This window comes from Candidatus Pelagibacter sp. (assembly GCF_052049935.1).
Lineage (GTDB): Bacteria > Pseudomonadota > Alphaproteobacteria > Pelagibacterales > Pelagibacteraceae > Pelagibacter.
The window spans coordinates 1-57671 of the sequence record NZ_JBNGZA010000009.1 but is presented as its reverse complement, the minus strand read 5'-3'; the positions used below and the strand labels follow the sequence as shown (position 1 = coordinate 57671).

The window sequence follows — 57671 nt, the reverse complement described above, 5'->3', positions numbered from 1 at the left end:
TGAAGTTTTAAAATTGCAGGTACAGTAGCACCATGCCATGTATAACCAAGTTTGGGTTTTTTTTGACAGCTATCCTTAACAATATCATAATCACTGCCATGATTATCTATAATCAATAGAGTTTTTTTCTTGTTACTTATGTCGGTAATTGAGTAAGTTTTACCTCTATCATCGACAAAGGTGCTTTTCTTTTTTATTTTATCTAAATCTTTATAATCTAAAGAATTTGCTAACAAATTAGTTGAAAAAAAAATAAGAATTAAGAAACAAATTATTTTTTTCATTATCTTATATATGTTTCTGAAACAAGTTGCGCAATTATAGATAGAGCAATTTCAGGAGCTGATTTGCCCCCAAGCTTAATTCCTATTGGTCCATGTATTGAATTTATTTGCCCTTCAGTAAATCCAGCTTCTTTCAATCTTTGGCATCTGTTTGCGTGTGTTTTTTTACTTCCTAATGCACCAATGTAATAAAATTTATTTTTCAATCCATATTGTAATGCTGGATCATCTATTTTTGGATCGTGTGTTAAAGCAATTAGTGCTGTATTTTCGTTTGTATCTAATTCTTCAAAAGCTTCATCTGGCCATTTATTAATTATTTTCATGCTGGGGAATCTTTTTTCAGACGCAAAGTATCCTCTTGGATCAATGATAGAAATTTCAAAATTTAAACTTTTTGCAAAATCAACTAAATATTGTGCGATATGTACAGCTCCAACAATCACAACTTTTATTGGTCTAACATATGATTCAACAAAAATATTTGTTCCATCAATTACACCATTATTTTTTGATTTATAGAAATTTATTATCTGATCTTTATAACTTTTAAACTCTCCGGTTAATTCATTATCATTATGGTAAATTGCAGAATTTCCATTCTCAAGATTTGTAATTATTGCAAATTCTTTTTTTTGTTTCTTTAGGTTAATAATTTCTTTAAGCAATGACTGTTTCATTTTTATTCAATCTTACATTGATACTGTAATTAGGATCAATTCTTTGTTTCAATAATGCTGGTATTATTTCTTTATAAGTTTCAATCAAACCATTTTTGGCTTTAGGTAGTTGGTCTTCAAGATGATGATACAATTTTTTTAAATTATAAGATGGAATAATTGGATATATGTGATGAACACAATGATATTCCATTTTCCAATATAAAAAACTCAATATTGGATTTAAGTGCATGTCCCTTGAAGATAATCTATGATCTTTTACATTTCTAGCAAGGCCAGCATGTTGAGCAAATGCAACAATTCTATGCATAGTTTTTCCATAAAATATTGGAAGTAACAAAAACAAAACAGGCAACCAAGTTTTAAAAACTATTGAGCTAAATATTATTAAAAGCCAAATTGTTAAATAAATCCTAGAAATTAAAATAGCTCTTGGTTTTGCATTATCTGGAATACACTCTTTCATAACTTTGGTTTCAATACCTAATGAATGCTTAATAATTTCAAAAGAAATGTGATTTTTTAAATATAACAAGTCTGCAAAAGGTATGCAGTTAATTAAAAAACTTTTTGGAGTTTTTTTTAAATTATTGCCATATAAAATTTCATGATCATAGGGATCTTTTGTTGAATATGTATTTTTGTGATGAACAAAATGAGTAAACTTCCACCTTGTTGGTTCGAACATAGCCATAAACGATGATAAATGAAAAAAAATTGAATTTAAAACTTTTGAATTAAAAGCGGTATTGTGACTAGTTTCATGCCAAATTGCATTTACAAAATTATATATATTTCCGTAAACTAAAAACCAAAAAATTGACCAATATGTGCCCCATGTATAATAGGCAACAAAACCCACAGTGAATAAAATAATAAAGTATCCACTTACATGTAATAATCCTTTGATATCAGATTTTTGTGAAAGTTCTTTAAGAATAGATTTATCTATTTTGCACTTAAAATAATTGTTAAGCTCTACTTGCATTAATTGAATTGCTCTAGATAAACAGCTATTTCACCACCACAAGCAAGGCCAATCTCCCAAGCACTTTCATTTGAAACCTTAAACTCTAATTTTTTGAATGGTTTGTTGTCTTTTATTAAAGACATAGACTCTCTTACGACCGCAGATTCTACGCATCCACCAGATACTGAACCTGAAAAATCACCTTTCTCATTAATGATCATTCTGCTTCCAGTAGGTCTTGGAGATGATCCCCAGGTTTGGATTACTGTAGCTAATACAACTTTTTGATTGGCATTAATCCAATCATTTGCTTCTTCTAGTATTTTTTCATCAAATGAATTTTTCATTTGATGAAATATAAAACTATACTAGCAAGCTTCAACAGCTTTTTTAGCGTATAATGAAACTAGGTTTGCTCTGTATTCAGATGACGCATGCATATCAGAGTTCATTTCACTATCATCAAGTTCCATTCCTTCAATAGCGCCTGACGAAAAATCTGATGAAAGTTTTCCTGATAAGTCTTTATCAATATAAACACAAGATTTTGCACCTGTTACAGCTACGTTAACTCCACCTTTATGTTTAGCAACAAACACACCTACTATTGCATATCTTGATGCAGGATTAGGATGTTTTTGATAATCAGCTTTTTCTGGAATAGCAAATTCTACAGCCTCAACTATTTCACCTTTTTTTAAAGCAGTTTCAAACATACCTTTGAAAAATTTATTAGCATCAATTTTTCTTTCATTGGTGTGAATAACTGCATTTAAAGCCATACAAGCTGATGGATAACAAGCTGATGGGTCGTTGTTTGATATAGAGCCACCAATTGTTCCTCTATTTCTAACTTGTGCATCGCCTATGTTGCCAGCAAGTTTTGCTAGAGCAGGAATTGCTTTTTTAACATCTTTTGATGAAGCAACGTCTGCATGTTTAGTTGTAGCTCCAATTTTAATTGACTTAGCACTTACTTTGATACCAGAAAGTTTACTTATTTTCTTTATATCGATAACATCTTTGTAAGTTGCTAATCCTAACTTCATTGATGGAATTGAAGTCATTCCACCAGCTAAAAAAGCAGAATTAGAAGATGCAAGTTTAGATGCTTCTTTTACATCTTTAGGTGCGTGATAATTAAATGATTTCATAATTAATCTCCTTAAGCTGCTTTAGAGTTAGATTTTTTAAGAGCCTTACAAGCCTTCCAAACTTTTTCAGGTGTAGCTGGCATTGTAATTTCTTGGCCACCCAATGCATCAATAACTGCATTCATTACAGTTGGGGGTGAAGCAATAGCTCCTGCTTCTCCACATCCTTTAACACCTAAAGGATTTGATGTTGCGTGTGTACAAGTAAATCCAAGATTAAACTCTGGAAAATTATCAGCTCTAGGCATTGTATAATCCATGTAAGATGCCGTCACTAATTGACCGGTTTCATCATACTTCGTATTTTCATACAAAGCTTGACCAATTCCTTGTGCTAATCCGCCGTGAACTTGACCTTCAACGATATTTGGATTTACTATTCTTCCAAAATCATCAACTGCTGTGTATTTCTCAACTTTTACGTTTCCAGTTGCAGGATCTATCTCTACTTCACAAATGTGTGAACCTGCTGGGAAAGAAAAGTTTGGCGGGTCATAAAATGCTGACTCAATTAGACCTGGCTCATCTCCTTCAGGAATTGGAGACTTCATTTCATCTCTTTGTCCTGGAACGTAACAAGCAAAGGCAATCTCACCAATAGTTTTCTTTTTGTTAGATTTAAGAGCAATAAACTCTCCATCTTTGAACTCGATCTCATCTTCACTGACTTCAAGCATTTTAGCTGCAACTCTTTTGCCTTTTGCAACTATCTTTTTACAAGCGTTTACAATTGCAATACCACCTACTGCAAGCGATCTTGAACCGTAAGTACCCATACCAAATGTGCTCTTATCTGTATCACCGTGAACTAGATCAATATTTTCTATTGGTACACCTAATTCATCTGCTGCAATTTGAGCAAATGTAGTGTCATGACTTTGTCCATGACTGTGTGAACCTGAAAATACAGAAACTTGACCTGTAGGATTAAATCTTACTTCTGCAGACTCCCATAAACCTACTCCACATCCTAGTGACATCACTGCTGCTGAAGGTGCAATACCACAAGCTTCAAAATAAGAAGAAACTCCAATACCTCTTAGCTTACCATTAGCTTCAGATTGTTTTCTTCTAGCTTCAAAGCCAGCATAATCTGCCATTTCTTTTGCTTTTTCAATACCAGCAACATAATCACCTGAGTCCACTGTGTGAACTAGTGTTTGTTTAAATGGAAACTCAGTTGGGAAATTTCTTTTTCTCAACTCAATTTTATCAATTCCTAGTTCCATTGCAGCTTTTTCTACTAATCTCTCAATAGTGTAAGTTGCTTCTGGTCTTCCAGCACCTCTGTATGCATCAACTGGTGCTGTGTTTGTATAAACTGCCTTTACATTTGAGTAAGCAGCTGGAATTACGTATACGCCTGTTGCACAAGGTCCAAATAGATATGTTGGAGTTACTGTTCCAAACACTCTTGCATATGCACCCAAGTTTGCAATAGTTTCATTTTTAAAACCTAAAAACTTACCATCATTTGTTACAGCAAGTTCAGCATGTGTTACGTGATCTCTTCCGTGAGTATCAGTTAAGAAAGACTCAGTTCTTTCTGCAACCCATTTAATTGGTCTTTCAATTTTTTTAGATGCCCAACTACAAACTATTTCTTCATTGTAAACATTAATTTTAGAACCAAATCCACCTCCAACATCTGGTGCAACTACTCTTAGTTTGTTTTCTGGAGCAACACCTCCAAATGCAGACATTACTAATCTTGATAAATGAGGGTTTTGACTTGTAGTATATAAAGTTATTTCCTCAGACGCTGTATTGTAATCAACAACACAAGCTCTTGGTTCCATTGCATTTGGAACTAATCTATTATTAATTAAATCAACTTTGATAATTTTGTCAGCTTTTGCAAACGCTTCATCAACAGCTTTTCTATCTCCTAGCAACCAGTCATAACAAAGATTTTTATCTATTCCATCATGAATAGCTTCACTGTTCATTGTTTCAGCTGGATCTACAACTGCTTTTAAAACTTTGTAATCAACTTCAACTTTTTCTGCACCTGTTTTTGCTTCGTCCAAAGTTTCAGCAAAAACTACAGCAACAGGTTCACCAACAAAGTTTGCAACTTCACCTGCTAATGGTGGGTTTGCAGGCACTTTCATTTCTGAACCATCTTCACTTCTAATAGCCCAACCCGCTATTAATCCTCCAATTTTATCTTCTGCAATTTCTTTTCCTGTTAAGACAGATACTACACCAGAAGACTTTAGTGCTTTTGATGTATCTACTTTTTTAATTTTTGCTCTTGCATGGGGAGATCTAACAAACACAGCATAAGTCTGATTAGCTATATTGATATCAGCTGTGTATCTTCCTTTTCCTGTTAAAAATCTTTTATCCTCTTTTCTTTCAACTCTTGATCCTACTAAACTTGGCATTTTATTTTTCTCCTTTACGTAATTACATTTTTGTTGATGCTTCTTTAACTGCAGCAACTATATTTTGATAACCTGTGCATCTGCATATGTTGCCTTCTAACCACTCTCTAATTTCTTGATCACTTGGATTTTTCTTTGTCTGTAACAAATCTACTGCGCTCATGACCATTCCTGGTGTGCAGTATCCACATTGTAATCCATGAGTTTTTTTAAATGCTTCTTGCATTGGATGCATTTTTCCATCCTTAGCTAAACCTTCAATTGTAGTTACTTTTGAACCATCAATATCTGCTGCTAATGTTGAGCAACTTTTTATTGATTTTCCATCAACATGAACAACACATGCTCCACACTGACTTGTATCACAGCCTACGTGTGTACCCGTTAAATTTAAATTATCTCTTAAAAATACTGATAAAAGTGTATGGTCTGGAACTTCTTTAGTTACCTTTTTGCCATTAACTTCTAAAGTTACTTTAGTCATTAATTACTCCTTCTCTATTGCCTTATTCCCTGTCAAACATCTGATCATATCTTATATAGAGAAGCAATTGATAAATTCGTTACATTACTACCTGGAGTAGAGAAGAGTATTGAAAAATAAGGAAAATCTAAATCAATTAGAAAATTAGATAAGCGATAATTGCCACAGCTAAACCAATACCAACATAAATGTATATTTTTTGGTTTGATGATTTTTTATTGGATGAATCTGTTGAATTTTTTCCATCAGATTGTTTTTGATTTACACTTTCCTCGCTATCTGAAGGTGTAATTAGTTCTGAAAATTTACCAAAAAAAATATCAGCCATTTTTTTTGCAGTCATATCAATCAGTCTAGCGCCTACTTGTGCGATCTTTCCACCAACATTTGCCTCAACCTCGTATATTAATTTTGTACCTCCATTTTCATCCTCCAACTTCACGCTTGCTTCTCCTGAAGCAAAACCAACTGGAGAATTTCCAGATCCTGAAATTTTGTAACTATTTGGTGGATTTAAATCTTTTAGTTCTACATCTCCAGTAAAGCTGGCATTAAAAGGGCCAATTTTATTCGTAGCTTTTGCAGTAAATTCTGTGTCAGAGTTTTTTGTAAATTCTTCACATCCCGGTATTGCTTGTCTTAATATTTCAGGATCATTTAAAGCTTCCCATACTTTTTCTTTAGGTAAATTGATTTGATAAGATCCAGAAAGTTTCATAAAGTATTTATATATAATTTTTATGGACGAGAACACAAAAAAAGAACTTCAATCAGCTGCTTTTGAAAGATTAATTGATCACTTAAGAAATAGAAAAGATGTTCAAAACATAGATATGATGAACCTTGCAGGCTTTTGTAGAAATTGTTTATCAAAATGGTACCGAGAAGAAGCAGAAAAAAAAGGTATCACTATTTCAGATCCAGATGCAAGAGAACATGTTTATGGAATGCCCTACTCTGAGTGGAAAGAAAAATATCAAAAGTAATTTTCTAATTAAAAGTGATAATTGGTTATCTTAGTTTATTTACCATATCATTTTTAGCAGCAACTATATTACCTCTCTCTTCAGAATTGATGTTAGCTACAATGCTTTCTGTTGAAAGTTACAACCGAACATTGTTAATTTTATTTTCAAGCTTGGGAAATATTCTTGGATCAGTATTCAACTGGGTTATAGGTTTTTACTTTATAAAGTTACAAGATAAAAAATGGTTTCCTTTTAAAGAAAAACAGATTTCAAAGTCCTCTCTGTGGTTTGAAAAATATGGCAAGTGGTCTTTGCTGTTTGCATGGGTTCCAGTAATTGGTGATCCACTTACATTTGTAGCTGGATCAATGAAAACAAAATTTTTAACTTTTATAATTCTTGTAAGTGTTGGAAAAATTGCAAGATACCTATTTATTTCTCTTTTAATCTAGGAAATAATTCAACAAAATTACAAGGCTTGTGATTAATATCTAATTGATATTTTAATATCTCATCCCATGCATCAGTAACTCCACCTGATGAACCTGGTAGGGCAAAGACATATTTACCTTTAGCTAATACTGCGCAAGCTCTAGATTGAATAGATGAAGTTCCCACAGATTTAATACTTATGTATCTAAACATCTCACCAAATCCGGGTATATGTTTGTCAGCAATATCATTTAAAGCTTCAGGTGTTATATCTCTTCCTGTAAGACCTGTGCCACCAGTTGTTATAATTACATCTATATCTTTTTCTTTTAACCATTCATTAATTATTGATTTAATATCTTCTTTATTATCTTTACAAATTTTTCTATCAGCTAGATTGTGATTTGCTTCTTCAATTTTATTTACAAGTATTCCACCAGATTTATCGTTTTCAAAAGTTCTGGTGTCTGTAACTGTTAATAATGCTATGTTAACTTTCATAAAATAATTATGTTTATACTACCTATATTATTCTTTGTAACTGCAATTTTATATTCAAGTGTTGGCTTCGGTGGTGGATCAACATATTTAGCACTTCTACTTATTTGGGATGTTCCTTATTATATCTTTCCAGTAATAGCATTGTTTTGTAACGTAATCGTTGTTTCCGGAAACTCAATTAATTATGTGCGGGCTGGCAATTTTAATCGAAGATTAATAATTCCATATTTAATAGGTTCTATTCCATTTGCTTTCATAGGTGGTTCAATAAATATAGATAAATACATTTTTGAAATTTTATTATTTTTTGTATTAAGTGTTGCTGGGATATTGTTATTAATAAATAGTAATTCTTTTAAGTCTGAAAATATAAAAATAAATGAGATCAATAACTTCATTTCTATAATAATTGGTTCAATTCTTGGCTTTGTTTCAGGAATTGTCGGTATAGGAGGTGGAATTTTTTTAAGCCCAATACTTTTTTTAATGAAAGCCGGATATCCAAAACAAATTGCAACCACAGCATCTCTTTTTATTTTGATAAATTCTATATCAGGAATATTAGGTCAATTAACAAAAGAAAACGTAATAAATGAGATTTTAAATTACTGGCCTCTTTTTATTGTTGTTTTACTTGGTGGTCAATTTGGCAATTTCTTAAATATTAGATTTTTATCCAATAGAATTCTAGCTGTAATGACCTCTCTATTAGTTATATTTGTGGCAGTTAGATTGGGTTTAAGATTATTAGGTTAAGGTTGATTATAAGAAAAAGTACTATAATTAAAACCTGTGAAAAATATTAAACCATTTGGTCCATCTATTGGGATAACAAATATTTCAAGTAAATTGATTAATAAGCTAAATAATCAATTAGATAAAAAATCTTCATATAAACAAATTGATTATTCATCAAAACTTGCAAGCCAAATTAAAAACGAAGTTCTTCTTTCAAAAAAATTTGTTGAGCAGAATATTTCATCAGAGCTAAAAAAAATTATCAAAAATTTTCTCCATAAAGAAAATGTGAAAAATGTAAAAGATATTAAGATTAAATCTCTATGGATTGTAAGACAATTTAAAGGAGAATATAATCCTATTCATTATCATCAAGGTGACTTATCTGGAGTTGGTTATCTTAAACTTCCTAAAAATTTTTCAATCAATAGGAATGTTAAGAATAAGAAGATTAAAACTAATGGAACTATTGATTTTATTAACGGACAAAAAGGTTTTTTGAATAAAAGTATATTTAACTTTATACCTAAAGTGGGAAACTTAATTATTTTTCCAAATTATTTAATGCATACCGCATATCCTTTTAATGTTGATGGTGAACGAAGATCTTTTTCATTTAATGCTTCAATAATTTATAAAAAATGAATGGAAATAGATTATTTTAAAAAAGTAAGAATTCTTGATGGTGGAATGGGTCAAGAACTTCTAGCAAGAGGAATGAAGCCCAACGGAACTTTATGGAGTGCTAACGCTTTATTGGATAAAAATTATCATGAATTATTGTTAAATACACATCTAGATTATATTAAATCAGGAGCTGATGTAATTTGTACAACAACATTTACAACAAGAAGATTAAGATTGAGAGATAACGGCGTTGAAGATAAGTTTGAATATCTTAATAAAAAAGCTGGTGAAATAGCAAAAAAAGCTCAAGAAAAATATCCTCATATCAAAATTGCTGGTGAGTTACCTCCACAAAATTTTACTTATGAGGCTGATAACCGTGAGAGTGATCTAATTACAAAAAATTTTAATGAACAAGCAAAAATACTTAACCCTTATGTAGATTTTTTTATTTTACATGTATTAAGTAGTATTAGAGAATTTGAATGTGCAATAGAAGCTATTAAAGAATTTAAAAAACCATACTTAATTGGAATACACATATCTGAGGGTACTAAACTTCCAAGTGGAGAAAAAATCTCAGATATTAAAAAAGTATTTGATGAAAATTTATTAGGAGTAATTTTAACTTGTATTTCTCCTGAAAACTTTGAACAAAATTTTAATGAACTTAAAAATTTAAACATCCCATTTGGTTTTAAGTTTAATGCTTTTGAAACAACTCAACCAAAAGACGGATATACAGCTAGTTATGGAAAAAGTAATGGTAATCCAAATGAATTTTTAGGACAAAGAAAAGATTTAACTCCAGAAGTAATTGCTAAAATAGCTAAAAAATTTAAAGAGAGTGGTGCTACAATGCTTGGTGGTTGTTGTGAAACAACACCTGCTCACATAGAAGCTATAAAAAAAATAATTTAGCTTTTAGTTAACCCAGCTTTTTTTACAAAATAAATTCCAATAATAACTGCAACTAAGGCTACTAAAACTTTAATTGTTATTAATTCTTTTAAAAAGATATAACTCAAAATAACACCAAAAATTGGAATTAAATATGAAACTTGAGACTGAAAGATTAATCCGTTAGTTGTTAAAATTCTAAATCTTAATAACCATGCAATTCCAGTTGAAACAAGACCAAGATAAATTACAGAAATAGTCGAGTCCAATCTTGGAATAATTTTCCAAGGTTGCTCAATAAAACATACCAATGGTATTAAAATTATCGTAGCCCAAATTAATATTGAACCTGTTACATTTTCATTTTTCTTTTTACTAATTTTTAAAGTAAGAACTCCTCCAATAACATAACAAGTAGATCCTAGTAAGATTAATAATGCAGAACCAAAATTATTCTCATTGATTAAAAAATTATCAGAAAATAAATATACGATACCTGAAAAACCAATTAATACTCCTATAGTTCTAGTAAAGTTAAATTTTTCATTTTTGGTATAAAAGTGACCAAGAACAGTAGAACTTAAAGTTGTTGAAGACATTAAAATTGCAGCCAAATTACTTTGAACAGATTTAACGCCATATGCGATCAAGAAAAAAGGTGCCACCAAGTTTATAAAACCTATTAATGCAAACCAATACCAATCCTTAGAAAACGCTTCTATCTTTATTTTATTAATATAACAAATTAACAATACTGGTAGTGCACCAAAAAATACTCTTAAAAAAGCAATAGTCACAGGTCCAAACGAATAAGTTGCAATTTTAATATTAAAGAAAGCAGAAGCCCAAATAACTGCTAGCAATGTTAGTAAACCGTAATCAATTAATTTTGGTTCTCTCATTCAACTATATCTTCTACTTTACCTTTGGTCATTTTTAGTAAATCATTATAATTAATTTTAAATACTGCATTTGGATGACCTGCTGCACCAAATATATCAGAAAATCTCTCCAGACTTTTATCTACGTAAATATCACATTCATTTAAGTGACCAACTGGTGATACTCCTCCGATTGTGTAACCTGTATTTTCTTTTACATCTTCTGGAGATGCCATTGAGACATCTTTTTCATTAAGTATTTTTTTTAATTTATTTAGAGAACACCTATTGTCGCCAGCAACTAAACCAAGGATGAATCTGTCTCCAGCTTTAAATAATAAGCTTTTTACAATAGCTCCTACTTTACAACCCAAAGCTGTAGCCGCATCTTGAGCTGTTCGTGCTGATTGTTCAAGACAAATTACCTTCAATTTTTCATCAAATATTTTGAGTGATTTCTCTGCTCTTTTTACAGGTTCTTTATCTAAAATTGCATTCATAATAAGCTATCTATGTAATTTTTGCATAGGTGTTATTTATTTAAAGAGCGATATTTATAAACTTTTTTTTGCTAAGAACCACCAAAATCAAAAGGAGTTAAAATGAGTGCAAGTAATGTTTTAAAATTTATTAAAGAAAAAGAAGCTGAATTTGTTGATTTAAGATTTACTGATCCAAGAGGAAAGTTACAACATTTAACAATGGACGCTGGGATTGTTGATGAAGATATGATTAACGAAGGTGTATTTTTTGATGGTTCATCAATTGCTGGTTGGAAAGCAATAAATGAGTCTGATATGATTTTAAAGCCAGATACTTCTAGAATGTTTATGGATCCTTTTACGTCACATAACACTGTAGTATTGTTCTGTGACATCTTAGATGCAATAAAGAAAACTCCTTATGAAAGAGATCCAAGAGGTGTAGCTAAAAAAGCTGAAGAGTACCTGAAAGCTTCAGGTATAGGTGATAAAGCATTTTTTGGTCCAGAACCAGAATTTTTTGTTTTTGATGATGTGAGAATTAAAAACGATATGAATGAAGCAGGATTTAAAATAGATAGTAAAGAAGGTCCTTATAACTCAGGTAAAGAATATGAGAATGGAAATATGGGCCACAGACCTGGAGTTAAAGGTGGGTACTTCCCTGTTCCTCCTGTTGATAGTGAACAAGACATGAGAGGTGAATACTTAAAAAGTTTAAAAGATGTTGGAATAAAAGTTGAAAAACATCACCACGAGGTAGCTCCAAGTCAGCACGAGCTTGGAATGTATTTTGGTACTTTAGTTGACCAGGCAGACAATGTTCAACTTTATAAATATGTAGTTCAAATGGTAACACACTCATTTGGAAAAACAGCAACGTTTATGCCCAAACCTGTTGCTGGTGACAATGGTTCAGGTATGCATATTCACCAATCAATTTGGAAAGGTGATACACCTGTATTTTCAGGTGATGCATATTCAGGGTTATCTGAAACTGCATTACATTATATTGGTGGAATATTAAAACACGCTAAAGCAATAAATGCTTTTGCAAATTCGACAACAAATAGTTACAAAAGACTAATACCAGGATTTGAAGCGCCTGTACTACTTGCTTACTCAGCAAGAAATAGATCTGCTTCATGTCGTATCCCAATTACATTAAGTAAAAAAGGAGCAAGATGTGAAATTAGATTTCCAGATGCAGCAGGAAATCCTTATCTAACCTTTGCAGCAATGTTAATGGCTGGATTAGACGGTATTAAAAATAAAATTCACCCAGGTGAATCTTTTGATAAAGATTTATACGAATTACCTGCTGAAGAAGTTAATAAAATCCCAACTGTATGTGGATCTTTAAGAGAAGCTATGGAAAGTTTAGACAAAGACAGGGAGTTCTTAACTCAGGGCGGTGTATTCACTGATGATCAGATTGATGCTTATATAGCTCTTAAGTTTGAGGAAATTCACAAGTTTGAACACGCACCTCATCCTGTAGAGTTTGAGATGTATTACAGTAGTTAATTTTAATTACTGTCTAGTTGTAGCAATTGTATCTTTGTTAATACCTTTTTTAACAACGTAGTCCTGTGTGCCGTTTGCACCAGTTTCTACTTCCTTACGCAAATCTTTAAAAAAAGTTTTTTGCTTTAAGGTGTCTCTTAAAGACTTAACAAGATTTTTAAATTCAAATTTGTTCATGATTCAGATGCTACACTAGATATGCATTAAACGCAATACTGATATGCTTAAAGTGGGACAATTCAACCTATAATAGGTTAAACCTTAAAAGATTCTCCACAACCACATCTTTCAGTTTCATTAGGGTTATTAAATACAAAAGATGACGAAAATTCCTCTTTTTTATAGTCCATTTCTGTACCTAACAGATAAAGAATAGCGGCAGAATCAATATACACCTTAACACCCTTATCTTCTATTACCTCATCACCCGGGTTAGCCTCTTTAGTATATTCCATAACATAGGACATGCCTGCGCATCCTCCTGATTTAACCGAAACTCTAACACCTAACGCATCCTTTTCTGCATTAGACATAATCTCTTTTATTCTGCTAGCAGCATTTTCACTTAATTTAATAATCTGTGTCATTACAAATTTAACTCCAATTTTGCTGCTTCTGACATCATGTCTTTATTCCATGGTGGATCCCATACTAGCTCTAAATCCACATCATCTATTTCTTCTACTTGCATTGCGCCATCCTTTACTTCTTTGGGTAAACTTTCTGCAACTGGGCAATTAGGAGTGGTTAGAGTCATTTTTATTTTTGCTTTATTTTCACTTACTTTAATATCATAAATCAAACCTAATTCATAAATATTCACTGGTAGCTCAGGATCATAAATTTTTCTAATTTCTTCGATTATTTTTTCTTTAGTGTTCATAAATTAATTTTCAGTATTTATTTCTTCTTGCTTATTATCTATTGCTGAAACTAATGTGTGCCATGATAATGTTGCGCATTTTACTCTCATTGGATATTGTTTTACTCCAGATAAACACATTAGTTTAGTTTTTTCATCCTCTTTAAGTTTTTGAGATTTTAATTCTGGATTTTCTTTAATCATTCCTAAAAAATCTTCTACAATTTCTTTTACTTCAAATTCTTCTTTACCTCTTACAAGATCTGTCATGATTGATGCTGATGCCATTGAAATTGCACATCCACTTCCTTCAAAAGAAATATCTTCAACTTTTTTATTTTCATTTAACTTTAAATAAACATGAACATTATCTCCACATAATGGATTGTTGCCTTTTGCATCTTTATTGAAATTTTCAGTTTTTCTTAAGTTCCTAGGATTTTTTCCATGATCTAAAATGATCTCTTGATATAGTTCTTTTAAGTTCATTATATATTAAAAACCTTTTTACAGTTATTGATTGATTCATTTAACTTATCTAAATCATCTTTTGTATTATAAACACCTAAAGAAGCTCTAGCACTAGCTGGAATATTTAATTTATCATGCAGAACCTGACAACAATGATGTCCAGCTCTTATAGCAACACCATCTTCATCTAGAATTGTTGCTATGTCATGTGGATGAACTCCTTCTATTGTAAAAGAAAGAACTCCTCCTCTATCTTTTGGATTTCCCAAAAGTTTAACTGAATTATTTTTTCTTAACAATTCTTGTCCATATTCAATTAATTCTTTTTCATGTTTCATTATATTTTCTATACCAATAGTTTCTAAAAATTTTATAGATTGATCAAAAGCTATAACTTGAGCAGTTGCCATAGTGCCAGCTTCATATTTATTTGGCAAGTCTCCATAAGTTATTCTATCTTTTTTTACTTCTCTTATCATTCCTCCTCCACCTTGGTATGGAGGTAATTTTTCTAACCACTTCTTTTTCCCGTACAGCACTCCTAAACCAGTTGGTCCATACATTTTATGACAAGAGATTGCGTAAAAATCACAATCTAAATCTTGCATATCTAATTTTAAATGAGGAGCCCCTTGACAACCATCAATCACCACAATAATATTTTTTGAATGAGCTAATGCTGTTATTTCTTTAATTGGTAAAATTGCACCTGTAACATTTGATAAATGTGTAACTGCAATCACTTTAGTTTTTTCTGTAATAAGTTTTTCAATATTTTCTATTGGAACTTCTCCATCTTCATTTATTTCAGCAAAATTAATTTTGATATTTTTTGACTTTCTTAGAAAATGCCAAGGCACATAATTTGAGTGATGCTCAAGTTCAGTAATGATGACTTCATCTCCAGGCTCTAAAACAGTTTGTCCAAGTGTATTTGCTACTAAATTCAGCGCTTCTGTAGCACCTTTGGTGAACACAATTTCATTTTTATCTTTCGCATTTATGTATTTTTGGACAGAAGTTCTTGTATTTTCATACATGTTTGTGGCCGCAACTGATAAATAGTGAACACTTCTACCAACATTAGAAAATTGTTTAGAGTAAAAATCATTAATTCTATCCAGTACAATTTTTGGTTTTTGAGATGAATTTGCACTATCTAAGTACACAAGGTCATTATTATGTATCTTCTCATCAAAAATAGGGAATTCTTTCTTTATATTGTTAATACTCATCATTTATTCCTAATAATTTTTTAATAAAATTTTTAATCTTATCTTCAGTAATTTTTTCAAGAACTTCACCTACATAACCATTAATTAATAATTGTTTTGATTGTTTGTAAGACAACCCTCTAGACATAAGGTAGAATATAGAATTTTCATCAATGTTTCCTGATGTAGATCCATGTGAACATTTTACATCATCAGCATAAATTTCTAATTCAGGTTTTGCATTAAATTCAGTATTTTCACTTAAAAGTAATGCTCTACTTAATTGATAACCATCAGTTTTTTGAGCCTTAGAGTCTACAAAAATTTTTCCCTGATAAATGCCTTTTGAATTATCGTTAAGAACGCACTTAATTAATTGATAACTTTTACAGTTTTCTTCATTATGATTAATTATTGTTTTTATTTCATGATGATTATCTTTATCTAAACTGATAACGCCGTTAATAAACGCTGATCCGTAATTCTTATTAAGAGAACATTTTATTTCATTTTTTAAAAATTTTGCTCCTGCTGATAGAATAAAATACTCACAATGACTATTTTTTTCTAAATTTATATTACTAAGTGAATGGCTAATGTTTGAATTCTCCTTATAATTTAGAGAGTAATATTTTAACACAGCATCATCTTTTAAATTAATATCATAATTGCTATTCAAAAAGCTGTTACTAGCATTTTCATTTGATAAGTTAATTATTTTTAAAGAACTGTTTTTTTCTAAATTAAAATTTATCTTACTATTGATTAAATTTTGATTTTTATCAGAATATATATTGTAAATAATTAAAGGTGCTACAGATTGATAGCCCTCTTCTACATTAATGGATATGTTTTCTTCATTAAGAGCAGAATTAAGATTTAATAAAGTATTATCATAGATTTTATCTTCAATTTCTTTTTTTACTGATAATTTTATTGAATCTTTTTTCTCATAAGAAAAATCTTCTTTGATAACTTTTCCATCTAAAATAAAAATTTTGTTATGATCAAAATCATTAATTATATCTTTATCATCAAAACTATTTTCATTGGATATATCAATATTAAAGTTTTTAATATTATTTTTTATGATTTGATTTAAATCTGAAAATTTCCAATCCTCTAATCTTTTGTTTGGAAAACCTTTTGTAGAAAATTTTTCAAAATTTTTTTTTCTTATTTCTAATTGATCCTTAGAAAAAGATTTCTCTTTCAGAAAATTTTCAAAATTTATTTGTGAATTGTTTTCCATTAATTAAATTCCTCATAACCTTTTTTTTCTAAATCTAATGCTAGTTCAGGTCCGCCTGATTTGATGATTTGTCCATTTTTTAACACATGAACAAAATCAGGTTTAATATAATCAAGTAATCTTTGGTAATGAGTAATAATTAAAAAAGAATTATTTTTATTTCTTAATGAATTAACACCTTCTGAAACTATTCTTAAAGCATCAATATCTAAGCCAGAATCTGTTTCATCCAATATAGCAAGCTTTGGATTAAGAATAGACATTTGAAGAATTTCGTTTTTCTTTTTTTCACCTCCAGAAAAACCTACATTTAATTGTCTGCTTAAGATTTTTTCATCAAATTTTAATTCGGCTGACTTTTGTTTAACTAACTTTAAAAATTCAATCGCATCTAACTCTTTTTCTCCTCGTGCTTTTTTAATTGCATTTAAAGAAGTTTTTAAAAATGTATTGGTATTTACACCTGGTATCTCAAGGGGATATTGGAATGCCAAAAATATTCCTTTATGTGCTCTTTCCTCAGTTTCTAGATCTAGGAGATTTTCATTTTCAAAGGTTACTTTCCCATCAACTTCATAACCTTTTTTTCCTGATAAAATGTTAGAAAGTGTGCTTTTACCAGACCCATTTGGGCCCATTATTGCATGAACTTCGCCAGGTTTTATTTCAAGATTAAGACCTTTTAAAATCTCTTTATTTTCTACTTTTGCTTTAAGACTATTGATTGATAACATTTAACCAACACTCCCTTCTAGGCTAATTCCAACTAATTTTTGTGCTTCAACAGCAAATTCCATTGGCAACTGTTGAAGAACCTCTTTACAAAATCCATTTACTATCAAACTAACAGCTTCTTCTTGATTTAAACCTCTTTGATTACAATAATATAATTGTTCTTCACTTATCTTTGAGGTTGTTGCTTCATGTTCAATATTAGATTTAATATTTTTATTTTTTATATACGGAATTGTGTGTGCTCCACACTTATTTCCCATCAACAATGAATCACACTGAGTAAAATTTCTTGAGTTGTCTGCTTTTGATGAAATATCGACCAAACCTCTATACATCATATCTGATTTTCCAGCAGATATACCTTTTGATATTATCTTACTTTTTGTATTTTTTCCTAAGTGTATCATTTTAGTGCCTGTGTCAGCTTTTTGATGATTGTTAGTTATAGCTATTGAGTAAAACTCACCAACAGAATTGTCCCCTTTTAAAATACAACTAGGATATTTCCATGTGATTGCTGAACCTGTTTCAACTTGTGTCCAAGAAATTTTTGAGTTCTTGCCTTTACACAATCCTCTTTTAGTAACAAAATTATAAATTCCACCCACTCCATTCTCATCTCCTGGATACCAGTTCTGAACTGTAGAATATTTAATTTCTGCATCATCTAACGCAACAAGCTCAACGTTAGCAGCATGCAATTGATTTTCATCTCTCATTGGGGCAGTGCAACCTTCTAAATAACTTACATAACTATTTTTATCTGCAACAATCAATGTTCTTTCAAATTGACCTGTTTCAGAAGCATTAATTCTAAAATATGTTGAAAGTTCCATTGGGCATCTAACACCTTCAGGAATATATACAAATGAACCATCAGTAAAAACAGCTGAGTTAAGTGTAGCAAAATAATGATCTGTTAAAGGAATTACAGATCCTAAATATTTTTTTACGAGTTCTGGATGTTTTTGAATAGCTTCAGACATAGAACAAAAAATTATTCCTTGTTTAGTTAGCTCCTCTTTAAATGTTGTAGCAACTGAAACAGAGTCAAATACAGCATCAACTGCTATTCCATTTAGTCTTGCCTGTTCTTGAAGTGGAATTCCTAATTTATTATAAGTTTCAAGTAATTTTGGATCTAGCTCATCCAAACTTTTTGGTTTATCTTTCATGCTCTTCGGTGCTGAGTAATAATAAAGATCTTGATAATCTATTTTGGGATATTTGGGTTTTTGCCAGTTTGGTTCTTTCAAGCTTTTTAATCTATTATAAGCTTTTAATCTAAAATCTAACATCCACTTAGGTTCTTTTTTTATATTTGAGATAAATTTTATTACATCTTCATTTAAACCTTTTGGTGCTCTTATATTTTCAATATCTGTTGAAAAGCCATATTTGTAATCTTTTAATTCTTCGATATCTTTATTTCTTTGATCCATTTAAATTCTACTTTCTCTTTTTGAAACTAAATCCTCTAAACTTTTTTGCTCAAAGAATGAATTAATATGTGTTTCCAGTTCATTCCACAAATCATGAGTTACACATTTGGATGATTTACCATTACAACTTTTTTTTGACTCTTTTTTACATTGAACGGTTTTTACACTTTCATCAATTGCATCAAAAATATTATTCAATTTAATTTCTGAGGGTTTTTTGCTTAAAATATATCCACCTTGCGTTCCTCTGATACTTTTAACTATTTCATTTTTTTTTAGTTTTGAAAAAATTTGTTCCAGAAAATCTACCGAGATACCCTGTCTTAATGAAATGTCTCTTAATGAGACTGGATTGATATTGTCAAATTTTGCAATATCAACTAGGGCCATTACAGCGTATCTACCTTTTGATGTTAATTTCATAAGTAATAATGGTGGGTATATATAAACCCGACTAAATTAGTCAAGTATCTAACATCAAAAAAAAACTACCATTTTAACGCAGACTTATGTTATTCATGCTTTTTTTCAAAATATGGATAATAAAATTTTAGAAATATTCATTCCTGGACCTGCTGGAAGGCTTGAAGCAAAATATTATAAAAGCAAAAAACCCACTTCACCAATAGCATTAGTGTTACAGCCTCATCCTCAGTATGGAGGAACAATGAACAATAAAGTTGTCGTGGAAACATTTCATACATTTATGGATAATGATTTTTCAGTTTGTAGAGTAAATTTTAGAGGTGTAGGAAAAAGTGATGGTGAATTTGATAACGGTCAGGGTGAACTTGCTGATGCAGCGGCTGCACTAGATTGGTTAGAAAGAGAAAATTTTGATAATTCACAATGTTGGGTTTCTGGTTTTTCTTTCGGATCTTTGATTGCAATGCAGCTCTTAATGAGAAGACCAGAGATTAACAGATTTATTGCAATTTCTCCTCAACCAAATGCATATGATTTTTCATTTTTGTCACCCTGTCCAACTTCTGGTTTAATGATACATGGTAAAAAAGATGAACTTGTTCCGATTGAATATATTAATGAACTAAATACTAGATTAAGCGCACAGAAAGGGATCAAGGTTGAGTTTAAAAATATTCCTGATGCTAATCATTTTTTTTCAAAGAATGAAAAATCATTAGTTAGTAGTTTAGATGAATACATAAAAAAAGAAACTGCTTTATATTAATACTAAAAGTTTTCAATTATTTCTCCTCCAGATATAGCTTTTTGACAACGCGTGGTGTTAGGAAATGATATTGGTAAATTTAATACTGACCTTGCAGCTAAAAATCCAAAAGCCTGAGATTCTATAAAATCTCCATCTAAATTATATTCATCAATATCTTTTAAAACAAAATTTTTCTCTGCAACAAGATAATTCTCAATTCTTTTAATTAAAAATTTATTTTTTCTTCCACCTCCACATAAGATAAATAAATTAATATCATTATTTTGCTTTGTTAAATTATTAATTCCATTTGCAATTAAATTTGCTGTAATTTCAGTTATAGTTCTACAGCCTTCTTCTAATTCTAGACCTCTTAAAAATGAAATTTCATAATCATTAATATCTAATGATTTTAAATAATTTGGTGAATTGAAATTATCAATTACCTGATTTAAAATTAGTTGATTGATTTTGCCTGAACTTGCAATTTTTCCATCTTGATCATATTTAAGATGGGTATTCTTTTTAATCCAACTATCAATTAAACAATTGCCAGGACCTAAATCAAAGCCTTCCATTAAATTGGGGTTAAAATTTTTATTAATCTTAGTCATATTAGAAATTCCACCAATATTTAAAAAGCTTAATGATATGTTTGCATTTAAAGTTTTTATATTATTTTTTGCAATTAAATTATGAAAAATAGGAGTTAATGGAGCACCTTGGCCATTATTTTCAATATCATTTTTTCTGAAATTAAAAATGACTTTTTTTTTTATCAATTGTGATAATAATTTCCCATCTCCTATTTGAATGCTAATTTTATTTTTTGGTGAATGAAAAATAGTCTGGCCGTGCAAACCAACAATATCAATTTTATTTTGAGAAATAATTTTATTAATTATTTTTGCATGAAAAAGTGTAAAGTTTCTTTCAGTTTCTTTAATTTCTACCTGATGATTTTCAATATCTTCTTTAGAGTTAATAATTTTTCTTAATCTAATTAATTTTTCATATAAATCATTTGGAAAATCATGATACTCATCTAAAATTCTCTCAAAATAGTTTTCACCATCCGTTTTTATTAGTGAAATATCAACTCCATCCATTGAAGTACCACTCATAATACCCAATGAATTAAATAATTTTTTTTTCATAAATATTTTTTTTTATTAAAAAATGTATATTGTTAATTTATAAATTTATGAATAAATTTTTAAAAGAATTTAAAGATAGGGGATTTTACTATCAATGTACAAATGATGAAGAATTATCTAACTTAATGGATAATGGTAAAATCAAAGCCTATATAGGGTTTGATTGTACTGCAGAAAGCTTGCACGTGGGAAGCCTCCTTCAAATAATGTGCTTAAGACTTTTACAAAAACACGGGCATCAACCAATTGTTTTGATTGGAGGAGGTACAACTAGAATTGGAGATCCGTCGGGAAAAGACAAAACAAGAAAAATCCTTGATGAAAACGAAATAAATAAAAACATTAATAATATAGAAAAAATTTTAAGAACTTTTTTGAATGATGAAGATGAGAACACAAAACCCATTTTTGTAAATAACTACGATTGGTTAAAGAATTTAAATTACATTTCTTTTTTAAGGGAAATAGGAAAACATTTTACTATTAATAAGATGCTTACTTTTGAAAGTGTAAAATTGAGATTGGATAGGGAACAATCGCTAAGTTATATGGAGTTCAATTACATGATACTACAAGCATTTGATTTTCTTGAATTAAATAAAAAAAATAATTGTATTCTTCAAATAGGTGGGTCTGATCAATGGGGAAATATTGTAAATGGAGTTGATTTAATTAAAAGATACTCTGGAAGTAAGGCTTATGGATTAACCACACCATTAATTACCACTGCTTCTGGTGCAAAAATGGGGAAAACTGAGTCTGGCGCTATATGGTTAGACAAAAAATTTTTATCTGCCTATGATTATTGGCAATTCTGGAGAAACACAGATGATAGAGATGTAATTAAATTTTTAAATATTTTTACTGATTTGGAAACAAAAAAAATCAATGAAATAAAAGATCAAAATATAAATGATTTAAAAATATTGTTAGCTAATAAAACGACTGAAATGCTTCATGGGATAGATGAAGCACAAAATGCTGAACAATCAGCTAAAGAAGCTTTTTCAGGAAATATTAATAGTGCAAACCTTCCCTCTATAGATTTAGATAAAAAAAAACTTAATTCAAAATTAACAATAATTGATATTGTTTTGTTATCTAAATTGGAGAAGTCTAAAAGCGAAATTAGAAGATTAATAAAAAGTAATGGAATAAAAATTAATAATGAAGTCTTAAATGATGAAAATATTCTTATTGATTTGAAAAATTATGAAAATAGTTCTTTAAAATTATCAATAGGAAAAAAAAGACACTTAAAAATAAATTTTGTCTAATTTTTTTTTATTTTTTCTAAAGTTCTAGTTATAAATCTTGGGGTAAGAGTTTTAATAGGATTTACAGTTGTTTCAGTTTTGCCTGGAGGACCTTTAATTTTAAAACTTACACCGAATACACCTTCGCCTGTTTTTTTTCCGACCAATAACTTTCCAATTATTGGGATAGATCCAATTGCTTTATTAATTGTTGTGGCCGGCACTAATGTGCCTCTTAAACTTATTAAATTATTTTTTTCAATATACCCATCCATCAATATAGAAATGGCTGGCCCAATAGCATAGATCTCATTAATAGTTAATAAATTTTTTTCATTTCGAAATTTCATTTCAAAATCATCAAATCTAATCCCTTCACCAGACAAAAGATCAGCTATCCCTTGCAAAGAAGCGAGAGTAAGAATTTTAGTTAGTGCTGGAACTTCTTTTAATTTAAAATCATAAAGCTTTATTTGTGAGTTTGAAGATGATCCACTTTCAACTGAATAGAAATCTAATGAACCTTCGTTAAAACCTTTAATGAAATCAAATTTTTTTACAAATGGATCTGCTTTATCAGAAAAAAACGTTGTTACTTTTTGAGCATCATTACTAATAATTGTTAATGAAATATTTTCATTTTCAGTAAATGACCCTTTAATTTTTGCATTGGAAACTTTATTTTTTTTAAAACCAATTTCACCATTTAAATTATTGATAATGTCATTATCATTAACAAAAACCTCTTTAATTTTGATATTTAAATTGAAATTCTTTGAGAAGATATCTGTATCTTCTTTATCATCATTTTTAATTATATCATCAATTAAAGCAGTGGCATTAAAGCTATTACCAGTAATGTTGTAATTTTTTTTATCTTTATTGATTGAAAATTGGATTTTTTTATCAAAACTATCTACAAAGTTCAAAATTATATTTTTTATTGAAGAAATTTTAAAATTTTCATTCAAATTTAAATCATTTACCTCTATATTGTTTTTATCGTTTACTAACAAAATTTTTTTAAATCTTAAATTTTGTCCTTCTCCAAAATCTCCAACTAATTTTAATGAAGAAACAAAGTCTTTTGAATTTATAAAGTTTACAAATTTTAAAGACAAAGAGTTTTTTAAAATCTTTAAATTAGTATCAAAACTTAATTTTTTTTCATTTTTTATTATATCGAACTCGATGTCATCATATTCTTTCTGAAATAAAATCTTTCCAGAGCCATTTAATTTTAAGAAATCTTTTTTTATAACTAAGTCTATTTTATGATCTTTCAATTTTATATCTTTTTCAGCATTTGGAAAAAAATACTTCAAATCAAAATTACTTTATAAAATTAATTCTTTTAAATTTAATAACGCAAAAAAAAATGATGTTATTGAACTTTTTGTTAAAGAGATTAAAAAAAAAATAAATTTAATTTATTTTGATGAATTTCAAGTGACAAATATTGCTGATGCAATGATCTTAGGAAGATTATTTAAAGAAATATTTAATCAAAATATAATTGTTTTTTTTTCCTCAAATATTAAAATTGAAAATCTATACAAAGATGGTTTGCAGAGAGATCAATTTATTCCATTTTTAGAAATTATAAAAAAAAGTTGTATTGAAATTAATTTGTCAATTGACAATGATTACAGATTAGAAAAAGGAAAATCTGAGAGATTTTTATCTCCTCTTAATTCTACAAATAATTTTATATCAAATAAATATTTTAGAGAAATTTCAAAAAATAAAAAGGTTCAAGAGATAAATTTAGATATTAAAGGAAGAAATTTTAAAATTAAAAATTTTTATGATGGAATTATAAAATTAAATTTTAGAGATTTATGTGACAAAAATATTGGAGCTGAAGATTATATCGAAATTGACAAAAATTGTTCTTTCTTATTTTTAGAAAATTTACCAAATTTTGATGAAAACAATTCTAATCAACAACAAAGATTTATCACTTTAATTGATATCCTTTATGAAAAAAAAATTCCTTTATTAATTACATCTGAAAAAAGATTACATGAAATAAGTTCTTCACCAAGTTTAAAAAATCCTTTTAAGAGAACAATTAGCAGATTATATGAACTAACATCAATTGATTATTAAATATGAAACAAAACTTTTTTGAATTGAATATCAACACAAATGGACAAAACTTATATGAATTTACCCATGAAACTTTAGGGTGGATAAAAAAAAATAAATTCTCTAATGGAGTATTGAATTTAAGTATCTTACATACAAGCGCATCTCTTATTATTCAAGAAAATGCTGATCCAGATGTAAAAACAGATCTTTTAAATTATTTTGATAAATTAGCGCCGATGAATGAAGATTATATTCATTCAACTGAAGGAAAAGATGACATGCCTGCTCACATAAAGTCTGCTGTTACAAATAATCAAATATCTTTAAGTATAAAAGATAGAAAATTATTGTTAGGAACTTGGCAAGGTATATTCTTATTTGAACATCGAATACATCCTCAAAATAGGAAAATTATTCATCATTTTTTAGGAGATTAATTTTTTTTCAAAGTTTGAAAAGCCTTTAAAGCTGCAGCTCTTGCATCTTCATGTATCACTATTGGTTTTGGATAGTTTTTTCCAATAATAGTGTTTAAAGCTGTTTGATATTCAATATCCATTTCCCAAGGTTTATGAATAAATTTTTCTGGCACTTTGCTAAGTTCAGGCACCCATTTTTTTACATAAAGACCTTCTTTATCAAATTTTTCTCCCTGCAAAATTGGATTAAATATTCTAAAATAGGGTGCTGCATCTGCCCCACATCCAGCTACCCATTGCCATTGAGCAACATTATTGGCTTCATTAAAATCTAAAAGACAATTTCTGAAATGTTTTTCACCTTCTTTCCAGTCAATTCTTAAATGTTTTACTAAAAAAGATCCAACAATCATTCTTACTCTGTTGTGCATCCATCCAGTTTCATATAATTCTCTCATACCAGCATCAACTATAGGGTAGCCAGTCATTCCTTGTTTCCAAGCTTTTAAAAATTTTTCATTTTTAACCCAAGGAAATCTATCAAATTCTTTTCTTAAATTTCCTTTAAGCATTTCAGGAAAATAATTTATTAAACTATGAGAGAACTCACGCCAGCCAAGCTCATTCGTATATTTTTTAATATTAATATTTTTAGGTTTAACTTCTGAACATTTTTTATAAATATTCTCAACATGAATTTGTCCATGTTTTATATATGGTGAGAGTTTTGAAGTTCCACTTACACTTGGTATATCTCTATCTGTACCATAATTATTAATTTTATTTTTTATTAAATCATTTAATAAATTTTGCGACTCACTTTCAGAAATTTTCCAATATTTATCAAATTTTTTATACCAATTCTTTTTGGGCAATAAATCTTTGGAATTAATGTTATTTTTAAAGTAGCTAAATTTTTTTTTCACTTTTTGTATTTTTGAATTTTTTGATGGTACTGAATTTAGATAAATTTCTTCCGCAACTCTCCAGAATGGTGTAAAAACTTTAAACGGTGTTTGGTCTTTTTTAGTAACATCTTGAAATTCATTTAGAATATTACCTTTGAAATATTTAAAATTAATTTCATTTTTTAATAAAACATTATCTCTTATTTTTTTACCAAGATTAATAATTTCTGGTTCATAAATTTTATTCCAATATAGGGTTATGCTATCTTTTTTCTTTATCTTAGATAGTACTTCGATCTCATCTCCTTTTTGAATTTCTAAATTGATATTAAAATTAGATAATTCTTTTGAATAACTTTCTAAAGATTTTGAAATCCACCACAATTGAGCTTCACGCTTATTGATAAAATTTTTTGGATTGAAAATATATAGCGCAACTACTTCATTATGGTTCTGACAAGCATGAGAAAGTGCTGGATTTAAATTTATCCTAAAATCTTCTCTAATCCATACAATTGCTTTACTAGACATCTTTAATTTTTTCTAATCCACTATTTAAAAGTTGATCATACATTTTTTGGTCAGTTAAACCTTCACATCCGATGAGAAGAATTTTTGAATTTTCATCAATTCCAACTTCATTTATTTTTTCTTTTTCTTTCATAAGACTGATCAAAGAAATTATACCAGGCACACCACATTCACCTGCAATAATTTTGTTTTCTGAAAATACTTTATTAGATAACAAGGCTACTGTTGAAGAAATTCCTTCATCTGAAATAGATAAACAATGATTAGCTGAATTTTTTAATATCTCCCATGCAACTGTTGAGACATCTCCACAAGACATTCCTCCCAAGATAGATTCTTTTTTTATATCTATAGATGTTGGTTTTGAATTTTTGATACTTTCTAGAACACACTTAGCATCTTCGGGCTCAACAATAATAAATCTTGGAATTTCTTTTGAAAATTTAGCAAATCCTGCTATTGCAGCTGCAGCCATACCACCCACACCAGCCTGTAAAAACACATGGCTTATTTTTTGATCTTTTAAATCTTCTATAATTTCCTTTATCATTATTGAGTAACCGGCCATAATATATTTTGGAACTTCCATATAATTTTCCCAAGAAACATCCTGCACAATTTCCCAATTATTTTCCTTAGATTTTTTTAGACATTCTTTTAAAGAAGCATCATAGTTTCCTTTAACTCTAATTACTTCAGCACCTAGAGATCTCATTGCTGATGCTCTTTCTTCACTTACAAATTCACTTATAAAAATTTTACAATTTACTCCTAACCTTTGCGCACCCCATGCAACTGATCTTCCATGATTACCTGCGGTTGCTGTTGCAACTGTATTTGTCTTGGTTTCTTTGATTATTTTATCAACTGCGAAGGCCCCACCTAATGCTTTAAAAGACTTTAAATGAAATCTAAATCCTTCGTCTTTGTAATAAATCTTATCTATATTTAAATAATCACTTAATTTGTTTAGCTCTACGAGTGGAGTAGGTTTATAAGTATCCCATGAACTTATAGTTTTGACTGCTTCTTCTATATATTTATTTGGGAGATATTCTAAAATCTGATCTTTATTAAAATTATAGTTTTTGTTTTTTATAAAACTAGAAATAGAAAAAGCTTTACTCTCTAATACTGAATTCATTTATTAACAGTCGAGTGTATTTCTTCTTTCCCATTCAGTAACTGGTTTTGTTTTATCAAAGCTCTCATTATTGTTAAATTCCTTTAATTCTGCTGATCTAAGCTTTAAATAACTATTGATTACATCGATTCCGAAAGCTTCATTGATCATTTTATTACTTTTTAATCTATCAAGAGACTCACTTAAATCATTTGGTAATTTTGGTAGGTCTGGATAATTTGCATGATCTTCATACATATTACAATGTAATGGTTCACCTGGATCAATTTTGTTATTAAGACCGTCTAAACCAGCCGCAATCACACCAGCTTGTAACAAATAAGGATTTGCTGATCCATCCATCAATCTAAGTTCAAATCTACCTTGATCAGGTATTCTCACCATGTGTGTTCTATTATTACCAGTGTAAGAGATACTGCTGGGAGACCAAGTAGCTCCAGATTTTGTTGGTGGTGCATTTATTCTTCTATAACTATTAATTGTTGGATTAAAAAACGCAGATAAAGAGTCGGCATTTTTAATCAACCCACCTAAAAAGTTATAAGCTGTTTTGCTTAATCCTAATTTATCTGATTTATCTAAAAACTTATTCTTCTTACCATCCCAACATGAAACATGTGCATGACAACCATTACCAGTAAGATTTGAAAAAGGTTTTGGCATAAAAGTTGCTCTTAGACCATGTTTCTCTGCTAAACTTTTAACCATAAATTTAAAAAATACATGACGATCAGCTGTTACTAAACAATCTGAATAATCCCAATTCATTTCAAATTGACCGTTCGCATCTTCATGATCATTTTGGTATGGATTCCATCCAAGTTCTATCATGCTGTCACAAATTTCTTTTATTAATTCATATCTTCTCATCAAAGCTGATTGATCATAACAAGGTTTTGATTGTATATCTCTTGTATCTGCAATTGATGAACCATCTTCACTTATCAAAAAATATTCACATTCAACACCGGACTTCATATTAAGTTTTTTCTTTGATAGTTTTTTAATTTGTTCTTTTAAAATTACTCTTGGAGATGCTTTAACTGGCTTTCCATCCATATATAAATCTGAAGCTAACCATCCAATTTCTTTATTCCATGGCAATTGTATCAAACTATCAGGATCTGGAATTGCAAACATATCGCTGTCCGCTGGTGTCATATCCAACCATGTTGCAAAACCAGCAAATCCAGCGCCATTCTCTTGCATTTCATCTATTGCACGGGCAGGCACTAATTTGGAACGTAAAACTCCAAAGAAGTCCACAAAACTGATTAAAAAATATTTTATTTTTTGTTGTTTAGCAATTTTTGATAAATTTTTTGACATAATCAAAAGGTTATAAACTTAAGATAAATGAATCAACCTTTTTCTTTTAAACCAGGTATCCAATCTGTACCAGCCAAAGGCACTCTTGCCATAGCAGCTGCTTCAACTGTTAGTGCAACTAAATCTTCTGGCTCTAGATTTCTTACATCAGATTTTCCGTTAGCTCTAGCAAGTGTTTGTAATTCTAATGTAAGAGTGCTCAGATAGTTTCTTAATCTTCTGCCTCCTTCAACTGGATCTAGTCTCTCTTCTAATTTTGGATCTTGCGTGGCAACACCTACTGGACATCTTCCAGTATGACAGTGATGACAAAAGCCAGGTTCTGTACCTAATTTTTCATAGTCCTCTCTATATAAATCAGCATTACAGTTAAGCGCCATCATAGCTGCTGAACCAATAGATACTGCATCTGCACCCATAGCTAATGCTTTAGCAACATCCGCTCCAGTTCTTATTCCACCTGATACAATCAATTGAACTTTTCTGTGCATATTCAGCTCTTTCAAAGCATCTACAGCTTCTCTCAGAGCGCCTAATGTTGGAATTCCAACATGTTCAATAAAAACATCTTGTGTGGCAGCTGTACCACCTTGCATACCGTCTAAAACAACAACATCTGCACCAGCTTTTACTGCGAGCGTAGTATCATAATAAGATCTTGCAGCACCTACTTTAATATAGATGGGTTTTTCCCAGTTTGTTATTTCTCTTAATTCTTGTATTTTAATTTCTAAATCGTCAGGCCCAGTCCAATCTGGATGTCTGCAAGCACTCCTTTGATCAATTCCTTGAGGAAGAGTTCGCATTCCAGCAACACGTTCATTAATTTTTTGTCCTAAAAGCATACCACCACCACCTGGTTTAGCACCTTGACCCACAACTACTTCTATAGCATCTGCTTTTCTTAAATCATCAGGGTTCATTCCATATCTAGAGGGAAGTAATTGATAAACTAAATATTTAGAAGAACCTCTTTCTTCTTTAGTCATACCACCATCTCCTGTGGTCGTAGATGTACCCATCGCAGAAGCACCTTTGCCTAATGCGTCTTTCGCATTTGCTCCTAATGCACCAAAGCTCATACCAGCTATCGTAATTGGAATATCAAGGTGAAGAGGCTTTTTTGCAAACCTATCACCTAAAATCACAGAAGTATTACATGTTTCTCTATAGCCTTCTAATGGATATCTTGACATAGAAGCACCTAAAAAAACTAGATCATCAAAATCAGGAACTTTTCTTTTAGCTCCCAATCCTCTTATTTGATAAATTCCTTCATTTGCTGCTCTTTGAATTTCTTGAATTGTTGATGTTGGAAATGTTTTAAATTCTTTTAGATTTTTTTTCATTAATATGATCCTACGTTATCTATTTTAAAGTTATATAAATTTCTAGCAGATCCATATCTTTTAAAATTTTTTGGATCTTCTTTGATATTATTTTCTTTAAATATATTTTTTAAAATTTGAATATTTTTTTCATCCATTTTTTTTTCAATACAATCCGCACCTAAGCTTTTAACTTTTCCTTTGACAAATATCTTAGCTTCATAAATTGAGTCTCCCAGATCAGCGTCAGCATCACCAAAAACAATTAAATTTCCCTTTTGAGCCATAAAGGCTGACATGTGTCCAACTGAACCTTTGACAATAATATTAATTCCTTTCATTGATATCCCACATCTAGAACTAGCGTCACCCTCAATAATTAAAGTTCCTCCATGCCCAGTAGCTCCAGCTGCTTGTGATGCATTTCCATTTATAGTAACTTTTCCTGACATCATATTTTCAGCAACTCCAGTACCAACATTTCCATCAATTTTAATATGAGCATTTTGGTTCATGCCAGCACAGTAGTAACCAGTGTGCCCTTTGATGTTCACTTCAATCTCATCTTTTAAACCAGCACAAATTGCATGTTGTCCTTGTGGATTTAAAATTTCAAATTTTCTTTGATTGTTTTTTCTATCTACATCTTGGAGAAATGAATTTACTTCTCTTAATTTTTTCTTTTTTAAATCTAAATTCATAAATTACCAATGATAAACTACTCCAGGTTTTGGTTCAAAAATTTTAGCATCATTTACATTAGGTAGATGCGCCATAGCTTGAAACTCAGAAGCTACAGCTACATAATCTTTTGTTTCTGCAACAACTGCTGGCTTGCAAGCGATTTCATCTCTTAATAAAGCAAAACCATCTTTAGTGCCTGCTATAAAAGTATAGAAACCATCTAAATCGCTTAAACTATTTTTCAATGTCTTTTCTAAATCTTTACCTTTTGAAATTTGATTAGATATATATCCTGCCGCAACTTCTGTATCATTCTCAGAATTAAATTTTTGACAATCTTTAATTAAAATTCTTCTAACATTATTATGATTTGAAAGTGAGCCATTGTGAACTAAACACTCATCTTCAGCTGTAGAGTAGGGGTGAGATCCTTGAGTCGTTATAGCACTTTCAGTTGCCATACGTGTATGACCAATTCCATGAGTTCCAGAAAAAGATGAAAGTTTGAATTTTTTTACTACATCTTTTGGGTTACCAGTTTGTTTGAAAATATTTATGCTTTTACCATATCCAACAATTGAAACTTCATTTAAATTATTATTTAATATTCCCAAAACTTTCTTTGGTTTTTCTTTCGTTTCCAAAACAATATGGTCAGAAAATATACTTATCTTAGGTTTTTTTATAAATTTTGAAATTTTTTTTTTAAATTGATCTTGAGTTAAATTATTTAGACAAATCGAATACTTGTAAAAACCTTTTTTTTCTTTTGAGTAAATTGCAAAGCCAGCACTATCAGGTCCTCTAGTTGCCATCCCATCCAACATTCCAGATAAAAACTTACCTAAATTTTTTTCATATTTTTTTGTTTTTAGATATATCCCGACTATTCCACACATAAATTATTTTATTAAAGATAAAAGAGCGTCCTTAGTTAAAATTAGATTTACTATTACAATAATAATTACAGCAGCTATAACTCCATATTTAGCCTTTGGAAATGCTACACCTCTCATTTTAGATGGAGGTAAATTTTTTTCTTCTTCATTCATAAATTTTTAAATAAAAAAAGGGCACAGTCAAAAATTTAACTGCGCCCTTAATTTTATTATTTAATTACCAATTGGCAATATTGTTTTTATAGTCGTTAGCGCTCCGTCTTTTTCTTGCTAGTTTCTCAAGCTTTTCGCTCTCTGATTTAGCAGTCAAAACATGCCAACCTATCCACAAAACTATACCAATAATAACAAGCAAACCTTCGCTAGAACCAGCACCCGGATAAACTGCTCCGACAACTTCCTCTGCTGGTTTGTTAAGGTGATCTATCCAGTTTGTTACTGTAGCCATATTTCTCCTTTACCTTGTTGCTGAGGAAACTGCTTTTTCTGCATCTTTGTCAGCTTCCATTATTTCATAGTCAAGTCCTGCTAACTCTACTTCACGTGGGATTCGTAGTTTACCCATACCGTTTAGCACTTTAGCAATGACATAACCTGGTATTAGTCCTAGAACAACAAACATTATTATTGCTCCTAAGAACTGACCTAGCGGATTAATTGTTGCGTATGTTGTTCCATCCCACATAGCTCCTACACTGTAACCAGACGAAGGATAACCATTTAAAACAAAACCACATATTACAAGACCAATAAATCCAGCATAACCGTGTACAGCTACAGCTCCAACTGCATCATCAATTTTGAACTTACGTTCAACCCAATAATGAAGTTTGTAAGATATAACTACACCAATCATACCAATAATCATTGATTGAATTGGATGGTATAGATCATTTCCTGCTGAAGCACATATAATACCAGCTAATCCACTTGAGTAAGTCCAGAACGGATCACCTTTAGCAATCCAATATCCAGCTAACAATCCTCCTGATAGTGACATCAAGAAGTTAAAAGTAATACCACTAAGTGTAGTTGGTGTTACATAAATGTTTGTAGCAGTCCAGAACGATACACCTTCCATTCCGTACTCTGGTCCAAGATCAAATATTGGAATATTGCACGCTGCATAGAATCCCCAGAAACCAGTATAGATCATAAATAGTCCAACTGTTACTAGCCAAGGATTTCTAGGTCCAATATTTCTTGGTTCACCACTAGATGAAAATTTACCAATTCTAGGCCCAAGAACCATAAGTACTCCTAAAGCAAATCCACCCGCAATTGCGTGAATTACTCCAGATGCATATGCATCATGATAACCTAAAATTTTGAGCATCCATCCATCAAAATGCCATCCCCATGCTGCATCGATTGTCCAGAACACTGAACCAATTGCTATTGCTAAAATACCAAAAGCAAATGTAGTTATTCTTTCAATCACTGCACCAGAAACAATTGATGCTGCAGTCCATGAAAATAATAAAAACGCAGCCCAGAATACTCCACTTATATGGTCATTTAAGTTTATAGCCATTAATTCTGAAGTTGCTGTGTACCACGTTGCACTAAAAGCACTTTCATCCGTTATCAATGCAGTACTTTCATTCATTATTGATGGAGCAATTCCTGGTCCTGTTGGAAATGCCCAATAGATCCACCAACCAAAGAAAAACCAAGTTACTGTTACCAAAGGTATCAGCATTGTATTTTTCATTAATGTGTGTTGATGGTGTTTATAACGAGAAGCTCCAACTTCATACATACAGAACCCAACGTGAATTAAGAACATTAGGACTACTGTTACCCAGTAGTAAAACTCTGTAAATATGGTCGTAAGAGCACTTAACTGATCAGTCATTTTCTCTCCCCCATGTTAATTTCTTAAACTTTATAAAAATTAAAAGAGAGATACAATATTATAAAGACCAGCTATTATGCCGCTGGTCTTTATAAATAATCAACTAATAAGTGAATTTAAAACTTTAAATAAGCTTTTTTCAAATCAACAAGAGGGTGTTTTTTTGACATTTGAAACTTAACTAATAGCTCTCTTGCTATCATGTCCCTGTCTTGTTGGTTGTTAGGTAATTTAATAGATTTCGGGATTGTTACCCAACCATTTGCATTTCTACAAAAAACAGCTGGTCTTCCTTCTTCATAACCCATGTGAACATCTTCTAACCAATTTAAATCATCCCATCCCATTGCTTCTACGTATTTCTTAAGAAATGGAGTTAGTTTTTTGTAATCAGGTAAAAGATTAACATCATATCTGTAACCGATATGTTGGCCTATCATCTTTTCTCTAGCTGTCTCTTTAGATTTTCCAATTACAGCCTTACTTACTTTTTTTGATTTAGCTTTTTTAACTTTTTTCTTTGGCATATTAATCCTTATATTTTATGGAAGTTGTCAACACCAACTGTGTAGTTAGTTCCAGCAAGTGGAACTTTAGCTAATGCTGAAGCTTCAGATGTTAATGCCGCTAAATCTTCTGGCTCTAAAGAATGGATATTTGTTTTACCACAAGCTCTAGCTAATAATTGAGCCTCTAAAGTCATTGTGTGTAAATAGTTATACACTCTTAAAGCAGCATCATCTGGGTTTAATCTTGATCTTAATTTAGGATCTTGAGTAGCAACTCCAACTGGACATCTTCCAGTATGGCAGTGGTAACATTCACCTGCTTTAACTCCCATTTCTTTCTCAAAATTAGACTCCGGGATTTCCTTATTGCAGTTAAGAGCTATCATCGCCCCAGTTCCAATTGCAACTGCATCCGCGCCTAATGCAAGACATTTAGCAAGGTCAGCACCATCTCTTACACCACCCGCATATATTAGTGATACTTTTCCATTTTTACCTACATCATCGATTGCTCTTCTTGCTTCTCTGATTGCCGCTATTCCTGGAATACCAGTGTTAGCTGCTGCAATGTGTGGACCTGCACCAGTTGAACCTTCCATACCATCAATATAGATAGAGTCAGGATCACATTTAGCTGCCATACGTACATCATCATATACTTTTGCAGCACCAAGTTTTAATTGAATCGGCACTTTATTTTTAGTCAATTCTCTTAACTCCTGAACCTTTAAAGCTAAGTCATCTGGACCTAACCAGTCAGGATGTCTTGCTGGTGATCTTTGATCAATACCAGCAGGTAAAGATCTCATTTCAGCTACTTGATCAGTAACTTTTTGACCCATTAGGTGACCACCCATTCCAACTTTTTGACCTTGACCAATAAACACTTCAATACCATCTGCTAACTGTGCGTGATGTGGGTTAAAACCATATCTTGATTGGATACATTGGTAGTACCATTTTTCAGAATATCTTCTTTCATCAGGTATCATTCCACCTTCTCCTGAACACGTAGCACTTCCAGCCATTGTAGCTCCTCTTGCTAAAGCTGTTTTGGCTTCATAAGATAAAGCACCAAAACTCATTCCAGTGATATAAACAGGAATATCAAGCTCTACTGGATTTTCACATCTTGGACCAATTACAGTTTTTGTTTCACATTTTTCTCTGTAACCTTCAATTACAAATCTTGTAAGTGTTCCAGGTAAGAAAGTTAAATCATCAAAATCAGGAATTTTTTTCATCAATGCCATTCCTCGCATTCTGTATCTTCCTAATTCAGCTTTGATATGAATATCGTCAATTACATCTGGAGTAAAAATAGCATTTAAACCAAGTAAACTTTTATTTCTTCCTCCACTTTTATTTAAATGAACATCAGCTTTTCCACCAACTCCAGCTTGTCCATTTGATTTTTTCTTTTTTGCTTTTGTTTTCTTTTTAACCATTAAATTGCTCCTTTTTTCTAGGTAGGTTCTAAATTATCGTAGTTCCAAAGTTTCTTACCAGCCACAACTTTAGTCATCTTACTAACGTCAAAGTTTTCACCAATCTCTGCAACTTTTAATTTTCTTTTTAGCCAAGAAACATCATCTGATGTAAGATCTGCTGTTACAGCATCACTTCCAAAAGACTCAATTTTTCCACCAATATAAATAATTCCATCATACATAGAGTCTCCTAAGTTAATTCCAACATCGCCTAGAATAATTATTCTTCCTCGTTGCATCATGAAACCTGTAAAAGCACCAGCGTCACCACCAATTATAATAGTTCCGCCTTTCATATCGATACCAGTCCTAGAACCAACACTACCTTTACAAATTAAATCGCCACCCCTAATAGCAGCACCAAATGAAGAGCCAGCATTTTTTTCAATCACTACTTTACCAGCCATCAAATTTTCTGCACAAGACCATCCAACACGACCATTTACTCTTACAACTGGTCCATCACATGATCCAACACCAAAGTAACCTAAGCTACCTTCAAAAATTAAATTAAGTTTATTTAAAATTCCAACTCCCAAACTGTGTTTTCCTTGAGGATTTTTGATTACTATAGTTCCGAAACCTTTGCTCATAAGATTATCTATTTCCTTATTAGCTTCAGTTGCAGTCATGTCTTTTACATCAAGTTCTGTTCTTTTATTAAAGTCGACGTCGTAAGTTCCAAAATAAAAGAAATTCTCTGCTTCATCAGGGTTAAAGAATTTTTGCTGAGTTCTTCCAGTAAGCACCTCAGTGTGCATACCCATTGAACGAGCTTTTGATTTTTCAGTCTTTAAATTTGCCATACTTTAACCTCTCCATTAAACGGATCATAAGTGTCAATCTCTTGAGGTAGCACTGATCTAATTGCTATTTCCTCAGATCCCATTGCCACAAGATCATCTGATTCATATAGTACTAACGGTTTTGCTGCCATTGTATCTTTTGCCATTCCTAATGAATTTTTAGTCGCAACAAAGTAAGTAAATACTCCATCTAATTCATGAAGAGAGTCTTTCATACCTTCTTCAAGTGAAGCTCCATTTCTCATTTTATCAGCAAGATATACTGCAATAAGTTCAGAGTCACATTCTGACATAAATCTCATTCCTTTAGTTTCAAGAACTCTTCTATTATTCCAATAGTTTGTAAGTTGACCATTGTGAACAACTGAAACGTCACTAAATGGATATCCCCAAAATGGGTGAGCAGATTTAATATCTACACCAGACTCAGTTGCCATTCTAGCATGACCAATTGCGTGAGTACCAACTAAGTTACCTAAGTTATATCTGTCACAAACTTCTTTAGCATTTCCCAGATCTTTAATTACCTCTAAAGATTTACCTAGAGATAATATTTCTACTCCTGGAACACTCTCAATTTTTTCAGATAAATCTCTTAAGTCTTTTGCGTCATAAGTGATTTCATATCTTAGTGAGTAGGGAAGTATTCTCTCTTCCTTAATAATGTTAGCGCCTAATTCCTTCAATTTTGCATTTACAATTTTTACTCTTTCATCATAAACAGAAACATCTTCCATTATTGATGAACTTCCTTCACCAACATTTTCACCAACTTTAAATCTCATGATGAAATTTTTTCCATCAGTATCCCCGTATAATGCATAACCAGTAGAATCTTCTCCTCTATGTTTTAAAGCCTGAAGCATTCCTTGAAGTTCGCTTCCAACATTAGAAGATTTATTTCTATGAATAAGTCCAGCTATTCCACACATATCTTTTTCCTTATGTTAAATTGTTAATTTATTTTCCTTTAATTCTATTATGGTAGACAATCCAAGTAAGTATCTAGATCCCACTGAGTTGTTGCCCCAAGGAATCTTTCCCACTCATCGTTTTTATACCAATGAAATATCTTATACATTTCATCTGGCATTGCTGATTGAATTACTTTGTCTTCTGATAATCTATCTAAAGCCTCACCAAGACTTAAAGGAAGTTTTTTCACATCCTTACCTGCTTTTTGGGCTTCATATATATTTCTAGACTCTGGTTTACCCGGGTCTATGTTATTTGATATTCCATCATCAAAAGCTTTTAACAAAGCTGCACCCATTAAATATGGATTATGCATTGAGTCTACAGATCTGTATTCAAATCTACCTGGAGCAGAAACTCTTAGACCACAAGTTCTATTTTGATAGCCCCAATCTGCATAAACTGGTGCCCAAAAACCTTGGTCCCACAATCTTCTATAAGAGTTAACAGTTGATGAGCCAATAGCAGTAAGAGCTGGCAAGTGTTTCATTACGCCTCCAATAGATTGCAATCCAATTTTTCCTGGAAGTTGCATATCTTTTGTATCAGGCATAAATGTATTTTCTCCACCCTCAACATAAGTAAATACTTCATCAACACCTGGTAAACTTTTATGACCAAGTTTATTTACTTTATCTTTTCCACCTTTCCATAAAGACATATTTGTATGACAACCACTTGCTGATACACCCATAAATGGTTTAGTCATAAAACATGCAATTAAACCATGTTCTCTTGCTACTTGTGCGCAGATTTGTCTGTAGGTAGAAAGTCTGTCAGCATTTCTTAGTACATCATCATACATCCAATTAAGTTCTAGCTGACCAGGAGCATCTTCGTGATCTCCCTGAATCATATCTAGACCCATTGCATTTGCATACTCAATAACTTTCATGAATACAGGTCTTAAAGACTCAAATTGATCTATGTGATAACAAAAAGGCTTCGAAAAACCTTTTCCAGTGGGAGTTCCATCTTCATTTTTAGTTAACCACATCATCTCTGGTTCTGTTCCAACTCTCATTTGGTAGCCATGCTTCTTTTTGAATTCTTCAGCTATAATTCTTAAATTTCCTCTACAGTCAGAAGTTAAATGTCCGCCTGGATTTTCTCTTTCTTCTCTATTTCTAAAACACGTACAATAAACTCTCGCTACTTTTTTATCCCAAGGTAATTGAACAAAAGTTTCTGGATCAGGGATACCAACTAACTCTTTGGCTTCTGGACCATATCCAATGTAGTTGTTGTGACGATCTAAAAATAAGTTTGCTGTTGCACCATAAACAAGTTGGAAACCTTTTTCTGCAGTTCTTTCCCAGTGGTCTGCTGGTATACCTTTACCTACAATTCTTCCTGTTACTGAAATAAATTGGAAATAAATATATGTTATTCCTAATTCGTTAATTTTTTCTCTAACTTTTTTTACAAGCTTATCTCTACCTGGTTGATTTACATGTTTTTCTAGATCAGTCATTTTTTCCCCTCTTTAATTTTCAGAACAAAAAGTTAGCTGAAATTAAAAAGTCTGTCTACTTGGATAATTAGCTCCAAGGGAACGGACTGTTAGAAGTAGGATGAAGTTCACCCTTCTCGTACCGGTTGAATCTAAACGGTTTTAACAATTCACTTTCTTGTCCTAAAATTTCTTTTGCAACTAGCTCACCAACTCCTAACATTTTATATCCGTGGTTAGCATCAGCAATTAAATATACATTTTCTAAAAATCTATCAAAAATTGGAAAAGAGTCTGGCGTCATACATCCTAGTCCTCCTGAAGGTCCTTTTCTGTATAGATCAGACTTACCTTCAAATCTTTTTTGGCAATGAGCTAATGCAGAGCACCACATATCATTAAATGCTTCAGTAGTTTGGTATTCTGGAGACTCTATTCCATAAGGATCTACATTCACTTGATCAAAATGTTTATCAACTATGTATGGAGAAGTTCCACCTTGAACTCCTAGACCTTCAATATCTGGTTTATAATAAATTCCCCAAATTTTATCTGTTATTAATTTTTTTGTTTTATCTGAATATAAAGGTGCAGTAGAATCTACGTGTATTACCGGAGGCTGTTCACCATTATTCATCTTTAAAAAATCTGGCTCCACACCTATAACACCTTCTTGTAACATCCAATATGTCCACATATCTGTTGTGTGCATTTTACCATCTTTACCTTTAATGTTTGCTGTTTTTGGAAGCTCTAGCATATTCCAAAAATCTCTTGCCCATGGGCCAGCACCAATAACTACTTGCTCACAATCAATAACTCCTTTATCAGTTTCTACCCCTGTAACAGCTTTACTATTACTACCTCTTTTGAAACCATTAACTGTAACACCTTTAATAACTTGTACGCCGTTAGAAGTTGATTTGTTTTCTAAAGCTTTAATTGAGTCTTTGTTAAATGCGTATCCACCTTTTTTCTCATGAAGCACAGATGTAATTCCTTGTGCTTGCCAATCATCGAACATGCCTTTCATATATTTCATGCAATCTTTTTCACCTTCAATAAATTCAGATTCATATCCAATAGCTTTTTGTTGTTCATAAATTGTTGCAACATCCGCATGCATTACTTCTGGTGATATTTGTAAATAACCAACAGCATTGTATTTAAATGCTTTAGGGTCACTCTCCCAAACTTCTACTGAGTGAGCCATTAATTCTCTCATTGCAGGTTGGAAATAGTTATTTCTAACAACTCCACATGCAATTCCGCTAGCACCTGCGGCTGTATCTTTTTTTTCTAGAACAACTATATCGCCAGGGTTTTTATAAGTTTCTGATAATTTCCAAGCAGTACTCAAACCATGAATACCACCACCAATGATAACAACTTTTGCTTTTGAAGGTATAGACATAATTTAAACCTTATTTTTTTGTAAAACAAAAGAATATATTATTTTTTATATATAATTTTTAGAAGTTTTGGATCTGCAACTAATAATTGTTGTTTTTATTAAAAGCTAAGACTCTTTAGAGTTGTTAAATAACTATTGAATTCCTCAATAAATCCTTGGGTAGGTATCACATATTTCTTTCGATGATCTTTCCCTTTTTTTTCTAAATTAAAGAAATTCTTCTCACAAGCTTCTTTAATCATCAGAGCCGATTTAGGCCTAGAAGTTTTAAAAAGTCTTGTTTTAAGTTCTTCAACTGAGAGATTCTCTCTCTTCTTATATGAATGCATTACAATTAACATCATATGATAATGAGAAGGTGATTTTCTGAAAAAATAATTGCTAGATGTATGTGAAAGTTTCATTTGTTCTTCCCAAAACTCCAGAAGATCTTTTGATGTCTTTGGCATTTATTTTACGCTCTTACTCTTGTTTTGTCTGGATCATAAAAAGGAAACCTAACCACTTTAGCTGAAATTCTTTTTTGATGACCATCAATTTTTCCTATTTCTACTTCAGTTCCAATTTCTGAGTACTGGGCATCGATTCTACACAAAGCTACATTTTTATTTAAAATGGTTGATAGACATCCGCTAGTAACAATTCCCACTTGTGATCTGCCAATGTGAACACAATCACCATGTCCAGCAGGTTCTTTTCCAATTAATTCTAAACCAACAAGTTTTTTTTGAGGGTTTTCTTTTCTTTTCTTTAATTCCTCTTTTCCAATAAAATCATCTTCTTTTGTTTTTAATGGAACAGCAAATCCTATACCGGCTTCAAATGGATCTTGTTGACCATCAAATTCAGCACCAAATAAAATTAATCCTGCTTCAATTCTAAGTTTATCTAAAGCAGCAAAGCCTGCAGGAATAATTCCATGTTCTTTTCCAGCCTCCATCAGTTTATCCCAAACTTCAGGAGCATGTTTTGGATGACACCATACTTCATAACCTAGTTCACCTGTGTAACCAGTTCTTGAAACTATTAAAGGAATTCCTTGTAATTCTTCAATTCTACATATTGTAAATCTAAACCAACCAAGCTCATCTATAGATGGTTGAGTAGGTGGAGTAAAAATTATTTTTTTTAAAATTTCTCTACTCATTGGTCCTTGCACAGAAACATTACTAATCTGATCTGTAGAATTTTTAATTATAACTTTGTAGTTTTTCTTTTTGGCCACTTCTTTTAACCATTCACCTGCATACTCATCTCCACAAATCCATCTAAAACCAGTTTCACTTAATCTTAATAATGTTCCATCATCAAACATCATTCCATTTTCGTAGCACATTGCAGAATAAACAATTTGTCCAACAGATAATTTTTTAATATTTCTAGTTAGTGTGTAGTTGCATAATTCTTCGGCATCAGGTCCTATGATTTCAAATTTTCTTAAAGATGATAAATCAATTAACACAGCTTTTTCTCTACAAGCATTATATTCGTTAACTAGACCATGTTTTGTATAATCATTAGGTAACCAAAAACCTCTAGCATCAACAAAGTTTCTTGTTAGTTTTGATGTTCTTTCATAGAAGCCAGAATTTTTTGTAAGTTTTTTTTCAGAGTCTGTTTTCATTCTAAATGCAAAAGATTTACTAAATTCTTTTTTTTTATCGTAAGTTCTAACAAAAATATCTGTAGGATTCCATGAATTACATGCATCGATATCACTTGGACATGCCGTAGTACCAATTGTTAAATCTTTTAAGGCTCTAAACATCACATAATCACCAGGCCTTGAATAAGACTCATCTGATACAACAGAATTTAATCCAGCAGCCGATGTATTAAAAAATAAATTTATTGCATGCCATCCTTTTTGTTTTTGAACACCATATTTTGACATGGACTCTGTTAAATTATCTGAACAATTAGGATGTCCAAAGTAACCTGCATCTTCATAATATTTTGAAGTACATGCTAAGTTGAAAGTATCATGTTTTCCAACAGTATCTCTTATAACCTCTACTAATGGTTCATGATCTGTATCATAAAATTTCGAAAATAATCCTGGGCCTGGAAATGTGTTTCCCATAAAGGTTCTTGTTGTTTGCCAATCTAAACCTTTTTCAATTCCTTTATTTAATTTTCTTGTATCAAAAGCTACAAAGTCAGAACATTGTCTTCCCGTTGGACTAATTACCTGAATATAATCACCTTCTTTAACCTCATAAGCAATTGAAGTTTCTTTATCTATATTTTGTTCATACAAAGGTTCAAAAATTGGATCTGGAATTATATTCAGTTCTTTATCATTTATAATTTTTGCTCTTTTGATAAAAATAGTTAATTCACTTGGAGGATTTTGGTTTGTAACCAACATATGTTCACTTGGAGCAGAGAAAATTGCATAACATTTATCTTTTGACTTTAATTTAATTTTTTCACCTGGTGGAGTATCTTTATCAAAAACCATAGATGATTTTGATTGAGTGATGTTTAGATTTCTTTTTTTTAATTGATAATTTGTTGCAAGAATAGTTTCATCTTTTCCATTTAAAATATCTCTTATGAAATTTTTATCTGAATTTTCTTTAAGATTAAGAATACCTACTTCTGACTTACCGTCTTTATTAAAACAAATTATTTCACAAATTTGATTTCCTTCATCATTAATAATTTCTATTTCGTCATCAGGAAATAATTGAAAAGCAGTTAAACCACCTCCGTTTACAACATGTCTTTCAACTCCAGGTTGCAGGACATTTAGACCTGGTTCTTTAATATCTAGAGTGGTTTTCATAAAAAGCTTATATTTTAATAAATATAATAACTTATCTATATTTTTTATATATATAAAAAATTATTAATGTTGAGCCCCTAATAAATTTATAGTTAAATTAATTTATTAAGGAATAAGGAAAGGGAAAAAAATGAAAAAGTTAATGTCTATTCTATCGGCATTAGTTATTTCTCTAGTAAGTTTTACTGGGGTTTCTAACGCAGCAGATAGTAAAAAACCTATAGTTATCCCAACTCACAACTGGTCTTCACAAGTAGTAATGGCTTATGTGATCGGTGGTATTTTTGAGTCTATGGGAAACAACGTAAAATATGTACCAGCAGATTCTCAAGCTGTTTACGAGTCAATTAGAATTGGCGATGTAACAATCTCACATGAGGTATGGGAGTCAGCTTTTGGTAAATCATTCACAACAGCTTTAGACAAAGGTGGTATCCTTGACTGGGGTGATCATGAAGCAAGAACTCTTGAAGATATGGGTTATCCAAACTGGGTTGCAGAGAAAGGTCTATGCCCAGGTCTTCCAGACTGGACTGCTTTAAAAAATCCTGACTGTGCAAAAAACTTTGTAACACCTGACTCTGGTGGTAAAGGCAGAATGTTAGAAGGTCCACAATCTTGGCACGGTGACTTAATCCCTCAAAGAGTTGAAGCTCTTGGATTAGGTGATTTATGGACTGTTAAATTTGCTGGTGGTGCAGATGCATTATGGGCAGAATTAGCAGCAGCAGAAAAAGAAGGTAGAGGAACTATAATCTTTAACTGGACACCAAACTTTACTGATGGTGCTGGTTTTACATTTATCGACTTCCCTCCATACACAGCTGGTTGCAGACCAGAAGATGGTGGTGATGGAAAATGTGGTTCTCCTGATGGTTACTTGAAGAAAGCTGTTAACGCAGATTTCCCAAAAACTCATCCAGCAGCAGCTGCAGCATTTAAGAAAATGTCTTTCTCAACAAGTCACATTGGTGCAATGGCATCGTTAGTTGATATCGACAAACTTTCACATGAAGATGCTGCTAAAAAATGGTTAGCTGATAATGAGAGTGTTTGGAAGCCATTTACCAAATAAAGGTAAATCAAAATAAACTTTTAAATCTCTCCCAACTTAGTTGGGGGAATTTTTTTTTTAATTATTTTTATGTAAGATAATGAAATGAAAAATTTATTTTTAACTTTAATTTTTACTTTATTAATTTCAACGTCGGTTTTGGCAAGAAGCACCGGCTGTAAAGAAGGAAATTGTGAAAATGGTTATGGTAAATGGATTTATACAGATAAGACTACTTATGAAGGTGAGTGGGTAGCAACAAAAAAACATGGCCAAGGAACAGAGACATGGCCGAATGGTTATATCTATAAAGGTGAATTTAAAAATAGCGTTTGGAGTGGCCTAGGTATTTTAACGTTTCCTGATGGATCAAAATATGAAGGTAATTGGGAAAATGGATTTATGAACGGAGAAGGTAAATTTACTTTACCTGATGGCACAGAGACAGTTGGAGTTTGGAAAAATGGAGAATTACAAAAATAAATTATGATTGAAAAATTTAAAATTCTCTCTGACCAAATAAAACAATTTATTGGTCTCGTGACAGTAACAGTTGCAGTAATTTTATTTTTTACAATTTTAAATAATATTTTTGGTGGCGGTGATGAACTAATTGCAAAAATGAAAGCGGAAGAGGAAAGAATTGCCCAAGAGAGAAAATTAAATGAAGTTATCTCAAAACTTCCATCAGGAGTTTTAGTTGCATTTGATGGAACAGATAAACATAGATTAACCGATGAAATTTATGAGTCAGTCTGTAAAATAACAAAGCTTATTCCACAACGTGCTGTAATGGGTGCGAATTTAATAAATCATAAAGCTTTTCAGATATATACGAACAATGGAAATTTAATCAAAGAAACATTTGTAAAATGGGAAGATAACAAATGTTTTGCAGGTTTTACTCTTGAGGGTCCTTTAGATGATGGAACAATTGAAACAATTACGGTAAGTGGAGAAGCATTAAGTTTTTTAAGCACAGGAATTGATACAAGAGTTTATTATATTAAAAATTTTTAAGAGAGGAGTAGTGAAAGTTTATACAGTTTATTTTATACCATTTTTTGTATAAGCTATTTAAACAATCATGACTGAGTCAGTTATCAAATGTGAAGGTGTTTACAAAATTTTTGGAAATAATGCCAAACAAATGCTTGAACAAGCCAATGGTAATGTTGATGCAAAAACCTTTCAAGAAAATGGATGTATAGTAGGAGTTAATAACGCTTCTTTTGAAGTAGTAAAAGGAGAGATGTTGGTTGTTATGGGTCTTTCAGGATCTGGAAAGTCTACTTTACTAAGATGTATTTCAAGATTAACAGATGCCACTTCTGGAAAAATTTTTATAGAAGGTCAAGATTTACTGTCTTTAAAAGAAAAAGAATTAATTGATCTTAGAAGAAATAAAATGGGAATGGTTTTTCAAAGCTTTGCGTTATTGCCCCACAAAACAGTTATTGAGAACATAGCTTTTCCACTTCAAATTAAAGGTATTAATACGCAAGATAGCATTAATAAGGCTTTAGATATGGTAAAATTGGTAGGCTTAGAAGGTAGAGAAAATTATTTTCCAAGAGAACTTTCCGGAGGTCAACAACAAAGAGTTGGGATAGCAAGATCGTTAGCGGTAGAGCCTGATATATGGTTTTTAGATGAACCTTTTTCAGCTTTAGATCCACTGATAAGAAAAGAAATGCAGGACGAGTTTTTAAGACTTCAAGAAAAATTACAAAAAACAATTATGTTTATTACTCATGATTTTGATGAAGCATTAAAATTAGCTGATCGTATTGCAATTATGAAAGATGGTATAATTGAACAATTAGATACACCAGCTAACATAGTTTTAAATCCTGCAACCGAATATGTAAGAAAATTTACCGAGGAAGTTCCAAGAGAAAAAGTTTTAAAAATTGAGGATGTTATGGATAAGAAAAACACCGATAATTTAGGTGATCTTAAGGTCTCAAAAGATGAAATTATAGAAGATGTTGCAGAAAAAATCTTAACACAAGAAGATATTGTAGGAGTAACAGACCAAAATAATAAGATAATTGGTTCAATTAAACCCTCAAAAATAATTGATACAGTTTTTGGAGGAAAAAAATAACCTTTAGAGTTTATGGAACTATTTAAAAAACATCCAAAAACTTTTCAGTGGTTGTTTTTATTATTAGTATTTTTCGGCCTTTGTTTTGCAATTGAAGTACCAGAAACTTATAAGTTTATCAGAGGTCAAGCCGAATTTGTTAAAGACCCTAACCAGAGCGTATATTTTTTCTTAGGTAAAGAAGTAAGGTACTACGCATTTGATAACTTTTGGAGATTACCTCCACTGCTTGGCTGGTTACCAATTTGGATAAATGACGGATTATTTTTTCTTCTTGAAGAATGGATGCCAATGGAGTTTTGGAATGAAGATACGCAAGAATATAAAACTCGACCTTTAATTCTTCAAATTACAAGAAACATTACTGCATTTATGACTTTCTTAATTGAATTATTTAGAGAATTATTATTAGGAGGGGTCGAAACAATTGTTTCTTTTACTAGCTGGGATTGGATTGATGCAAACCCATGGGCTGAGTTACCAGGTTTGCCATGGACTATCGTTGCAGCTGGAGTAACAATATTATGCTATAAATTAAGTGGGAAAGGTCTTGCAATCTTTGCTGCTTTCACAATGATCTATATATCAATCTTTGGTCAGTGGAAACCGTCAATGCAAACTTTATCTTTTATTCTAGTTGCAGTGCCCTTGTCATTTATTTTTGGGATAACATTAGGAATAATGGCTTTTAAAAGTAAAAGAGTTGAAAAAGCACTTTATCCAATTCTTTTAGTAATGCAGACGATGCCTCAGTATGCAGTCTTAGTTCCTGCAATGGTATTATTTGGAATTGGTGACCATGCAGCGGTTATAATTACAATGGTAGTTGCAATACCACCAATGATACTTCTAACATTATTAGGATTAAGAGCAGTACCGCCAGAAGTTATCGAAGCAGGTAAGATGAGTGGCTGTACTAATTTTCAATTAATGACGAAAGTTTTAATCCCAACAGCGAGACGAGATATTTTAATTGGTGTTAACCAAGTAATAATGGTTTGTTTTTCAATGGCAGTAATTGCTGCTTTTATTGGAGCAAAAGGTTTAGGATGGAATTTACTTTTAGCACTTAACCAATTGAATATTGGTTTAGCTTTAGAAGCAGGCTTATGTATTAGTCTAATTGCAATTCTTTTAGACAAAATGTCTTTAGCATGGGCAAACAAGCAAGAAGATTATTTTGGTAACTTAACTTTTTATCAAAAGTATAAAAATTCTTTATTCTTTGGAGCAGCTGTAATTATCGGAGCAATCCTTGCATATTCAGGGACATTAATCTTCAAAGATACTTTTAATTATCTATATGAAATTCCTCACAATAAAGGAATTTCAACAGCTGCATTTTGGAACAAAGGTGTAGATTGGATTTTTGAAACTTTTTTTGTTTATATAAAAGCTTTTAATACTTGGCTTATAACAGAGGTTTTACAGCCTATGAGAGCACTATTTTTAAGAATGCCAGCAGTAGCAACTTTAGTTTTAGTTGTAGGCGCAGGTTATATTATTGGTGGAGTAAGATCCGCAATGGTAGTTGGTGGTTTAACATTATTTATAGCTTTTAGTCCTTGGTGGGATAGAGCATTAGTCACCACTTATATGGCTACTTTTGGTGTGGCTTTATCAATGATTATAGGTCTAATTGTTGGAACTATTTGTGTTCAAAACAAACATTCCACAAATTTTATGCTAGGAGTTTGTGATATTTTTCAAACATTCCCATCTTTTGTTTATTTAATTCCAGTAATGATGTTATTCGGAATAACTGACACATCGGTTTTAATTGCAGTTATAGTTTATGCAACGATACCCGCAACAAGATATACAATTGAAGGATTAAGAGGTGTTTCACCTGCTTTACATGATGCAGCAACAATGTCTGGTGTAACTAAATTTCAAAGATTAACAAAAATTGAATTTCCATTAGCTTTCCCTCACATTATGTTAGGTTTAAATCAAACAATTGTATTTGCTTTATTTATGGTAATTATCGGAGCATTTATTGGAACAGAAGATTTAGGTCAATATATTTTAAAAGCTTTATCTGACAAACAAGGTGGTGGAAAAGGCTTAACCCTTGGTATTTGTGTGGCATTCATAGGGTTAATTTTTGATAACCTAATTAGAACATGGGTTGATCAAAGAAAAAAACATCTTGGAATAGATTAACAAATTATTGTAATCTCAAATTATATTAAAATTCACTTATGAAAAAAATCTTAGTTATAGGCGCAGGTGCAATGGGATCAGCTTTTTGTGTTCCATCATTGGAAAATAAAAATGATGTCACACTAATTGGAACTCATTTAGAAAACCAACTTATTGAGGAATTAAAAAAAAAAGATAATTTTCATCCAATATTACAAACTAGGCTTCCCAAAGAATTAAAGATTAAAGAATTTAGTGAAATGAATGAAGTTTTAAATAATAAACCTGATATTATTGTAGTAGGGGTAAGCTCTTTAGGAATTGATTGGTTTATTGAACAAATTTCTAAAAATTTTCATGATAACCAAAAAATTGTTTTGTTAACTAAAGGATTATCAATTTTTGAAAATAAATTAATTACCATTTCAGAAAAAATTAAGATTTTATTGGATCGCAAAAATTTTAAAAACATTAATATCTCTGCTGTAAAAGGACCTTGTTTAGCAGTTGGAATTGCAAATAAAATTAGAACAGGGGTTGTTATAGCCAATCCTAAAATTGAAGAAGCAGAAGAATTATCAAAAGTTTTTTCAACAGATTATTACAAAGCAGAAATTTCAGATGATTTAAATGGGGTAGAGTTGTCTGGAGCAATTAAAAATATTTATTCAATGTTAATAGGTGCTTCTGAAGGTTTAAGTGCGCCTAACGCTCCAGAGGAAATTAAATCAAAATATTATTTAAATACAGCCTCATCCTTGGTTCATAGATCAATTTCAGAAATGGTTAGCTTTGTTTCACATTATGGTGGCAAGTCTGACACTGTTTATGGTCTTGCTGGGTTAGGAGATTTATATGTAAGCGCCTTAGGTGGCAGGAATAGTAAAATGGGCAAATATTTGGGACAAGGTTTTTTATATAAAGATATTATTAATGATCAGATGAAAGGTGTTACAGTCGAGGGAGCCGAACTTGCATTAGAATTAGGAAATGAATTAAGAAATGAACTAAGCGGAAAAAAATTTCCGCTTATGTTCAATATAATTGATGCTATTTGCAATAATCAAAAACTTAAAATTAATTGGTAATAAGCTTTAATTATCTAAAAAAGTTTTCATAGAGTCATCCATAGCCTTCTCCCATGACGTATGATGAACTGGCGCTACAGATCCTGTGACAGGTGAAGAGAAAGACTTATTTCTGTAAGTCATAATATCTTCTACTTTATGATGTTCCCATTCTTTGAAATGTGTTCTGATTAATTCAAAATCAATTTTTGGATAGTCAGACATTTCGTGCAACTCTTTTGTATATTCTGTTTGAAAGTCAATCATTTGATCAGGGTTTTCTAGTTTTTCCTCCATAGCAACCCATTTATTAATGTCTGCATCTATCTCTTTTGCATCAGGCATTTTAATTTTACCCATGATGACATCTCTTGCAAACCACGCTTGGCAATCAAACATATTGAATGTGTGAAATTGATCTTGCATTCCAAGATAAATCATCTTGTGATTATCTTGCCAAACAACACCTTTGTATAATTTTGGTGGGTATAATCTATTGTGAGTTTTTAGTTTTAAACTTTCATCTATAAAAGGAAAATGATGCAGATAACCTGTACACAATATTATTGCGTCAGCATTTTGCTCTGTACCATCTTTAAAGATAGCTTTTTTACCTTCTAGTCTATCTAAATAATGAACTTCTTTCATGCCTTTTGGCCATTTGAAACCCATTGGATTATGTCTATAACCAATAGTTACACTTTTAGCTCCGTATTTATTACATTGCAAAGCAACATCTTCAGCGGAATAACTACTCCCAAGAACAATCACATCTTTTCCTCTAAATTCCTCAGCATCTCTAAAATCATGAGAGTGCATTATTCTTCCTGGAAAAGAACTCATCCCCTCATACTCTGGAATAAATGGCACTGAGAAATGTCCTGAAGAAACCACCACATAATCAAAAGTATCTTTTGACATTTCATTGTTTACTTTATCTTGATAGCTAACTTCAAATTTATCACCTTTACTTTCAATGTTTGCTACTCTTGTGCTAAATTTTATTTTGCTTTTTGAATTACCTTTTTTGACCCTTCCAATAATGTAGTCATAAAGAACTTCTCTTGGCGGGAAAGATGGTATGGGACGACCAAAATGTTCATCAAAAGAATAGTCAGCAAATTCTAAACATTCTTTAGGACCATTAGACCATAAATATCTGTACATACTATTTGGAACTGGATCACCATATTGGTCAGAACCCGTTCTCCAACTGTAATTCCATAGTCCACCCCAGTCCTCTTGTTTTTCAAAACAAACAACTTCAGGAACTTTTTCACCTTTTTTTTCAGCCTGTTCAATGGCTCTTAAAAATGACAATCCACATGGACCAGCACCTATTAATGCGACTTTAGACATAATTTCTCTCTCCCTTTTCTTTTTTATATAATTATCTTACACAAAGTTTAGTGATACTATCAACAAATTATTAAACCAAAGGTGCGACCAAGAATCATAAATTAATGAAAAAAATTCTTATAGTTGAAGGCAATCTTAGAGAGGAAAATGAGAGCTTTTCTAAAGTAGGAATTCAAACTCATACGCAGAGTTTAAAAGATAGTTTAGCGTATTATACGAATGATTTAGAGTTTGATGTTGTTAACCCATCATCAGATGAAAATATCCAACCTATTATTGAAAAACTTTCTACCTATAATGGTTTAATATGGGGAGGGAGTAGTTTAAATATTTATAACGATACACCAGAGATAAGAAGACAAATCGAATTTATGCGCGAATGTCAGAAAAATGTTAAAAAAATTTTAGCTATTTGTTGGGGCTTGCAAGTTGCCGTTACTGCTGCTGGAGGTCAGGTTAAAAAAGCAAACGACTCAAACATTGGGATAGCAAACAAAGTAACAATTAATGAAAAAGGTTTGGCACATCCTTTATACAAAGGTAAAGATAAAATTTTTAATACTCCAGCATTTAATTTTGATGAAGTAGTAAAAATACCTGAAAATGGAATATGTTTAGCATCAAATAAAATAAATAATGTTCAAAGTTTATACTTTGAGATTAACGATACAAAAATTTGGGGTTTACAATATCATCCTGAAATTACTTATGAAAAAATGATAAGTTTAATTGAATTTAGAAAAGATAAACTTGTTGAGACACGAAAAGTATTTAATTCTTTAGATGAAATAGATAATCATATTAATTTTATCAAAAACGAAATATCAGTTTCAAACAGAGACAAAACAATGATTGAATTAAGAAACTGGTTAAATTTTATTAATTGAGGTTAAAATAAACCTTCAATTTGACCTTTGTCATTTAATTTGATTGCATCAGCTGCTGGGACTCTTGGTAGACCAGGCATAGTCATGATAGCACCACAAATTACAACAATAAATTCTGCTCCAGAAGATAACCTTACTTCTCTAATTGGCAAAACATGTCCAGAGGGAGCACCTTTTAAGTTTGGATCAGTAGAGAAACTATATTGTGTCTTCGCAACACATATTGGAAGATTACCATATCCTTGTTCTTCGAATGATTTAAGTTGATCCCTAATTTTTGTGTCAGCTGTTACCTCACTCGCTCTATAAATTTCTTTTGCAACTGTCTCTACTTTTTTAAATAAAGGAGTTTTATCTTCATAAAGAAATTTAAAGTTAGCTTCGTTTTTATCAATTAGCTCTACAACGTGTGAAGCAAGTTCTTTTGTTCCCTCACCACCATTTGCCCAGTGAGTACATAGTTTTGCTTCAACTCCCATTTTTTTACAAGAGTCTAAAAGTGCATTTACTTCGTTTTCTGTATCAGCAATAAAATGATTAACAGCAACAGCTACTGGTAAACCAAATTTTTTAACATTTTCTACATGTCTTTCTAAGTTTACTAACCCTTTTTTGAGTGCATCAACATTTTCATTTTTCAATTCATCTTTTGATAAACCACCGTGCATTTTTAGAGCTCTAACTGTTGCAACAATAACTACACAACTTGGTTTTAATCCTGATTTTCTACATTTGATATCTAAGAATTTTTCAGCACCTAAATCAGCTCCAAATCCAGCTTCTGTAACAACGTAATCAGCTAACTTTAATCCAGCTTTTGTTGCGATTACAGAATTACAACCATGAGCAATGTTTGCAAATGGCCCACCATGAATGATTGCAGGGTTGTTTTCTAATGTTTGTGTAACGTTAGGTCTGATTGCATCTTTTAACAGAACTGTCATTGCACCTTGAGCGTTTAAATCTTTTGCGAAAATTGGTTTTTTTTCTCTAGTATAACCAATTGTAATATTTCCTATTCTATTTTCTAAATCTTCCAAATCATTTGCTAAGCAGAAGATTGCCATAATTTCCGAAGCAACTGTGATATCAAAACCATCTTCTCTGGGAAAACCATTAGCAACACCACCTAGATTAATATTGATGGATCTTAAAGCTCTATCGTTCATATCCATTACTCTTTTCCAAGTAACTCTTCTTACATCTATATTTAATTTGTTACCCCAATAAATATGATTGTCGATTAAAGCAGATAAAAGATTATGAGCTGATGTAATTGCGTGAAAGTCACCTGTAAAATGTAAATTAATTTGTTCCATCGGAACAACTTGTGCATAACCGCCACCAGCCGCTCCACCTTTCATTCCAAATGAAGGACCTAAGCTTGGTTCTCTTAAACACACTATAGATTTTTTTCCTATTTTGTTTAATCCATCGTTTAATCCTACAGATGTGGTTGTTTTACCTTCTCCAGCTGGAGTAGGAGTTATTGCTGTAACTAGAATTAATTTTCCGTCTTTATTGCTTTTTAATTTATCAAGATACTCAAGATTTATTTTTGCAATATGTCTGCCCATTGGGCTAAAGGCTTCAGGCTCATCAGGTACATTAATTTTATCAAGGATCTCCTTGATAGGTTGCATTTTTGCTTCTCTTGCTATTTCTATATCTGACTTTGGCATAAAATAATCACGACGTTTTATTCAATTTCATTTTGTTTTAAACTTCTAAAAAATATATATAAAAAATAATAAGAAAAGTTTAGATATTTTTCGCTAAAATCATCTTATGCAAAAATATTCAATTTTTAGTCTAGTCAAAAATGCTTTCTCTAATCATCAAAACTGGGATTTAGCTTGGAAAGATCCTGAACCAAAAGAAGAATACGATGTAGTAATAATCGGTGGTGGAGGTCATGGTTTAGCTACAGCATATTACCTAGCTAAAGAACATAACATTACAAAAGTTGCGATAATTGAGAAAGGTTGGATTGGTGGAGGAAATATTGGCCGAAACACAACCATTATCAGATCAAATTTTATGTACGATGCTAATGCGAGATTTAATGAATTTGGAATGGATTTATGGAGGAATATGAGTCAGGAATTAAATTTTAACGTAATGTTTTCTCCAAGAGGAATAGTTAATTTAGCCCACTCTGATGCACAAATGAATGCTTATGCAAGAAGAGGTAATTCAATGAAATTGAACGGAATTGATGCTGAATTACTAAATAGAGAGCAAATAAAAAAAATGATACCTATGGCTGATTTTTCAGACGATGTTAGATATCCAATTTTTGGAGGTCTTGCGCAACCAAGTGCAGGAACTGCAAGACATGATGCGGTAGCTTGGGGATATGCAAGACAAGCTGACTCAATGGGAGTTGATATAATTCAAAATTGTGAAGTAACAGGGTTTGATGTAGCCAATGGTAAAATCAAGGGTGTTAGAACTAGTAGAGGAAATATTAAAACAAAAAAAATTGGTCTATGTGTTGCAGGAAGTTCAAACGTTTTAGCTGAACAACTTAATATGACGTTACCTATTGAAACACATTTATTACAAGCATGCGTATCAGAGCCAGTCAAACCTATTTTAGACGGAGTAGTAACTTTTGGTGCAGGCCACTTTTATATAAGTCAATCAGACAAAGGTGAAATGGTAATGGGTGGTGATTTAGATGGTTACAATAGTTATGCTCAAAAAGGAAATTTACCAACAATCCAACATGTTTTAACTGGAGGTATAGCCCTGTTTCCTTTTTTAAGTAGACTTAAAATGCTTAGAACATGGGGTGGTATCATGGATATGTCTATGGATGGTTCTCCAATTATTGACAAAACTCATATAGATGGTTTGTATTTAAATTGTGGTTGGTGCTATGGTGGTTTCAAATCTGTTCCAGCGTCTGGTTGGACGTTTGCACACACAATCGCTCAAGATAGAATACACGAATTAAATTCTGAATTAAGTCTAAGTAGATTTGATAAAGGTTATTTGTTAGACGAAAAAGGTCTTGGAACAAAAACTTGGATTTCATAAATGTTAAATATTAAATGTCCATATTGCGGAATGAGAGGCCATAAAGAATTTGCTTACGGTGGAGATGGAACCATAAAAAGACCTGAGTTAAATCAAGACGTATCAGATGAGAAGTGGAATGAGTTTGTTTATTTGAGAAAAAGTCCAAGAGGCAAACATATTGAGCTATGGCATCATATAGCAGGATGTAGACAATGGTTTAAAGTTCATAGAGATACAGTTACCCATGAAATTTTTCAAACTGCAAAAATGAATGAAGAAATAAAATGAGTCAATCACACCGTTTAACTAATGAAGGTTTAATTAATAGAAATAAAGAAATAACTTTTTCTTTTAATGGAAAAGAATATGTTGGTTACGAAGGGGATACTTTAGCTTCAGCATTATTAGCAAATGGTGTTCATTTAGTTGGAAGAAGTTTTAAATATCATAGACCAAGAGGTTTTTTTGGTGCCGGTGTTGATGAACCGAATGCGAAATTACAAATTCAATTGAATGGTCATTCAGAACCAAATGTTAATGCAACAGAAATTGAACTAGTAGATGGTATAGAAGCTTCAAGTCAAAACTGCTGGCCATCAGTCGAATTTGATGTAGGAGCAATAAATAACTTTTTAAATAAATTTTTTCCAGCTGGATTTTATTACAAAACATTTATGTGGCCAAAAAGCTTTTGGTACAAAATATATGAACCTTTTATAAGAAAAGCAGCAGGTCTAGGTGTTGCATCAATAGAAAAAGATAAAGAAAGAAACGAACATAAATATGAATATTGTGATTTGTTAGTTACAGGATCAGGTCCAGCTGGATTATCAAGTGCATATGCTGCAGCAAAAAATGGTGCAAAAGTAATTTTAGCAGAAGACAAACCAAGATTTGGTGGATCACTTTTAACAGATGATGTTACAATTGATAATTTATCTGGAAAGGCATGGACTGATAAAATTATCACTGAGTTAAAAGAAATGCCAAATGTGATTGTGAAAAATAGATCTCAAGTTTTTGGATACTATGATCACAATATGATGGTGATGTTTGAAAGAACAGGTGATCATTTAAAAGAAAAACCTAAATATACCCCAAGACAAAGACTATGGTACATAAGAGCAAAAGAAGTTTTGTTATCAACAGGTTCGATTGAAAGACCTATAGTTTTTGGAAACAATGATACACCAGGAGTGTTTTTATCTGCAGCAGCTAAGGAATACATAAAAGTTTACGGTGTTTTAGTTGGAAAGAAACCTTTAATATTTACTAATAATGATAGTGCTTATGAAACTGCTTTGGAATTTAAAAAACAAGGTGTTGAGTCAATTATTTTAGATACAAGAGAAGAGCAATCATCTGAATTAATAGATGCAGCAAAAAATCAAAACATAAACATTAAATTTTCTCACGCAGTAATAGCTGCTAATGGATATAAGAAAGTAAAATCAGCTCAAATTGGTAAACTCAATAAAGATAAAACTGGATTTGAGTCGTCTGAAATAATTGAATGTGATTGTATTTGTGTTTCTGGTTTTTGGACACCAACAGTGCACTTAGCTTCACAATCAGGAAACAAACTTAAATTTAATGATCAGATAGATGCTTTTGTCCCAGATAAATCAAAACAAAACGAAACATCTATTGGTGCATCAAAAGGTACTTTCGCTTTACAGAAAACTTTAGATGAAGGATTTAAAACTGGATTTGAAGTCTCAAAAAATTTAACAAATAATGATGTGTCAATTCCTACCCCAAACTCAAATGAACCTAAAAAAAATGTTCATGATAAATTTTGGTGTTCACCTTTACCAGAAGGAAAAAATTATAAAAGATTTGTAGATTTTCAAAACGATGTTGCAGTGTCTGATATTGAAGTGGCTTTAAGAGAAGGTTACAGATCAATTGAACATGTTAAAAGATATACAACATTAGGAATGGCAACAGATCAAGGTCGAACAAGTAATTTAAATGGTCTTCAATTAGTTGCAAATGTTGAGAAAAAAATTGTTCCACAGGTTGGACATACAACTTTTAGACCACCATTTACTCCCATTACTATTGGTACAATTGTTGGAAGAGAAGTTGATATGGAATACATGCCAACAAGAAAAACTCCAATGCACTCATGGCACGAAGAAAACAACGCTGTGTTTGTTGATGCAGGAGCTTGGAAAAGACCTAGGTATTATAATCAAGGAAACGAAACTTTATTTGAAGCATCTAAAAGAGAAGCGAAAAATGTTAGAGATCATGTTGGTATTTGCGATGTAACAACACTTGGAAAAATAGACATTAAAGGACCAGATGCTGCAGAATTTTTAAACAGAGTTTACACTAATGCATGGTTAAAATTACCAATTGGTAAAGCTAGATATGGGGTAATGTTAAGAGAAGACGGAATTGTAATGGATGATGGAACAACAACAAGAATTTCAGAAAACCACTATCATATGACAACGACAACTGCTCAAGCAGCTAATGTCTTATCTCACTTAGAATATTACTTACAAGTTGTTTGGCCAGAATTGAATGTAAATGTAATTTCAACAACTGAACAATGGGCTGGGGCAGCATTAGCTGGACCAAAGTCAAGAGATGTATTATCAAAATTATTTCCAGATCTAGATGTAAGTAATGAAGCTTTACCTTTTATGGGTTACACAGAAGGAGATTTATTCGGAGTTAATGCAAAGATTTTTAGAATTTCTTTCTCGGGTGAATTAGCTTATGAAATAAATGTTGCTTCTGATCATGGTCTTTTTATGTGGGAAAAAATGATGGAGGTCGGAAAAGAATTCAATAT

61 protein-coding genes (1 of these 61 running past the window's edge) are annotated in these 57671 nt (G+C 31.3%); 20 read left to right on the top strand and 41 right to left on the bottom strand.

Annotation, left to right across the window (positions count from 1 at the left end):
- From ACTT90_RS05345 to ACTT90_RS05310, 8 genes are all read right to left on the bottom strand, one after another.
- Positions 1-284 carry the 5' portion of a hypothetical protein gene (locus ACTT90_RS05345; protein WP_440937758.1) on the bottom strand. The gene continues 649 nt to the left of window position 1, outside the view, so the window shows 284 of its 933 coding nt (coding positions 1-284); its start codon is at positions 282-284; its stop codon lies beyond the left edge, outside the window.
- Positions 284-964: an XdhC family protein gene (locus ACTT90_RS05340; protein ID WP_440937757.1), complete on the bottom strand. Its 681-nt coding sequence runs from the start codon at positions 962-964 to the stop codon at positions 284-286. Before ACTT90_RS05340 ends, ACTT90_RS05345 begins: the two co-directional genes overlap by 1 nt.
- A complete protein-coding gene (locus ACTT90_RS05335) occupies positions 945-1952 on the bottom strand; it encodes a fatty acid desaturase (RefSeq protein WP_440937756.1) in 1008 nt (335 codons plus the stop codon). Before ACTT90_RS05335 ends, ACTT90_RS05340 begins: the two co-directional genes overlap by 20 nt.
- Complete coding sequence (locus tag ACTT90_RS05330) at positions 1952-2281, bottom strand: XdhC family protein (protein ID WP_014952945.1); 330 nt, start codon at positions 2279-2281, stop codon at positions 1952-1954. Before ACTT90_RS05330 ends, ACTT90_RS05335 begins: the two co-directional genes overlap by 1 nt.
- A gap of 21 nt (positions 2282-2302) precedes the next feature.
- The gene (locus tag ACTT90_RS05325) at positions 2303-3088 is read right to left on the bottom strand and encodes an FAD binding domain-containing protein (RefSeq protein ID WP_440937755.1); all 786 of its coding nucleotides are present in this window, start codon (positions 3086-3088) and stop codon (positions 2303-2305) included.
- Between the two features lie 11 nt (positions 3089-3099).
- Positions 3100-5478, bottom strand: coding sequence for a xanthine dehydrogenase family protein molybdopterin-binding subunit (locus tag ACTT90_RS05320; RefSeq protein WP_440937754.1), 2379 nt, complete (start codon positions 5476-5478; stop codon positions 3100-3102).
- A 22-nt stretch (positions 5479-5500) separates the two neighbouring features.
- Positions 5501-5962 (bottom strand): (2Fe-2S)-binding protein, encoded by a 462-nt coding sequence (locus tag ACTT90_RS05315; protein ID WP_440937753.1) that lies wholly within the window; start codon positions 5960-5962, stop codon positions 5501-5503.
- Between the two features lie 136 nt (positions 5963-6098).
- Positions 6099-6680 carry a CoxG family protein gene (locus ACTT90_RS05310; protein ID WP_440937752.1) on the bottom strand — a complete coding sequence of 194 codons (582 nt, stop codon included), beginning with the start codon at positions 6678-6680 and terminating at the stop codon, positions 6099-6101.
- A 22-nt stretch (positions 6681-6702) separates the two neighbouring features.
- On the opposite strand from ACTT90_RS05310, the gene ACTT90_RS05305 reads away from it, so the two are divergent.
- Positions 6703-6948, top strand: a complete 246-nt coding sequence (locus ACTT90_RS05305) for a DUF1244 domain-containing protein (protein ID WP_440937751.1) — start codon at positions 6703-6705, stop codon at positions 6946-6948.
- Positions 6949-6968: 20 nt separating this feature from the next.
- Complete coding sequence (locus tag ACTT90_RS05300; RefSeq protein ID WP_440937805.1) at positions 6969-7382, top strand: YqaA family protein; 414 nt, start codon at positions 6969-6971, stop codon at positions 7380-7382.
- Here the strand turns inward: ACTT90_RS05300 and moaB are convergent.
- Entirely contained in the window at positions 7363-7863 is a 501-nt protein-coding gene (gene moaB, locus ACTT90_RS05295) for a molybdenum cofactor biosynthesis protein B (RefSeq protein ID WP_440931214.1), read from the bottom strand. The two genes, ACTT90_RS05300 and moaB, sit on opposite strands and share 20 nt — an antisense overlap.
- A 9-nt stretch (positions 7864-7872) precedes the next feature.
- On the opposite strand from moaB, the gene ACTT90_RS05290 reads away from it, so the two are divergent.
- From ACTT90_RS05290 to ACTT90_RS05280, 3 genes are read left to right on the top strand one after another with little or no spacing between them, the layout of a single operon-like run.
- Positions 7873-8619: a sulfite exporter TauE/SafE family protein gene (locus ACTT90_RS05290; protein WP_440937750.1), complete on the top strand. Its 747-nt coding sequence runs from the start codon at positions 7873-7875 to the stop codon at positions 8617-8619.
- Between the two features lie 36 nt (positions 8620-8655).
- Positions 8656-9246: a putative 2OG-Fe(II) oxygenase gene (locus ACTT90_RS05285; protein WP_440937749.1), complete on the top strand. Its 591-nt coding sequence runs from the start codon at positions 8656-8658 to the stop codon at positions 9244-9246.
- Positions 9247-10149, top strand: coding sequence for a homocysteine S-methyltransferase family protein (locus ACTT90_RS05280; RefSeq protein ID WP_440937748.1), 903 nt, complete (start codon positions 9247-9249; stop codon positions 10147-10149).
- Here the strand turns inward: ACTT90_RS05280 and ACTT90_RS05275 are convergent.
- Together ACTT90_RS05275 and ACTT90_RS05270 are read right to left on the bottom strand one after the other, a co-directional pair.
- Complete coding sequence (locus ACTT90_RS05275) at positions 10146-11030, bottom strand: DMT family transporter (protein WP_440937747.1); 885 nt, start codon at positions 11028-11030, stop codon at positions 10146-10148. The two genes, ACTT90_RS05280 and ACTT90_RS05275, sit on opposite strands and share 4 nt — an antisense overlap.
- Entirely contained in the window at positions 11027-11509 is a 483-nt protein-coding gene (locus ACTT90_RS05270; protein WP_440937746.1) for a YbaK/EbsC family protein, read from the bottom strand. Before ACTT90_RS05270 ends, ACTT90_RS05275 begins: the two co-directional genes overlap by 4 nt.
- Positions 11510-11611: 102 nt before the next feature.
- On the opposite strand from ACTT90_RS05270, the gene glnA reads away from it, so the two are divergent.
- Positions 11612-13018, top strand: a complete 1407-nt coding sequence (gene glnA / locus ACTT90_RS05265) for a type I glutamate--ammonia ligase (protein ID WP_014952931.1) — start codon at positions 11612-11614, stop codon at positions 13016-13018.
- Positions 13019-13024: 6 nt separating this feature from the next.
- On the opposite strand, the gene ACTT90_RS05260 is transcribed toward glnA, so the two are convergent.
- From ACTT90_RS05260 to ACTT90_RS05220, 9 genes are all read right to left on the bottom strand, one after another.
- Positions 13025-13195: a hypothetical protein gene (locus ACTT90_RS05260; protein WP_440937745.1), complete on the bottom strand. Its 171-nt coding sequence runs from the start codon at positions 13193-13195 to the stop codon at positions 13025-13027.
- A gap of 77 nt (positions 13196-13272) precedes the next feature.
- Positions 13273-13605 carry a HesB/IscA family protein gene (locus tag ACTT90_RS05255; protein WP_440937744.1) on the bottom strand — a complete coding sequence of 111 codons (333 nt, stop codon included), beginning with the start codon at positions 13603-13605 and terminating at the stop codon, positions 13273-13275.
- Complete coding sequence (locus ACTT90_RS05250; protein ID WP_440937743.1) at positions 13605-13901, bottom strand: iron-sulfur cluster assembly protein; 297 nt, start codon at positions 13899-13901, stop codon at positions 13605-13607. The genes ACTT90_RS05255 and ACTT90_RS05250 overlap by 1 nt, the downstream gene beginning before the upstream one ends.
- A 3-nt stretch (positions 13902-13904) precedes the next feature.
- Positions 13905-14369, bottom strand: a complete 465-nt coding sequence (gene sufU, locus ACTT90_RS05245) for a Fe-S cluster assembly sulfur transfer protein SufU (RefSeq protein WP_440909258.1) — start codon at positions 14367-14369, stop codon at positions 13905-13907.
- A complete protein-coding gene (locus ACTT90_RS05240) occupies positions 14369-15586 on the bottom strand; it encodes an aminotransferase class V-fold PLP-dependent enzyme (protein WP_440937804.1) in 1218 nt (405 codons plus the stop codon). The genes sufU and ACTT90_RS05240 overlap by 1 nt, the downstream gene beginning before the upstream one ends.
- Positions 15576-16817 (bottom strand): Fe-S cluster assembly protein SufD, encoded by a 1242-nt coding sequence (gene sufD / locus ACTT90_RS05235; protein WP_440937742.1) that lies wholly within the window; start codon positions 16815-16817, stop codon positions 15576-15578. Before sufD ends, ACTT90_RS05240 begins: the two co-directional genes overlap by 11 nt.
- Positions 16817-17551, bottom strand: a complete 735-nt coding sequence (sufC, locus tag ACTT90_RS05230) for a Fe-S cluster assembly ATPase SufC (protein WP_440937741.1) — start codon at positions 17549-17551, stop codon at positions 16817-16819. Before sufC ends, sufD begins: the two co-directional genes overlap by 1 nt.
- Positions 17552-18994: a Fe-S cluster assembly protein SufB gene (gene sufB / locus ACTT90_RS05225; RefSeq protein ID WP_440937740.1), complete on the bottom strand. Its 1443-nt coding sequence runs from the start codon at positions 18992-18994 to the stop codon at positions 17552-17554.
- Positions 18995-19417, bottom strand: coding sequence for an RrF2 family transcriptional regulator (locus ACTT90_RS05220; protein WP_440930987.1), 423 nt, complete (start codon positions 19415-19417; stop codon positions 18995-18997).
- Positions 19418-19541: 124 nt separating this feature from the next.
- On the opposite strand from ACTT90_RS05220, the gene ACTT90_RS05215 reads away from it, so the two are divergent.
- Positions 19542-20186, top strand: a complete 645-nt coding sequence (locus ACTT90_RS05215; RefSeq protein ID WP_440937803.1) for an alpha/beta hydrolase — start codon at positions 19542-19544, stop codon at positions 20184-20186.
- Between the two features lie 2 nt (positions 20187-20188).
- Here ACTT90_RS05215 and ACTT90_RS05210 read toward each other — a convergent pair whose 3' ends face one another.
- Entirely contained in the window at positions 20189-21325 is a 1137-nt protein-coding gene (locus tag ACTT90_RS05210) for an anhydro-N-acetylmuramic acid kinase (protein WP_440937739.1), read from the bottom strand.
- A gap of 47 nt (positions 21326-21372) precedes the next feature.
- Here ACTT90_RS05210 and tyrS point away from each other — a divergent pair, with 47 nt between their 5' ends.
- Positions 21373-22602: a tyrosine--tRNA ligase gene (gene tyrS / locus ACTT90_RS05205; protein ID WP_440937738.1), complete on the top strand. Its 1230-nt coding sequence runs from the start codon at positions 21373-21375 to the stop codon at positions 22600-22602.
- On the opposite strand, the gene ACTT90_RS05200 is transcribed toward tyrS, so the two are convergent.
- Positions 22599-23906: a hypothetical protein gene (locus ACTT90_RS05200; RefSeq protein ID WP_440937737.1), complete on the bottom strand. Its 1308-nt coding sequence runs from the start codon at positions 23904-23906 to the stop codon at positions 22599-22601. The two genes, tyrS and ACTT90_RS05200, sit on opposite strands and share 4 nt — an antisense overlap.
- Between ACTT90_RS05200 and zapE the strand changes: the two genes are divergently transcribed.
- Together zapE and ACTT90_RS05190 are read left to right on the top strand one after the other, a co-directional pair.
- Positions 23872-24693, top strand: a complete 822-nt coding sequence (gene zapE, locus ACTT90_RS05195) for a cell division protein ZapE (RefSeq protein ID WP_440937802.1) — start codon at positions 23872-23874, stop codon at positions 24691-24693. The genes ACTT90_RS05200 and zapE overlap by 35 nt on opposite strands.
- 2 nt (positions 24694-24695) lie before the next feature.
- The gene (locus tag ACTT90_RS05190; protein ID WP_440936968.1) at positions 24696-25112 is read left to right on the top strand and encodes a secondary thiamine-phosphate synthase enzyme YjbQ; all 417 of its coding nucleotides are present in this window, start codon (positions 24696-24698) and stop codon (positions 25110-25112) included.
- Here the strand turns inward: ACTT90_RS05190 and ACTT90_RS05185 are convergent.
- The 17 genes from ACTT90_RS05185 to ACTT90_RS05105 all read right to left on the bottom strand — a co-directional run bounded on the left by ACTT90_RS05185 (position 25109) and on the right by ACTT90_RS05105 (position 43213).
- Positions 25109-26533, bottom strand: coding sequence for a cryptochrome/photolyase family protein (locus tag ACTT90_RS05185; RefSeq protein ID WP_440936967.1), 1425 nt, complete (start codon positions 26531-26533; stop codon positions 25109-25111). The genes ACTT90_RS05190 and ACTT90_RS05185 overlap by 4 nt on opposite strands.
- Positions 26526-27677, bottom strand: coding sequence for a diaminopropionate ammonia-lyase (locus ACTT90_RS05180; protein ID WP_440937736.1), 1152 nt, complete (start codon positions 27675-27677; stop codon positions 26526-26528). Before ACTT90_RS05180 ends, ACTT90_RS05185 begins: the two co-directional genes overlap by 8 nt.
- A gap of 3 nt (positions 27678-27680) precedes the next feature.
- Positions 27681-29006, bottom strand: coding sequence for a type III glutamate--ammonia ligase (glnT, locus tag ACTT90_RS05175; protein WP_440936965.1), 1326 nt, complete (start codon positions 29004-29006; stop codon positions 27681-27683).
- Between the two features lie 32 nt (positions 29007-29038).
- The gene (locus ACTT90_RS05170; protein ID WP_440929933.1) at positions 29039-30355 is read right to left on the bottom strand and encodes an FMN-binding glutamate synthase family protein; all 1317 of its coding nucleotides are present in this window, start codon (positions 30353-30355) and stop codon (positions 29039-29041) included.
- The gene (locus ACTT90_RS05165) at positions 30355-31035 is read right to left on the bottom strand and encodes a protein glxC (protein ID WP_014953537.1); all 681 of its coding nucleotides are present in this window, start codon (positions 31033-31035) and stop codon (positions 30355-30357) included. Before ACTT90_RS05165 ends, ACTT90_RS05170 begins: the two co-directional genes overlap by 1 nt.
- Before the next feature lie 3 nt (positions 31036-31038).
- A complete protein-coding gene (locus tag ACTT90_RS05160) occupies positions 31039-31917 on the bottom strand; it encodes a class II glutamine amidotransferase (protein WP_440937735.1) in 879 nt (292 codons plus the stop codon).
- Positions 31918-31920: 3 nt separating this feature from the next.
- Positions 31921-32070: a hypothetical protein gene (locus tag ACTT90_RS05155; protein ID WP_440937734.1), complete on the bottom strand. Its 150-nt coding sequence runs from the start codon at positions 32068-32070 to the stop codon at positions 31921-31923.
- A gap of 64 nt (positions 32071-32134) precedes the next feature.
- Positions 32135-32365, bottom strand: a complete 231-nt coding sequence (locus ACTT90_RS05150; protein WP_440936962.1) for a hypothetical protein — start codon at positions 32363-32365, stop codon at positions 32135-32137.
- Positions 32366-32374: 9 nt separating this feature from the next.
- A complete protein-coding gene (locus ACTT90_RS05145) occupies positions 32375-33775 on the bottom strand; it encodes an ammonium transporter (protein ID WP_014953533.1) in 1401 nt (466 codons plus the stop codon).
- A gap of 116 nt (positions 33776-33891) precedes the next feature.
- The gene (locus ACTT90_RS05140; RefSeq protein WP_014953532.1) at positions 33892-34302 is read right to left on the bottom strand and encodes a hypothetical protein; all 411 of its coding nucleotides are present in this window, start codon (positions 34300-34302) and stop codon (positions 33892-33894) included.
- 8 nt (positions 34303-34310) lie between these two features.
- Positions 34311-35732 (bottom strand): FMN-binding glutamate synthase family protein, encoded by a 1422-nt coding sequence (locus tag ACTT90_RS05135; RefSeq protein ID WP_440936961.1) that lies wholly within the window; start codon positions 35730-35732, stop codon positions 34311-34313.
- Between the two features lie 17 nt (positions 35733-35749).
- Positions 35750-36580: a GXGXG motif-containing protein gene (locus tag ACTT90_RS05130; RefSeq protein WP_440937733.1), complete on the bottom strand. Its 831-nt coding sequence runs from the start codon at positions 36578-36580 to the stop codon at positions 35750-35752.
- Positions 36568-37512: a glutamine amidotransferase gene (locus ACTT90_RS05125; protein WP_440936959.1), complete on the bottom strand. Its 945-nt coding sequence runs from the start codon at positions 37510-37512 to the stop codon at positions 36568-36570. The genes ACTT90_RS05130 and ACTT90_RS05125 overlap by 13 nt, the downstream gene beginning before the upstream one ends.
- Positions 37513-37559: 47 nt before the next feature.
- Entirely contained in the window at positions 37560-39029 is a 1470-nt protein-coding gene (locus tag ACTT90_RS05120) for a glutamine synthetase family protein (RefSeq protein WP_440929929.1), read from the bottom strand.
- A gap of 67 nt (positions 39030-39096) precedes the next feature.
- Complete coding sequence (locus ACTT90_RS05115; protein ID WP_440936958.1) at positions 39097-40422, bottom strand: NAD(P)/FAD-dependent oxidoreductase; 1326 nt, start codon at positions 40420-40422, stop codon at positions 39097-39099.
- A gap of 98 nt (positions 40423-40520) precedes the next feature.
- Positions 40521-40871, bottom strand: coding sequence for a hypothetical protein (locus tag ACTT90_RS05110; protein ID WP_440936957.1), 351 nt, complete (start codon positions 40869-40871; stop codon positions 40521-40523).
- A 5-nt stretch (positions 40872-40876) separates the two neighbouring features.
- A complete protein-coding gene (locus tag ACTT90_RS05105; protein WP_440936956.1) occupies positions 40877-43213 on the bottom strand; it encodes a DUF1989 domain-containing protein in 2337 nt (778 codons plus the stop codon).
- 130 nt (positions 43214-43343) lie between these two features.
- On the opposite strand from ACTT90_RS05105, the gene ACTT90_RS05100 reads away from it, so the two are divergent.
- The 6 genes from ACTT90_RS05100 to ACTT90_RS05075 all read left to right on the top strand — a co-directional run bounded on the left by ACTT90_RS05100 (position 43344) and on the right by ACTT90_RS05075 (position 49610).
- On the top strand, positions 43344-44288 hold the full coding sequence (locus ACTT90_RS05100) for an ABC transporter substrate-binding protein (protein WP_440936955.1): 945 nt from the start codon (positions 43344-43346) through the stop codon (positions 44286-44288).
- 84 nt (positions 44289-44372) lie between these two features.
- A complete protein-coding gene (locus ACTT90_RS05095; RefSeq protein ID WP_440936954.1) occupies positions 44373-44750 on the top strand; it encodes a hypothetical protein in 378 nt (125 codons plus the stop codon).
- A gap of 3 nt (positions 44751-44753) precedes the next feature.
- Positions 44754-45287, top strand: a complete 534-nt coding sequence (locus ACTT90_RS05090) for a hypothetical protein (RefSeq protein WP_440936953.1) — start codon at positions 44754-44756, stop codon at positions 45285-45287.
- 67 nt (positions 45288-45354) lie between these two features.
- A complete protein-coding gene (locus ACTT90_RS05085) occupies positions 45355-46377 on the top strand; it encodes a quaternary amine ABC transporter ATP-binding protein (RefSeq protein ID WP_440936952.1) in 1023 nt (340 codons plus the stop codon).
- Between the two features lie 12 nt (positions 46378-46389).
- Positions 46390-48543 carry an ABC transporter permease gene (locus ACTT90_RS05080; protein WP_440936951.1) on the top strand — a complete coding sequence of 718 codons (2154 nt, stop codon included), beginning with the start codon at positions 46390-46392 and terminating at the stop codon, positions 48541-48543.
- A 38-nt stretch (positions 48544-48581) separates the two neighbouring features.
- Positions 48582-49610: a 2-dehydropantoate 2-reductase N-terminal domain-containing protein gene (locus tag ACTT90_RS05075; RefSeq protein WP_440936950.1), complete on the top strand. Its 1029-nt coding sequence runs from the start codon at positions 48582-48584 to the stop codon at positions 49608-49610.
- A gap of 6 nt (positions 49611-49616) precedes the next feature.
- On the opposite strand, the gene ACTT90_RS05070 is transcribed toward ACTT90_RS05075, so the two are convergent.
- Positions 49617-50948 carry an NAD(P)-binding domain-containing protein gene (locus tag ACTT90_RS05070; protein ID WP_440936949.1) on the bottom strand — a complete coding sequence of 444 codons (1332 nt, stop codon included), beginning with the start codon at positions 50946-50948 and terminating at the stop codon, positions 49617-49619.
- Between the two features lie 104 nt (positions 50949-51052).
- On the opposite strand from ACTT90_RS05070, the gene ACTT90_RS05065 reads away from it, so the two are divergent.
- Positions 51053-51835, top strand: coding sequence for a glutamine amidotransferase-related protein (locus ACTT90_RS05065; RefSeq protein WP_440936948.1), 783 nt, complete (start codon positions 51053-51055; stop codon positions 51833-51835).
- A gap of 2 nt (positions 51836-51837) precedes the next feature.
- On the opposite strand, the gene ACTT90_RS05060 is transcribed toward ACTT90_RS05065, so the two are convergent.
- The gene (locus ACTT90_RS05060; protein ID WP_440936947.1) at positions 51838-53517 is read right to left on the bottom strand and encodes a formate--tetrahydrofolate ligase; all 1680 of its coding nucleotides are present in this window, start codon (positions 53515-53517) and stop codon (positions 51838-51840) included.
- 106 nt (positions 53518-53623) lie between these two features.
- Between ACTT90_RS05060 and ACTT90_RS05055 the strand changes: the two genes are divergently transcribed.
- The 3 genes from ACTT90_RS05055 to ACTT90_RS05045 all read left to right on the top strand — a co-directional run.
- On the top strand, positions 53624-54880 hold the full coding sequence (locus tag ACTT90_RS05055; protein WP_440936946.1) for a sarcosine oxidase subunit beta family protein: 1257 nt from the start codon (positions 53624-53626) through the stop codon (positions 54878-54880).
- Entirely contained in the window at positions 54881-55150 is a 270-nt protein-coding gene (locus tag ACTT90_RS05050; RefSeq protein WP_440936945.1) for a sarcosine oxidase subunit delta, read from the top strand.
- A partial coding sequence (locus ACTT90_RS05045; protein ID WP_440937732.1) for a 2Fe-2S iron-sulfur cluster-binding protein occupies positions 55147-57671 on the top strand: 2525 nt, incomplete at its 3' end. The genes ACTT90_RS05050 and ACTT90_RS05045, both read left to right, overlap by 4 nt.

Excerpts from the sequence above, each read along its gene's own strand:
- ACTT90_RS05305 (WP_440937751.1), top strand. The coding sequence starts at position 6,703 with ATGGACGAGAACACAAAAAAAGAACTTCAATCAGCTGCTTTTGAAAGA.
- ACTT90_RS05105 (WP_440936956.1), bottom strand. The coding sequence starts at position 43,213 with ATGAAAACCACTCTAGATATTAAAGAACCAGGTCTAAATGTCCTGCAA.
- ACTT90_RS05085 (WP_440936952.1), top strand. The coding sequence starts at position 45,355 with ATGACTGAGTCAGTTATCAAATGTGAAGGTGTTTACAAAATTTTTGGA.
- ACTT90_RS05120 (WP_440929929.1), bottom strand. The coding sequence starts at position 39,029 with ATGACTGATCTAGAAAAACATGTAAATCAACCAGGTAGAGATAAGCTT.
- ACTT90_RS05080 (WP_440936951.1), top strand. The coding sequence starts at position 46,390 with ATGGAACTATTTAAAAAACATCCAAAAACTTTTCAGTGGTTGTTTTTA.
- ACTT90_RS05260 (WP_440937745.1), bottom strand. The coding sequence starts at position 13,195 with ATGAACAAATTTGAATTTAAAAATCTTGTTAAGTCTTTAAGAGACACC.
- moaB (WP_440931214.1), bottom strand. The coding sequence starts at position 7,863 with ATGAAAGTTAACATAGCATTATTAACAGTTACAGACACCAGAACTTTT.
- ACTT90_RS05340 (WP_440937757.1), bottom strand. The coding sequence starts at position 964 with ATGAAACAGTCATTGCTTAAAGAAATTATTAACCTAAAGAAACAAAAA.
- ACTT90_RS05335 (WP_440937756.1), bottom strand. The coding sequence starts at position 1,952 with ATGCAAGTAGAGCTTAACAATTATTTTAAGTGCAAAATAGATAAATCT.
- glnT (WP_440936965.1), bottom strand. The coding sequence starts at position 29,006 with ATGTCAAAAAATTTATCAAAAATTGCTAAACAACAAAAAATAAAATAT.
- ACTT90_RS05310 (WP_440937752.1), bottom strand. The coding sequence starts at position 6,680 with ATGAAACTTTCTGGATCTTATCAAATCAATTTACCTAAAGAAAAAGTA.
- ACTT90_RS05155 (WP_440937734.1), bottom strand. The coding sequence starts at position 32,070 with ATGAATGAAGAAGAAAAAAATTTACCTCCATCTAAAATGAGAGGTGTA.
- ACTT90_RS05170 (WP_440929933.1), bottom strand. The coding sequence starts at position 30,355 with ATGAAAAAAAATCTAAAAGAATTTAAAACATTTCCAACATCAACAATT.
- ACTT90_RS05320 (WP_440937754.1), bottom strand. The coding sequence starts at position 5,478 with ATGCCAAGTTTAGTAGGATCAAGAGTTGAAAGAAAAGAGGATAAAAGA.
- ACTT90_RS05115 (WP_440936958.1), bottom strand. The coding sequence starts at position 40,422 with ATGTCTATACCTTCAAAAGCAAAAGTTGTTATCATTGGTGGTGGTATT.
- ACTT90_RS05070 (WP_440936949.1), bottom strand. The coding sequence starts at position 50,948 with ATGTCTAAAGTCGCATTAATAGGTGCTGGTCCATGTGGATTGTCATTT.
- ACTT90_RS05165 (WP_014953537.1), bottom strand. The coding sequence starts at position 31,035 with ATGAATTTAGATTTAAAAAAGAAAAAATTAAGAGAAGTAAATTCATTT.
- ACTT90_RS05330 (WP_014952945.1), bottom strand. The coding sequence starts at position 2,281 with ATGAAAAATTCATTTGATGAAAAAATACTAGAAGAAGCAAATGATTGG.
- ACTT90_RS05055 (WP_440936946.1), top strand. The coding sequence starts at position 53,624 with ATGCAAAAATATTCAATTTTTAGTCTAGTCAAAAATGCTTTCTCTAAT.
- ACTT90_RS05220 (WP_440930987.1), bottom strand. The coding sequence starts at position 19,417 with ATGAAATTAACATCAAAAGGTAGATACGCTGTAATGGCCCTAGTTGAT.
- sufD (WP_440937742.1), bottom strand. The coding sequence starts at position 16,817 with ATGGAAAACAATTCACAAATAAATTTTGAAAATTTTCTGAAAGAGAAA.
- ACTT90_RS05050 (WP_440936945.1), top strand. The coding sequence starts at position 54,881 with ATGTTAAATATTAAATGTCCATATTGCGGAATGAGAGGCCATAAAGAA.
- glnA (WP_014952931.1), top strand. The coding sequence starts at position 11,612 with ATGAGTGCAAGTAATGTTTTAAAATTTATTAAAGAAAAAGAAGCTGAA.
- ACTT90_RS05145 (WP_014953533.1), bottom strand. The coding sequence starts at position 33,775 with ATGACTGATCAGTTAAGTGCTCTTACGACCATATTTACAGAGTTTTAC.
- ACTT90_RS05090 (WP_440936953.1), top strand. The coding sequence starts at position 44,754 with ATGATTGAAAAATTTAAAATTCTCTCTGACCAAATAAAACAATTTATT.
- ACTT90_RS05125 (WP_440936959.1), bottom strand. The coding sequence starts at position 37,512 with ATGTGTGGAATAGCTGGACTTATTCATAGAAATAAATCTTCTAATGTT.
- ACTT90_RS05150 (WP_440936962.1), bottom strand. The coding sequence starts at position 32,365 with ATGGCTACAGTAACAAACTGGATAGATCACCTTAACAAACCAGCAGAG.
- ACTT90_RS05250 (WP_440937743.1), bottom strand. The coding sequence starts at position 13,901 with ATGAACACTAAAGAAAAAATAATCGAAGAAATTAGAAAAATTTATGAT.
- ACTT90_RS05130 (WP_440937733.1), bottom strand. The coding sequence starts at position 36,580 with ATGGCAAATTTAAAGACTGAAAAATCAAAAGCTCGTTCAATGGGTATG.
- ACTT90_RS05110 (WP_440936957.1), bottom strand. The coding sequence starts at position 40,871 with ATGCCAAAGACATCAAAAGATCTTCTGGAGTTTTGGGAAGAACAAATG.
- ACTT90_RS05060 (WP_440936947.1), bottom strand. The coding sequence starts at position 53,517 with ATGCCAAAGTCAGATATAGAAATAGCAAGAGAAGCAAAAATGCAACCT.
- sufB (WP_440937740.1), bottom strand. The coding sequence starts at position 18,994 with ATGGATCAAAGAAATAAAGATATCGAAGAATTAAAAGATTACAAATAT.
- ACTT90_RS05135 (WP_440936961.1), bottom strand. The coding sequence starts at position 35,732 with ATGGTTAAAAAGAAAACAAAAGCAAAAAAGAAAAAATCAAATGGACAA.
- ACTT90_RS05160 (WP_440937735.1), bottom strand. The coding sequence starts at position 31,917 with ATGTGTGGAATAGTCGGGATATATCTAAAAACAAAAAAATATGAAAAA.
- ACTT90_RS05240 (WP_440937804.1), bottom strand. The coding sequence starts at position 15,586 with ATGAGTATTAACAATATAAAGAAAGAATTCCCTATTTTTGATGAGAAG.
- ACTT90_RS05140 (WP_014953532.1), bottom strand. The coding sequence starts at position 34,302 with ATGCCAAAGAAAAAAGTTAAAAAAGCTAAATCAAAAAAAGTAAGTAAG.
- ACTT90_RS05065 (WP_440936948.1), top strand. The coding sequence starts at position 51,053 with ATGAAAAAAATTCTTATAGTTGAAGGCAATCTTAGAGAGGAAAATGAG.
- ACTT90_RS05290 (WP_440937750.1), top strand. The coding sequence starts at position 7,873 with ATGTTTATACTACCTATATTATTCTTTGTAACTGCAATTTTATATTCA.
- ACTT90_RS05075 (WP_440936950.1), top strand. The coding sequence starts at position 48,582 with ATGAAAAAAATCTTAGTTATAGGCGCAGGTGCAATGGGATCAGCTTTT.
- ACTT90_RS05325 (WP_440937755.1), bottom strand. The coding sequence starts at position 3,088 with ATGAAATCATTTAATTATCACGCACCTAAAGATGTAAAAGAAGCATCT.
- ACTT90_RS05255 (WP_440937744.1), bottom strand. The coding sequence starts at position 13,605 with ATGACACAGATTATTAAATTAAGTGAAAATGCTGCTAGCAGAATAAAA.
- ACTT90_RS05185 (WP_440936967.1), bottom strand. The coding sequence starts at position 26,533 with ATGTCTAGTAAAGCAATTGTATGGATTAGAGAAGATTTTAGGATAAAT.
- ACTT90_RS05100 (WP_440936955.1), top strand. The coding sequence starts at position 43,344 with ATGAAAAAGTTAATGTCTATTCTATCGGCATTAGTTATTTCTCTAGTA.
- ACTT90_RS05190 (WP_440936968.1), top strand. The coding sequence starts at position 24,696 with ATGAAACAAAACTTTTTTGAATTGAATATCAACACAAATGGACAAAAC.
- ACTT90_RS05280 (WP_440937748.1), top strand. The coding sequence starts at position 9,247 with ATGGAAATAGATTATTTTAAAAAAGTAAGAATTCTTGATGGTGGAATG.
- ACTT90_RS05095 (WP_440936954.1), top strand. The coding sequence starts at position 44,373 with ATGAAAAATTTATTTTTAACTTTAATTTTTACTTTATTAATTTCAACG.
- ACTT90_RS05180 (WP_440937736.1), bottom strand. The coding sequence starts at position 27,677 with ATGAATTCAGTATTAGAGAGTAAAGCTTTTTCTATTTCTAGTTTTATA.
- ACTT90_RS05275 (WP_440937747.1), bottom strand. The coding sequence starts at position 11,030 with ATGAGAGAACCAAAATTAATTGATTACGGTTTACTAACATTGCTAGCA.
- tyrS (WP_440937738.1), top strand. The coding sequence starts at position 21,373 with ATGAATAAATTTTTAAAAGAATTTAAAGATAGGGGATTTTACTATCAA.
- sufU (WP_440909258.1), bottom strand. The coding sequence starts at position 14,369 with ATGAACTTAAAAGAACTATATCAAGAGATCATTTTAGATCATGGAAAA.
- sufC (WP_440937741.1), bottom strand. The coding sequence starts at position 17,551 with ATGTTATCAATCAATAGTCTTAAAGCAAAAGTAGAAAATAAAGAGATT.
- ACTT90_RS05270 (WP_440937746.1), bottom strand. The coding sequence starts at position 11,509 with ATGAATGCAATTTTAGATAAAGAACCTGTAAAAAGAGCAGAGAAATCA.
- ACTT90_RS05210 (WP_440937739.1), bottom strand. The coding sequence starts at position 21,325 with ATGAAAAAAAAATTATTTAATTCATTGGGTATTATGAGTGGTACTTCA.
- ACTT90_RS05315 (WP_440937753.1), bottom strand. The coding sequence starts at position 5,962 with ATGACTAAAGTAACTTTAGAAGTTAATGGCAAAAAGGTAACTAAAGAA.